A 55,289-nucleotide genomic window follows, 5' to 3' on the forward strand; every position below is an offset into this window, starting at 1 on the left:
CGGGTGATCGCGGAGGTTCTGCCGGACGGCAAGGTCGCGGCGCTTGAAGAGCTGGGCGCCGGGCGCAAGATCGCCTTCGTCGGCGATGGGATCAACGACGCGCCAGCGCTCGCCCATGCGGATGTGAGCATCGCCATAGGCACCGGCACCGATGTCGCCATCGAGAGCGCGGACGTGGTGCTGATGTCCGGCGATCTGTCTGGCGTCGTCAATGCGACGCGCCTGTCGCGGATGACGATGCGGAATATCCGCCAGAATCTAGGCTGGGCCTTCGGCTATAATGCAGCGCTGATCCCGGTAGCGGCGGGCGTGCTTTATCCTGCCTTCGGGGTGCTGCTGTCGCCCATCCTCGCGGCGGGTGCGATGGCGCTCTCCTCGGTCTCGGTGCTGACGAATGCGCTGAGGCTCCGGCGCATCGCTCCGGCGTTTCTTGATCGCGCGGCAGAGACCGGATCGCAGGCAGCCGCCGCGCCTTTGCCGGCGGAGTAGGGAGAGACGCTATGAATATCGGAGATGTCGCCAAACGGTCGGGCGTGCCCGCCAAGACCATCCGCTATTACGAGGAGATCGGCCTCATCCGCCCGAGGCGCAGCGAAAACGGCTATCGCGCCTTCGCTGACAGCGACTTGCACAAGCTGGCCTTCCTGGGCCGGGCGCGAGCGCTTGGCTTTTCGATCGAGGAATGCCGCACGCTTCTCGCGCTCTACGAAGATGACGGGCGCGAAAGCGCGCAGGTCAAGGCGGTCGCGGAGAGTCATCTGGCCGAGATCGACGCCAAGATCGCGCAGTTGCAGGCCATGCGAGAGACGCTGGCGCGGCTCGTGCGCGCCTGCCATGGCGATGATCGTCCCGATTGCCCGATCCTCGCGGATCTTGCGCATTTGGACTAGCGTCGGGCGAGCGCCGGGCTGAGAAGGCTCGTAAGCGCAAAGACGATGGCGGCAACGCAGACGATCGACGGCCCTGCCGGCGTGTCCAGCATGTAGGCGCCCGACAGCCCCGCCACCGCCGAGACCGACCCGATAAGCGCAGCGATCAGGGCCATCGCCTCGGGGGTACGCGACAGGGGACGCGCCGCCGCCGCGGGCACGATCAGCATCGCCGCGATCAGGAGCACGCCGACGACCTTGATGGCGACTGCGACCGTCACCGCAAGCGCGAGCGTGAGCACCATCTGTTCACGCTTCGGATCGATTCCGCTCGCATGGGCCAGATCGTCGTTCAGCGTCGTTGTCAGCAGAGCCGACCAGCGCCACGCGATCAGCCCGGCCACCAGCGCCGCACCGCCCCAGATGACGGCGAGATCGGCCTTGGAGACGGAAAGGATATCACCGAAGAGATAGGCCATGAGGTCGATGCGGATGCCCGACAGGAAGGACACGGCGACGAGCCCGAAGGCCAGCGCGCTATGGGCCAGCACCCCCAGGAGCGTGTCCATCGCGTAACCGCGCCCGGAGAGCCGGGTCACCGTGACCGCCATGAGCAGCGCGACAGCGGTCGCACCGGCGAAGATCGAGATTTGCAGCGACAGCGCCAGCGCAACGCCGAGGATCGCCGCATGCGCGGTCGCATCGCCGAAATAGGCCATGCGCCGCCAAACGACGAAACTGCCAAGCGGGGCGGCCGCCAGCGCGACGCCAATCCCGGCCAGCGTGGCACGAACCATGAAATCGTCCAGCATTACTCCGCCGCCTCCGAGTGATCATGCGCATGGCCGTGGTCATGATCGTGGTCGTGCCGGTGTGTGTGCTCGTGACGGTAAAGCGCCAGCGCGCCGCCTGTGCCCGTGCCGAAGAGCGCGCGGTATTCTGGCGCGGAAGACACAACGTCCGGCGTGCCTTCGCAGCAGACATGGCCGTTGAGGCAGATCACCCGGTCCGAGGCTGCCATGACGACGTGCAGCTCGTGGCTGATCATCAGCACCGCGCAGCCCGTCTCGCGGCGCAGCTCCTCGATCCGGCGGTAGAAGGCTGCGGAGCCCGGCTGATCGAGCCCGCGCGTCGCCTCGTCGAGAAGGAGAACCTGCGGCCGGTTCGCCAGGGCGCGCGCCAGAAGCACGCGCTGGAATTGCCCTCCCGAGAGAGCGGACATCTGCTGGTCCTCGAGACCCTGGACACCGGCCCGCTCGAGCGCGGCACGCGCTTCGGCGCGGCTGATCCCGCCCGGAAGGCGGAGGAATCGTCCGACCGGCATCGGCAATGTGGGGTCGATATGCAGCGATTGCGGAACGTATCCGACGCGCAGCCCAGGCTGGTGACGCACCTGGCCCTTCGAGGGCGCCGTCGCCCCGATCAACGCGCGCAGCAGCGACGTCTTGCCAGACCCGTTCGGCCCAACGATGGTGACGATCTCGCCGGGTGCGATGGCAAGGCTGACATTGCTGAGAACCGTTTTCGCGCCGTAGCGGATGCTGACGCCTTCGGCCGATATGAGGCTCATGCCTTGTCTCCGTCCGCGCAGATCGGGCAAAGCCCTTCGGCTTCGACGACCGTCCGTTCGATGGTGAAGCCGGCGGCCTCCGCAACCGCGTCGAGCGCGCCGCGATCCGGCGTGGCGCGGGCCTCGGCGACGGTGTCGCAAACGCGGCAGATCATGAAGGCGGGGACGTGGCCGTCGTCGGGATGGGCGCAGGCGACAAAGGCGTTGAGCCGCTCGATCCTGTGCGCGAGCCCGTTACTGACGAGAAAGTCGAGAGCGCGATAGGCCACGGGCGGCTGCGAGCCGAAGCCCGCCTCGCGCAAACGATCGAGGATCTCGTAGGCGCCGAGCGCGCGATGCTCCTGCGCGAGGATCTCGAGCACCTTCCGCCGCACCGGTGTGAAGCGCAGCCCTTTTTCGTCCGCGCGCGCCTCTGCCGACGCCATCGCGCTGGCGATGCATTTGCGGTGATCGTGGGATGCGAACCCGATGGGATCGAGATCGCTGGATTTCTCTGAGCTTCTGCTTGGCATGTTATCTTATAACGTATATCGGGGTGTCTGTTACAACATCACAGGAGCTGTCCAATGTCCATGACCCGCGCCGCACTTCTCGCCGCAACCTGCCTGTCCGCCGGTGCCGTCCGGGCCGATGTGCCGAATGTCGCCGTCGATATCGCGCCGGTTCATTCGCTTGTCGCGCAGGTGATGGCGGGTGTGGGCGAGCCGGACCTGATCGTGGCGCCCGGCGCGTCGCCGCACGAGTATAACCTTCGGCCGTCGGAAGCCTCGGCACTGCAGGACGCGGATCTCGTTATCTGGATCGGGACCTCGCTGACGCCTTGGCTTGCGGATTCCATCGACACGCTCAGTCCCGAGGCGCGCAAGCTGGAATTGCTCGACCTTCCGGAGACGGAGACGCTGCCGATTCGCGAAGGCGCGCTCTTCGATGCACATGATCACGGGCATGGGGACGCGGAGGAGCATGAGCACGGCGACGATCATGCCGGGCATGACCACGATGACCATGACCACGAGCACGCCGACGAACACGACCACGATCATGCGGAAGAGCACGAGCATGACGACGAGCATGCCGGGCACGATCATTCCCATGATCACGGTGGCGTCGACCCCCATGCCTGGCTGTCGCCCGAGAATGCGAACGCCTGGCTTACGGTGATCGCGGATACGCTGAGCGAGGCGGACCCGGAGAACGAAAGCACCTACCGGGACAATGCGACGGCCGCGCAGGATCGTCTGGAGACGCTGACCGAGGATGCAGGCTCGGTCCTTGACCCCGTCCGGGATCAGGAATTCATCGCGTTTCACGATGCCTACCAGTATTTCGAAACGGCCTTCGATGTCACGGCGGCCGGCGCGATCTCGGTCAGTGACGCCTCTGATCCGAGCCCGGCCCGCGTCGAGGAGATCCGCTCTCGCGTCGCCGATGCCGGTGTCGCCTGCGTTCTCGCAGAGCCCCAGTTCAACCCCGGTCTCGTCGCTGCCGTCGCGGAAGGAAGCGAGGTGCGGCAAGGCGTTGTCGATCCGATGGGGTCGTCCTTCGAGCCTGGCCCGGATCTCTACGGTCAGATGATGACTGCAATGGTGGACGCATTGGCCGAATGCCTCGGCAACTGATCCGGCTTTCGGGGCCCGGCGAGATTGCCGTTTCGTCGCCGGGCCCCATCCGCTAACCTACTGTGAAAAGGCGAGGATAGGCCGAATGAGCGCCGTCCTGCCTGAAGTTGGCATTCGGCTTTCGCATCTCTTGCCGGGTCGCTTGCCAGAGGGAGGACGAGGATGCCGGACCGCTACCAGACAGGCATGAGAACGCGGCGTGAGGTCTTGGGCGATGCCCATGTCGATCGCGCCGAAGCGGCGAAGACAGAGTTCGACGCCGAGTTTCAGGAGCTCATCACGGAAAGTGCCTGGGGGCGCGTCTGGGCATCGGACGCGATCTCGCGCCGCGAGCGGTCGATGCTGACGCTGGCGCTTTTGGCGGCGACGGGCAATTTCGACGAGATCCCGATGCATATCCGCGCGACCGCGCATACCGGCGCAAGCAAAGAGGACGTGATCGAAGCCTTCCAGCATGTCGCGATCTATGCGGGCGTGCCGCGCGCCAATTATGCGATCAAGCTTGCCAAGGCAACCTATGCGGAAATGGAGGCAGGCGATGAGCGATAACGGCGTGCTGATGCCCCGCCGCCGGGAGGCGCATCCCGACGCCTATTATCCTGACTACAAGACCTCCGTGACGCGCGCGCCGTCACTGCCGCTCTTGTCGATGGAAGCGACCCCGTCCGAAGAGACCGGTCCACGCTTCGGGCACGGCCTCATCGGCGCGCTCGACAACGATCTCATCCGCAACTACGCGACAGGCGAAGGGCTTGCGATTGGCGAGCGCATCCGCGTGCATGGCCGGGTTCTCGACGAGACGGGACGGGCGGTGCCCGAGACGCTTGTCGAGATCTGGCAGGCCAATGCGGGTGGGCGCTATCGTCATGTGAAAGATAGCTATTTCGCGCCGCTCGATCCCAATTTCGGCGGGTGCGGGCGGACGCTCACCGATGCGGAGGGGCGCTTCGAGTTCATGACGATCCGTCCCGGTGCGTATCCCTGGCCGAACCGGGCGAACGATTGGCGGCCCATGCACATTCATTTTTCGATCTTCGGTCATGCGTTCGGGCAGAGGCTGATCTCGCAGATGTATTTCGAGGGCGATCCGCTCATCGAGCGCTGTCCGATCGCGGCGACGATCCGGGATCGCAGCCAGCTCGATCGTCTCGTCGCCCCGCTCGATATGCAGAACTCGCGGGGGATGGACTACCTGGCCTACCGCTTCGACATCGTCCTGCGCGGGCGGCGGCAGACCATGTTCGAAAACAAGCCCGAGGGGATGTAAGCGATGGCGCAGACACTCGACGTTTTGACCGAGACACCGAGCCAGACAGCCGGTCCGTACGTCCATATCGGCTGTATCCCGAGCTTCGCGGGGCTCGAGGGCGTCTATCCCGAGGATCTGGGGACAAGTCCGATCTCGGATGGCGCGAAGGGGGAGATCGTCAGCATCACGGGCTCGGTCTATGACGGCACCGGCTGGGCGCTGCGCGACGCGATGATCGAGAGCTGGCAGGCGGATGCGGCGGGGCGCTTTCCGGGGCAGGAGGGCGCGGATCCGAACGTTTCCGGCTTCTGCCGGTTCGCCGCCGACAAGGAGAGCGGTGAATTCACGCTTCGGACCGTGAAGCCGGGTCCGACGAAAGGTCGAAACGGTTTGGTCTTCGCCCCGCATATCGCGCTCTGGATCGTCGCCCGTGGGATCAACACCGGCCTGCAAACGCGGATCTATTTTGAGGACGAGGACAATTCCGCCGATCCTCTCCTGGCTCGGATCGAGCAGCGTCCGCGGGTCGAGACGTTGATCGCCAAGAAGACGAGCGCGGGAGCCTATCGCTACGATATCCGGCTTCAGGGGGCCGGCGAGACTGTCTTCCTTGATCTGTGAGGCCCGCGGGACAATCGTTGACCGGTTGGTCGGCTTATGCTAATTCATTGACCGATCGGTCGGGGAATGGCGGAGAGCCGCAACCTGACCCGCAAGGCGAGACGGCTTGGCAAAAGGGCGCTGACGCGCCCACAGCCCTTTGATTGGAAGCGGAGCCAATTCATGTACGCGCAGATGGTGAAATCGGACGGCCCTTCGGACGCGGAGCTGAGCCCGGAAGAGCGCGCGTTCCAGGCGCGGATCGACGCGGGGGAGAAGATCGAACCGAAGGAATGGATGCCCGAAGGCTACCGGAAGACGCTGATCCGGCAGATCGGTCAGCACGCCCATTCGGAAATCGTGGGTCAGCTGCCCGAGGGCAACTGGATCACTCGTGCGCCGACGCTGGAGCGCAAGGCGATTCTGCTTGCCAAGGTGCAGGATGAAGCCGGGCACGGGCTCTACCTCTATTCCGCCGCCGAGACGCTTGGCGTGAGCCGGGACGAGCTCTTCGAGAAGCTGCATTCGGGTAAGATGAAATATTCTTCGATCTTCAACTACCCGACACTGAGCTGGGCGGATATGGGCGCGATCGGCTGGCTCGTCGATGGTGCCGCGATCATGAACCAGGTGCCGCTCCAGCGCACGTCCTACGGGCCCTACGCCCGTGCGATGGTGCGGATCTGCAAGGAGGAGAGCTTCCACCAGCGGCAGGGCTATTCGATCATGATGAAGATGGCGCGCGGCACCGAGGCCCAGCGCGAGATGGCGCAGGATGCGCTCAACCGCTTTTGGTATCCCTCGCTGATGATGTTCGGCCCCTCCGACAAGGACAGCGTGCATTCGGCGCAGTCGATGGCCTGGAAGATCAAGATGAACACCAATGACGAGCTGCGTCAGAAGTTCGTCGACGAGACCGTGCCGCAGGCTGAGTATCTCGGGCTCACCGTGCCGGATCCGGATCTGTCCTGGAACGAGGATCGCGGGCATTACGATTTCACGCAGCCTGACTGGGACGAGTTCTTCGAAGTGCTGCGCGGCAACGGGCCATGCAACAAAGAACGCCTCGGTGCGCGCGTGAAGGCCTGGGAGGACGGCGCCTGGTTCCGCGACGGGCTGAACGCCTATGCCGACAAGGCCGCGGCCCGTCGCTTGGCGGCCAAAACCGCGGCGGAATAGGGCTGTGACCCTCGCGCGAGCGGCGCAGTGGCACGTTGCGACTCTGACAGAAAAGGAAGGAGAGGCATGAAGAAGGAATGGCCCCTCTGGGAGGTCTTCATCCGCGGTCAGCACGGGCTGAACCACCGCCATGTCGGCAGCCTGCACGCGCCCGATGCGGAGATGGCGATCAACAATGCCCGCGACGTCTATACCCGCCGCAAGGAAGGCGTTTCGATCTGGGTGGTGCCGTCGTCTGAGATCACCGCGTCGAAACCGTCCGACAAGGGTCCGCTCTTCGATCCGGCGGAGGACAAGGTTTATCGTCATCCGACCTTTTTCGACATCCCCGACGATGTGGGTCACATGTGATGCCGTCCTTGCCCGACATGACGACGCCGAAGGTCGAGACGCTGGGCGGCGGGACGGGAGGCGAGCAGGATCCGCATGTGTCGGACGCTGCGCTGCGCGCGCCATTCTTCGACTGGCTCTGCCGGATGGGGGACAACACACTCATCCTGTCCCATCGCCTTTCGGAATGGTGCGGCCACGGACCCGCGCTGGAAGAGGATATCGCGCTCGCCAATACCGCGCTCGATCTCATCGGGCATACGCAGATGTGGCTGGCGCTGGCCGGTGAGGTCGAAGGGCAGGGCCGCTCGGCCGATGATCTGGCCTATCTGCGCGATGTGATGACGTTCCGAAACGTGCAGCTTCTGGAACTGCCGAACGGCGACATGGCCCGTACCACGATGCGGCAATTCCTGTTCGATGCCTTCCACGCCGCACTCCTGGAAAAGCTTTCGGGATCGACAAGCCTGCGCGTGGCCGAGGTCGCCGCGAAGGCGCTGAAGGAGGTGACCTATCACCTTGAGCGGTCCTCCGATCTCGTGGTCCGTCTGGGCGACGGGACGGAAGACAGCCACGCGCGCATGCAAACAGCGCTGGACGCGTTCTGGCCCTACACGTGCGAGATGTTCCTCGGCGACGACGTAGACGCGGCGATGGCCGAGGCCGGGATCGCGCCCGCACCCCAAGATCTGCGCCCCGAATGGGACCGCGTGATCCGCGAGGTTCTGGACGAGGCGACGCTCGCCATCCCCGAGCGCCGCGCGGACGTGCACAAGGGCGGCAAAATGGGCCGGCATACCGAACATCTGGGCTACATTCTTGCCGAGATGCAGTTCCTGCAGCGCGCCTATCCGGGCGCGAGCTGGTAGGCGCATGATAACGACGTCGCCAACAACCGAGGAAGTCTGGGACTGGTTGTCCGAAGTGCCGGATCCGGAAATTCCCGTCATCTCCGTAACCGAGCTCGGTATCGTGCGCGAGGTGCGCCGCGAGGGCGATACCTTGGTGGTCGCCGTGACGCCGACCTATTCGGGCTGTCCTGCGACAGCGGTGATCGACCTCGAGATCGAGGCGAAGCTGCGCGAGAAAGGGATAAGGGATCTGCGTCTCGAACGGCGGTTGTCGCCGCCCTGGACGACCGACTGGATCGCCTCCGAAGCGCGCGACAAGCTGCGGCGCTACGGCATTGCACCTCCGGTGGAGGGCACGGCCTCTGGCGGTCTGATGGCGGCGCGGGCTGCGCGCCTCGAGGGCAGCTCCAACCTCTCGGTCGCATGCCCGCGATGCGGCTCGGCGCGTACGGAGAAGGTCAGCCAGTATGGCTCCACACCGTGCAAGGCAGCCTATCGCTGCACCGACTGCCTCGAACCCTTCGATTATTTCAAGTGCATCTGAGGAGGGGTGCGTCATGGCCCGGTTCCATCCGCTCGACGTCACCGAGGTCCGCAAGGAGACCCGCGACGCGGTCGTCGTCACCCTGAAACCGCGCGACAGCGATGCCGACGCCTTCGGATTCATCCAGGGCCAGTATCTGACGTTTCGCCGCGAGATCGGCGGCGCCGAGCTGCGCCGATCCTATTCGATCTGCGCGGGCCTCGATGAGGGATGCCTGCGCGTCGGGATCAAGCGCGTCGAGGGCGGTGCGTTCTCGACATGGGCGAACGAGGAGCTGCGGCCAGGCGACACGCTGGAGGCGATGCCGCCGATGGGGCGCTTCCACGCGGCGCTCGATCCAAGCAGGGATCGCAGCTATCTCGGCTTTGCAGGCGGCTCGGGCATTACCCCGCTTCTGTCGATCATCAAGACGACGCTCGCGCGCGAGCCCGGCGCGCGCTTCACGCTTGTCTACGCCAACCGGCAGGTCTCCAGCATCATGTTTCGCGAGGAACTCGAGGATCTGAAAAACACCTATCTCCGGCGATTCTCGGTGATCCACATCCTCGAAACCGACGGGCAGGAGATTGACCTCTTCACCGGCCGGATCGACGCGGAGAAGATGGAGACACTGTTCCGGCTCTGGATCGATGCGGAGAGCGTCGACATGGCGTTCATCTGCGGGCCCGAGCCGATGATGCTGACGATCGCCGACAGCCTGCGCGCCCACGGCCTGAGCGACGAACAGATCAAGTTCGAACTTTTCGCCGCAGCGCAACCCGGCCGCGCCAGGACGCGGGCGGTGTCTCGCGACGCTGCACGCGCGAAGACCGGCTGCGAGGTGAAGGTCACGCTGGACGGCGCGACGCGCAGTTTCGTGATGCCGAAGGACGGCACGCGAATCCTCGATGCGGCAATCGCGGCTGACATGGATGCACCTTTCTCATGCAAGGCCGGCGTCTGTTCGACCTGCCGGGCGCGGGTGCTGGAAGGCGAGGTCGAGATGGCGGTGAACCATGCGCTCGAAGATTACGAAATTCGCGCGGGATACGTGCTGTCGTGCCAATGCGTGCCGCTCTCGGACAAGGTGGTGCTAAGCTATGACGAGTGACGCGCCGCGCCGGCTTGAAAGCTTTCTCGAAGGCGCGTGGCGGAGCGGCGCCGGGGAGGGCAAACCGCTCGCCCATGCTGCAACGGGCGATATTCATGCCCTGATCGGGGCGGAGGGGCTCGACCTTGCCGCGGCGCTCCAATGGGGGCGTGAGGTCGGCGGGGAGCGGCTCCGCGCGCTGACCATCCATGAACGCGCGCTAATGCTGAAGGCCGTGGGCTTTCGGCTGATGGAGATGAAGGAGGAATTCTACGAGGAGAACTTCGCCACGGGCGCCACTCGCAAGGACGGCTGGATCGATATCGATGGCGGCATCGGCACCATGCTCAGCTTCGCGTCGAAAGCGCGCCGCGAATTGCCGAACGCGCGCGTTCTGCCTGAAGGCGATGTCGAGCCACTGTCGCGCGACAGCACCTTTTCCGCGCAGCATATCCTGACCCCACTGACCGGCATCGCGGTCCATATCAACGCGTTCAACTTTCCCGTCTGGGGGATGCTTGAGAAGATCGCGCCGGCCCTCATCGCCGGAATGCCGTGCCTTGTGAAACCGGCCTCGCAGACAGCGTATCTGACCGAACGCGTCACGCGCAGGATCCTCGAGATGGACATTCTGCCCGAAGGCGCTTTGCAACTTCTCTCCGGCTCTGCCGGTGATATGCTGGATCATGTCACGGGGCAGGACGTCGTGACCTTCACGGGCTCCGCCGCCACCGGGCAACGCCTTCGCGCGCATCCTGCGATTATCGCCAATGCGACGCGGTTCACGATGGAAGCGGACAGCTTGAACGCAACGATCCTCGGGGAAGATGCCGTGCCGGGCAGCCCGGAGTTCGAGCTGTTCGTGAAAGAGGTCGTCCGCGAGATGACCGTCAAGGCCGGCCAGAAATGCACCGCGATCCGGCGCATCCTCGTCCCGAAAGCGCATGAGGACGCGGTCGCCGCGGCGATCTCCGACCGGCTGGCGCAGACGCCCATCGGCCTGCCAGATGACGAGCGCGCGCGCATGTCGGCGCTGGTCGCCCTCGATGAGCGGGACGCCGTGCGCGCCAAGGTGGCAGAGATCTGCTCGGAGGCGGAGATCCTCTGGGGCGATCCTGACGAGGTCACGCTTGTCTCGGGCGATGCCGACCGGGGCGCGTTCATCTCGCCGGTGCTGATGCGCGCGGGCGATCCGATGGGCGCGCGTGCCCCGCACGAGGTCGAGGCATTCGGCCCGGTCGCAACGCTGATGGCCTATGAGAGCGCGGAGGACGCGGTGGCGCTGGCGCGGAAAGGCAAGGGCTCGCTTGTCTCCTCGCTTTTCACGAACGACACGCGCCTTGCGGGCGAGATCGTCACGGGCCTCGCGCCGTTTCATGGCCGCGTCCTGATCGGCAATCGGACCTCGGCCAAGACGTCGACGGGCCATGGCTCCCCGCTCGCGCCGCTCGTCCATGGCGGACCGGGCCGCGCAGGCGGCGGCGAGGAGATGGGCGGCATGCGCGGCGTGACCCACTTCATGCAGCGCACGGCGATCCAGGGCGCGCCCGACTTCCTGTCAGCGGTCACAGGGGTGTGGTCAGAGGGCGCAAGCGTACGCGAGGACACGCATCCATTCAGAAAGTCGCTGTCAGAGCTTCGGCTCGGCGACCGGGTCGTGACAGATACGCGAGAGATCACCGAGGCGGATGTCGAGCATTTCGCCACGTTCACCGGCGACACCTTCTACGCGCATATGGACAGCGCGGCGGCGCGTGCGAACCCGTTCTTCGAGGGTCGCGTCGCGCATGGCTACCTGATCGTCTCGTTTGCGGCGGGGCTTTTTGTCTCGCCCGAACCCGGGCCGGTCCTTGCCAATTACGGCATCGATAACCTGAGGTTCCTGACGCCGGTCTATTTCGGTGACAGTCTCGGCGTCGTGCTGACCTGCAAGGCGATCAACCCGCGCGAAGGCTCGGAACATGGCGAGGTGCGCTGGGACTGCGTTGTGCGAAATCAGAAGGGCGATGCCGTGGCGATGTACGACGTGCTGACAATGGTGGCGAAGAGCTGGCCCGAGGCGGCCTCACTCTAACCCGTCGACGCCGCCCAAAATCAGCGAGGTGGCGAGACGTCCGTAGTCCTCGCGGCTGATCGCCCCGTCCTCGCGGAACCACATGTAGACCCAGTTCAGCATCCCGAAGAGCGACAGCGCCACCGGCATGGTGCGCGGCGCGCCCGGGCGGTCGAGATCGGGACGGATCTCGCGGAGCGTTTCCGTGAAATGGCGCACCACACGGCGCTCGACGTCCTTGATGCGGTCCATCTGTTCGTCCGAAAGCGCGGGGCCCGCGTTGAGCTGCACCTTGTGCTGATCGTCCGCGCCCCGATAGGCATCGAGAACCACGAGGATGAGCCGCTCGAGACGGGCGCGCGGCGCGATGCCATCGCGCGGGACTTGCGACAGCCGCAAGTCGATCGCTTCCATATGCGTGTGAATGATCGCGAAGATCAGCGCATCCTTGGATGGATAATAGTGATAGAGCAACGACTTGGAGACCCCCGCCTCGCTCGCGATCTGGGACATGGACGCCTTGTCCATGCCTTGCGTTGCGAAGACATTCGCGGCGACGAGCAGAAGGCCGTGCCGTTTCTCGTCGAAATCCTGTGCGCGGGTGCGGGCCATGGCTTGGTCTCTGTCAGTCGCGGGGGCGCTTGTCGACCACGCGTTTCGCCTTGCCTTCCGAGCGGGGGACCGCACCCGGATCACGGACCTCGATCCGGGCGGTGATGCCGATCACCGACTTGACGTGATGGGCGAGTTCCTCGGCAGAGGCCGCACGGGCCTCGGGCGCGGCGGCGTCGCCGGTGGCCTCCACGTTCACGATCATCTCGTCCATACGGCCGTCGCGGATAAGCTCGATCTGGAAGTGCGGGGCAAGGCCAAGACATTTCATGAGCTGCTCCTCGATCTGCGTGGGGAAGACGTTGACGCCGCGCAGGATGATCATGTCGTCGGAGCGTCCGGTGATCTTCTCGATCCGCCGCATCGAGCGCGCGGTGCCCGGCAGGATGCGCGAGAGATCGCGAGTGCGATACCGGATCATCGGTAGCGCCTCTTTCGTCAGCGTGGTGAAGACAAGCTCGCCGATCTCGCCGTCGGGCAGAACCGCGCCGGTCTCAGGGTCGATGATCTCGGGATAGAAATGATCTTCCCAGACATGCAGGCCGTCTTTCGTCTCAACGCATTCATTGGCAACGCCCGGCCCCATGATTTCGGACAACCCGTAAATGTCGACCGCATGCATGTCGAAGGCGCGCTCGATCTCTTCTCGCATGGAATTGGTCCAGGGCTCCGCGCCGAAGATACCGACCTTGAGCGAGCTGTCGCGAGGATCGAGACCCGTGCGGCGAAACTCGTCGAGGATCGAGAGCATGTAGGACGGCGTGACCATGATGATGTCGGGCGCGAAATCTGAAATCAGGGTGACTTGCCGCTCGGTCATGCCCCCCGAGACCGGCACCACCGTGCAGCCCAGCCGCTCGGCCCCGTAATGCGCGCCGAGGCCGCCGGTGAAAAGGCCGTAGCCATAGGCGACGTGACAGATATCACCGGGCCGCCCGCCGCTCGCGCGGATCGAGCGGGCCATGCAATCGGCCCAGACGTCGACATCCTTCCGTGTGTAGCCGACGACCGTGGGCTTGCCCGTCGTGCCGGAAGATGCGTGGACCCGCGCGAGCCGCTCACGGGGCACGGCGAACATGCCGAATGGATAGGTGGCGCGAAGATCTTCCTTTACCGCGAAGGGAAAGGCCGCAAGATCCGAAATCGTCTTGAAATCATCGGGATGTGCGCCGGCAGCATCGAAACTCTGCTTGAAGAACGGCGAGTTCTCGTAGGCGTGGCGCAACGACCATGCGAGCCGTTCTTCCTGTAGCGCGGTGATCTCGTCCCGGCTCGCGATCTCGATCGGATCGAGACTGTCTTTCGGTGGTGTCAGATCCTTCATGCGCTCCTCCCTTGCCGGGCACGCGGGCCGCGGCACTCCCAAGGAGGACGTTTTCATAAACCGTCCGGTCGGTCAATAAACTGACATCGCCGGGATCTTTGTGATGTTTTGTGGCTTTTGGGGCGGGATGCCGGATACGGGCCTCGCCTCCAGGGATATGTGACGGCTCAAGATCGAAGAGGCCCCGCGAACGGCTTGGATTGCCGAACGCGCCAAGCGACTTGGCATCCCGTGCGACATCGGCTTAGCAAGTTGACACAAACCGCGCGCGCCGACACTATATACTTGTCGCGCGTAAATAAATTGGAGGCGCCTGATGCGGCCAGAAAAGGTGAGAACGATGGAGGAACTGGCGTCCGTCAGCGGCATCTCACGCCCCACGCTCTCCAAGTTCTTCAACGATCCGCAATCGGTCAGGAAAACCACCCGTGCGCGGATCGAGGAGGCCCTTGAGCGCTACGATTACACGCCCAATGTCTACGCCATCAATCAGAACCGCCAACTGACACGCAATATCGGCATCGTCGTGCCGTTTCTCGCCGACCCGTTCTTTGCCGAAGTGGCGCGCAACCTTGAGCTCCTGTCCAGCGATGCAGGGTTCAACCCAATCCTTCTCAGCTCGCATGGCGATCCCGAGCGGGAAGTTGCGAACCTCGAAAGCCTTCGAGGCATCCGGCCGGCCGGTGTGCTCCTCGCGCCGATCGGGCGGCGCTCTCATCGCGACGCGCTGTCGGAGCTGTGCGATGAGCTGGCCACCGTCCTGTTCGACTGCGATGTCGAAGATGTCGGCGATGCGATGTTTGGCTCAAAATACTCGCAAAGCACTGATATAATGGTTGAATATCTGTGTCGAACCGGAGAGCCGCCAGCGCTTTTCGAGATGGCGCGAGCGCCGAACCCCAATGCCAACAAGCGGCGCACGGCATATGAGGGCGCGATGCGCCGATTGGGGCATGAACCGATTGTCCTGAGCGTCGATGGCGACGGTTGGGCCTTCGAGGAGATCGCGCACCGGGAGGCGAGCCAGCTCATCGCGGCGCGCGGCATTCCGACCAACACCGTCTTCTGCAGCAACGACCGTCTGGCGATCGGTTTTCTGGCCGCCGCCTACGAGAACGGCTTGCGCGTCGGGGTCGGGGCAGGGTGCGCGCTCAGGGTCGCGGGGCATGATGACCACCCGTTCTCGCGGTTCACCTGTCCGGCTCTCACCACCGTGTCGCAGGATTACGAGAAGATAACGGGCAGCAGCTTTGAAAAGCTGCTCGAGATCATCAGCAGCGGCGAGCGCCCGAAGAAAAAGATCTCAAGCTTTTTCGACGGCACGCTGGTTCTGAGAAAGTCCGCCTAAAAGTTATCGCGCGTAAAGAAAAGATTGACGCGCGTGAATCTGTTGGCTACCGATGTTCCACTGCATCCAAGATCAGGGAGGATATCGGATGTCACTCAAGCGCGTTCTCGGCGCCTCGACGGCGCTCACGCTGTGCAGCGCCGCTGCTTTTGCCCAAGATACCACGATCACCATCGCAACCGTGAACAACGGCGACATGATCCGGATGCAGGGCTATACGGACCAATTCACCGCCGAGACCGGTATCGGTGTGGAATGGGTGACGCTGGAGGAAAACGTCCTTCGCCAGCGCGTCACGACGGATATCACGACCAATGGCGGTCAGTTCGACATCATGACCATCGGCATGTACGAGACCCCCATCTGGGGCGCCAACGATTGGCTTGTGCCCCTCGACAATCTCTCCGAAGAATACAATGTCGATGACATCCTGCCCGCCATGCGGAACGGTCTCAGCCACGACGGCACGCTCTACGCGGCGCCGTTCTACGGCGAAAGCTCGATGGTCATGTATCGTACCGATCTCATGGAAGAGGCCGGTCTCGAGATGCCCGACGAGCCGACATGGGAATTCATCCGCGAAGCAGCCGCTGCAATGGACGATCCAGAGACCAGCGTGAACGGCATCTGCCTGCGTGGCAAGCCGGGCTGGGGCGAGGGCGGCGCGACCGCGACGGTTCTCGGCAACTCCTTCGGTGCCCGCTGGTTCGACGAGGAATGGAACGCGCAGTTCGATACGGAGGAATGGGCCAACGCCCTGAACTTCTACGTCGAGCTGATGAACGATTACGGTCCCGACGGTTACGAGACCAACGGCTTCAACGAGAACCTCTCGCTCTTCCAGCAGGGTCGTTGCGGCATGTGGATCGACGCGACGGTGGCTGCGTCCTTCGTGACGAACCCGGATGACAGCGAAGTCGCGGACAGCGTGGGCTTCACGCTCGCGCCGAACGCCGAAGGGGTCGAGAAGAAGGCCAACTGGCTCTGGGCCTGGGCGCTCGCCATCCCGGCCGGTACCCAGAAGCAGGATGCGGCGCTGCAGTTCATCGAATGGGCCACCTCGGCCGACTATATCGAGCTTGTTGCCGAGAACGAAGGCTGGGCCAACGTGCCGCCGGGCGCGCGGACATCGCTCTACGAGAATCCAAACTACGCCGATGTGCCGTTCGCGCAAAAAACGCTCGACTCGATCCTGGCGGCCGATCCGAACAACCCGACGGTTGATCCGGTCCCCTATACCGGCGTCCAGTTCGCGGCGATCCCCGAATTCGCCGGCATCGCCACGGAAGTGAGCCAGGAATTTGCCGCTGCCTATGCCGGGCAGCAGAGCGTGGAGCAGGCGCTCGAGAACGCGCAGGCGATCACGAACGAGGCGATGGAGGCAGCGGGCTACCGCTGATCCTCGATCCTGGCCGGAAGGCGGCGGAGGCCGCCTTCCGCGACACAAGCCCCGATGAAAACTAAACTGTTCGTGCCGGGGCACTTCGCCGGCATCAGGGAGGATTTTGCCATGGCGACCCAGCATTCCCGGTCAGCGGCACGGCTTATGATGGCCCCTGCGGTCTTCGTCCTCCTCGTCTGGATGCTCGTGCCGCTCTCGATGACCGTCTGGTTCTCGTTTCGGCAATTCCTGCCCTTGCGGGGCGGCGATCTCGGCTCGGCCGGGTTCGACAACTACGTCCGCTTCGTGACGTCGAGCGCCTTCTGGCCCTCGGTGCAGACCACGCTGGTCATCGTCGGCGGCATTCTCATCATCACCGTTGTCTTCGGAATTCTCCTCGCCCTGCTTCTCGATCAGCCGATGTGGGGGCAGGGGATCGTCCGCATCCTCGTGATCGCGCCGTTCTTCGTCATGCCGACCGTCTCTGCGCTGGTCTGGAAGAATATGTTCATGGATCCGACCAACGGCCTTCTGGCGCATCTCTGGCGCGCCTTCGGGGCCGATCCTGTGGTCTGGCTGAGCGACGCGCCGACCTTCTCGATCATTCTCATCGTGTCGTGGCAGTGGTTGCCCTTCGCGACGCTCATCCTTCTGACGGCGGTGCAATCGCTCGATAGCGAGCAACTCGAAGCGGCCGAGATGGATGGCGCGCCGCCGCTGCGCCGGTTCGCAGAGATCATCCTGCCGCATCTCTCCCGCGCGATCACCATCGTCGTCCTGATCCAGACGATCTTCCTGCTGTCGATCTTCGCGGAGATCTTCGTGACCACCGGCGGCGCCTTCGGCACGCGGACACTGACTTACCTGATCTACCAGCGTGTGCTCGAAAGCCAGAACGTGGGTCTCGGCAGTGCCGGCGGCGTCTACGCCATCATTCTCGCCAACATCGTTGCGCTCTTCCTGATGCGTATCGTCGGCAAGAACCTGGACAAGTGAGGGAACAGACATGGCACGCGCCGTCACGACACAACGCAAAGCCCTCAACACCACGATCGCATGGGTGATCGGCCTCGTGATCTTCTTCCCGATCCTCTGGACGATCCTGACGTCGTTCAAGACCGAGGCTCAGGCGATTGCCAACCCGCCCATCTTCCTCGGCTTCGACTGGACGCTGGAGAATTACGCGGTGGTGCAGGAGCGCTCCGACTACATGCGTTTCTTGTGGAACTCGGTCATCATCGCTGGTGGCTCCACGATCCTCGGCATCCTGATCGCCGTGCCCGCAGCGTGGTCAATGGCCTTCGTGCCGTCGCGGCGGACGAAGGATATCCTTCTGTGGATGCTCTCCACCAAGATGCTGCCGGCGGTGGGCGTGCTTTACCCGATCTACCTGATCTGCATCGAGCTGGGGATTCTCGACAACCGGCTCGCGCTCGTCGTGATCCTGATGCTCATCAACCTGCCGATCATCGTCTGGATGCTCTACACCTATTTTCGCGAAATTCCCGGAGAGATCCTTGAAGCCGCGCGGATGGACGGGGCGACGCTCAAGGAAGAAATCCTTTATATTCTGACGCCGATGGCCGTGCCGGGCATCGCCTCGACGATCCTTCTCAACTTCATCCTCGCCTGGAACGAGGCGTTCTGGACGCTGAACCTGACCGCGGTCAACGCCGCGCCGCTCACCGCCTTCATCGCCAGCTATTCCAGCCCCGAGGGCCTGTTCTTCGCGAAATTGTCGGCGGCCTCGACGATGGCCATCGCCCCGATCCTCATCCTCGGCTGGTTCAGCCAGAAACAACTCGTCCGCGGCCTGACCTTCGGCGCAGTGAAGTAGGGAGACCCCACATGGGACAGATTACGCTTGAACAGGTCACCAAGAGCTTCGGCGACGTGAATGTCATCCCGCCCCTTGACCTGACCATCGAAGACGGCGAGTTCTGCGTGTTCGTCGGGCCCTCGGGCTGCGGGAAGTCCACGCTGCTGCGCTTGATCGCGGGGCTTGAGGACATCACCTCCGGCACGATCCGCATCGACGGGAACGACGCCTCGAACACGCCTCCGGCGAAACGTGGGCTCGCGATGGTGTTCCAGTCCTACGCCCTTTACCCGCACATGAGCGTGCGGAAGAACATCGCCTTTCCGATGCGGATGGCCGGTATCCCGCAGGATGAGCAGAACCGCCGGATCGACTCCGCCGCGAAGGCGCTGAACCTCACCGATTACCTCGATCGCCGCCCCGGACAGCTCTCGGGCGGCCAGCGTCAGCGTGTCGCCATCGGCCGCGCGATCGTTCGCGAACCGGCGGCGTTTCTTTTCGACGAGCCGTTGTCGAACCTCGATGCCGCGCTCCGCGTGGGGATGCGGCTCGAGATCAGCGAGCTTCACGAGAGGCTGCAGACGACGATGATCTACGTGACGCACGACCAGGTCGAGGCCATGACGATGGCCGACAAGATCGTGGTCCTGCGCGCAGGCAATATCGAGCAGGTCGGCTCGCCGCTCGAACTCTATCGCGCGCCGCGCAACCTGTTCGTCGCCGGGTTCATCGGCAGCCCCAGGATGAACCTGATCGAAGGCAACCCTGCCGAGCAGCACGGCGCGCAGACCATCGGGATCCGCCCCGAGCATATCGATGTCGTCGAGAGCGGACCTTGGCAGGGGAAAGTGGGCGTCGCAGAGCACCTGGGGTCGGACACGTTCCTGCATGTCCATGGCACCGGCCTTGCCGAGACGATCACCGTGCGTTCGACCGGCGAGATCGGGCTGCGAAGCGGCGATACGGTATCCCTCGCGCCCCGCGACGATCAGATCCACCGCTTCGACGGCCACGGGCTCCGCCTCAAATGACGCGACTTGCAGGGAAAACGGCGCTGATCACGGGCGCCGCACGCGGCATCGGCCTCGCATTTGCCCGCGCCTACGCCGAAGAGGGCGCGAAGGTTGCGCTTGGCGATATCGATTACGCACGGGCCGAAGAGGCGGCGCGCGAGATCGGAGCAAAGGCCATCGCGCTCGACATGGACGTGACCCGGCAGGACAGCATCGACGCTGCCGTCGCCGAGACCGTGGCGAAGTTCGGACGGATCGACATCCTCATCAACAACGCGGCCGTGTTCACCGCCGCGCCGATCACCGAGATCAGCCGGGAGGAGTATGCCCGCACTTTCGAGATCAACGTCGCAGGCACGCTCTTCACGATGCAGGCCGTCGCACGGCACATGATCGAGGCAGGTGTGAAAGGCCGCATCATCAACATGGCGAGCCAGGCCGGACGCCGCGGAGAGCCATTGGTGGCCGTCTACTGCGCGACCAAGGCAGCGGTGATTTCCCTGACCCAATCAGCCGGACTGAACCTGATCCGGCACGGCATCAATGTGAATGCCATCTCGCCCGGTGTCGTCGATGGCGCGCATTGGGACGGTGTCGATGCCTTCTTTGCAAAATACGAGAACAAGGCTCCGGGCCAGAAGAAGGCGGAAGTCGGTGCTGGCGTGCCGTTTGGGCGCATGGGCATACCGGAGGATCTGACCGGTATGGCCGTCTTTCTCGCCAGCGACGAGGCCCGGTACATCGTGGCCCAGACCTACAACGTGGACGGCGGACAATGGATGAACTGATGACCAAGAATGCCGTCCCGCTGAACCGCGAAAACCTCACCGAACTGTCTCCGGATATCCCGCGCCCGACCTATTCCCGCGAGGATCTGAGCCCCGGTATCGTGCATATCGGCGTCGGCAATTTTCACCGCGCGCACCAGGCCTGGTATCTGCACCGGCTCATGAACGACGGGCGCGCGCGCGACTGGGCCATCATCGGTGCCGGTGTCAGGGGCGGCGATGCCGTGATGCGCGAGAAGCTCGCGGCACAGGATCATCTGACAACCTTGATCGAATTGCGCCCGGACGGAACGAGCGCGGAGATCTGCGGCTCGATGATCGATTTTCTGCCGGTCGAGTCAGGTAACGCGGCCCTGATCGCGCAGATGGCTGATCCAGCGATCCGTATCGTCTCGCTGACCGTAACGGAAGGCGGCTATTTCGTGAACCCGGGCACCGGCGCCTTCGATCCAGCCCATCCCGACATCGTCTTCGACGCCGAGACCCCCGAGGCACCGCGCACCGCCTTCGGCGCGATCATCGCCGCCTTGCGGATCCGCAGAGACGCGGGTCTTGGGCCCTTCGCGGTGCAGAGCTGCGACAATCTTCGCGGGAACGGGGACATCACCCGCGACACGGTCTTGGGTCTCGCGCGGCTCTCCGATCCAGAGCTTGCCGAATGGATCGCGCGCGAGTGCACCTTCCCCAATTCGATGGTTGATTGCATCGTGCCGGCGACCGGCTCCGCCGAGATCGCGGCGGCGGCCGCGTTCGGCATTCGCGATGCGGCTCCAGTGACGCACGAACCCTTCCGGCAATGGGTGATCGAGGACCGGTTCTGCGCCGGACGACCCGAATGGGACACCGTCGGGGCGACGTTTACGGGCGATGTGCACAGCTACGAGACGATGAAGATCCGCATCCTCAACGCGGGGCACCAAGTGCTGGCCAATGCCGGAGAGCTTCTGAGCCTCGCCACCATCGCCGATTGCATGGCCGATGCCGACGTCTCGGCCTTTTGGCGCAAGGTAGAGCTGGAGGAAATTGTGCCGCATGTGGCGGATGTTCCGGGCATGACCGCCCCCGATTATGCCAAGCTCATCGAGGCGCGCTTTGCGAACCCGGCAATCCGCGACACGACGCGCCGCGTGGCCTTCGATGGCTCCTCGCGGCATGCCGGGTTCGTCCTGCCCGTGCTCCGGGACGGCCTTGGCGCCGGAACGTCGATCTCCGGGCTCGCTTTGGTCGAAGCGCTCTGGGCGCGGATGTGTGCGGGCCAGCGCGAGGACGGCTCGCAGATCGAGCCCAACGATCCGTTCTGGGATGCGCTGATCACCCGCGCCGAGGCCGCCCGCCAGCGGCCGGAAGCCTGGCTGGAGCAAGACCAGATCTACGGCGCGCTCGCCCAAGACGCGCGGTTCGTGCAGGCATTCGGCAGGTGGCTGACGCTGATCTGGCAGGAGGGCACGCGCGCCGCCCTCCGCCGCTATGCCGGGTCGGATACGGCTGCATAACGCCGGCGTTCTCAGCTCAGACCATGTGTCTTTGCCGCGCGAGGTGCAGGGGCAGGCTTGGAAAGTATAACTTGGACGGCTTGGAACCGCTTGTTGACCGCCGGTTCGAAGGAGGACGCCGAATGCCCGGGACCATCGCAAAGGACGCGGCCCGCTTTAGCGTGGAATCCGTGATGGATGCCTCTGTTGATCCCTGAGAAGCCCTGATCGCTTGGCCGATATGACCGTGGATGAAGCCTCTTGCATCCATAGGGGAACAGCCGGTTCAAACCTCTCTCACCTGAAACATCTTGGGCAGCTTCATTTTCCGCTCGGTCAGTTTTGCGACCAGGTCTTCGGAAAAGAATATGTCCAGCCCATAGAGCCGGCTTTCACGCCAGAGATGGCGACCGCCGATCTCCGATCTCGACAGGGCGAGGCCAGACACCTTCTTGGGGTTCGAATATTCCGCCAGGGGATAGCCGTCCGTCATCCTGAAGGAGGCCGGGTCGCTGTCCGTCTCGGAAAAGCTGTTCAACCGCGCGCCGATGACCATGCCAAACAGCGTGTCGTCATAAGGTTTGCCCCAGGGCGCGACGAACCGCATCGGCCAGAACTGATGTACGCCCGGTTCCATGGCGTCCACGACGTCCTTGAATGCCTCCGAGACGACCAGCAGCCCATCGACGACCATCATGAGATCGCCCAGATCCTTGTAGGTCCTATCGGTTTTCAGTTCCGCGGGCTTCTCTTCGTCCTCGAGCATGCCGCGACCCGACCGGAATTTCTGGGCAACGTGGTAAAGATAGCCGGGCGCGTCGCCGCCATACTGTGCCTTTTCCGACGGCGACATCTCGTCGAACCGCCGCTTCAGTCGGTCTTCCCATTCTTCGAGGTCACCGTTCGGGAAGAACGCGCCGAACGAGCCCGGTTCTCTCATTGCCCATGCCATTTGGGATCTGCCCCTTTTTGAATGCCGTGTCGGTTCGTGAATCCGAACAATCGTCGCCTGTCGCGCGGAAGGTAACGGCCGTTTCCGGCGAAACGATGACGGACCGACACGCTGTGCTGAGATCTCCATTCCTTGCCTCGAGCGCCGCGCCAGCGGCCGGTCAAGTCTCTGCCCATTCCGACTGGGCCTCGTAGCCACTAACGCCCGCTGCACGCATCGCCTCGTGCAGCGCGTCGGAAATGAAAACTCGGGACTCGCCGAACCGGAAATCAGTCCATGCCGCCATGCCCGCAATCTCCTTGGCCTGCAACGCCAGGTGATCGCGGCTCCGCTTGATTCCGCCACCGGCGTAGGTCCAGAGATGCGTCCCTGTCGGGGCACCCATCACGGTTTTCACGCCGTCTCGGGACCCGTCGATCGCGTCAATCTTGCGATAGACGTTCCAGTGAAAATACGGCGTAGGGAAGGGCGAGCCATCTTTTCCATAGATGGCAACCTCGAAAAACGAGAAGCCATTTCCGGCTGGCTCAACGGTCTCAATGATGTCTTTGAGTTTCTGGCTGACCAGGCGACCGATACAGGTATCATGAATGTAATCCGGAAGCTCGGTCCCTTTTTCCAGAACCAGCGCGTCCGGCACGTGCTCGCGACGCTTGGGAACTTCGAGCGTGTTCTTCCAGAAACTCTTGCGGCCTTCCGCCCTGAGCTGCCCAAGAAGCTTCAATTCCTCTGAATCGTACAGCTCCCTGTACGCCTTCAGCCGGGCTGCCTGCGCAGGATCACGGTACCAAAGCGCATATTTGCCGTAGAATTTTCCACCGTATTCGGTGTCGAGGACGATCGCCATCTGAGCCTCCTGAACGCACCACACATTAACTGGGAACATCTGAACTATCGTCCCGGCGTGAAATTCATCGCATGTCCGGTGCAAGCAGGGGAAGACTTCTTGGCAAGCGGCGAGCATTTTCCGAGAGCTTTTTGACAAGGCCGATTCAGTTGCGTCGAGAGCGCTGCGGGTGAGCGAACTCTCGATCCCTTGCTCGCTGAGACATTGCACCGGCTGGGCCAGTCCAGTTTCCCGCCCGAAGTGATGGTGGAGTTCAGCTTCTCCTTCACCGAAGGCCCTGAACGCCGGACGCTGCGAGCGGCGCGCATCCAGCAAGTCTACGTCTTTTTCTGTATCTGTCCGGCACCGAACGCCAAGCAGCGATCATTCATCGCCTTGTCGGAAGCAGCTCCGAGCTGCGAAAGCCGAGGGCAACCGTCACGCGGGTCAAAAGGGATTTTGCTCCGCAAGAGTCGCAGATCGAAGCTTAAAATGCCGCAGTGAACTCGTGGCGGGGTGGCGCTCCCAAAGCGCGGATTTTTTTAAAAACGCGTTCTGTCTTGCGGATCGCCGCCGTGTAGCGCGTTGCGCCTTCTTTCTTCCGGCGCTGCGTGATGGTATCTACTCTGATCTCTCTTCGGGATTTTGTAGCCGATGTAGGGAGATCGAACCGGTCGGCCCTCTCCGTCGCGGCGCCGAGGCGAGGCTCCAGAGGCGGTGGAGAGCGATGCAACACTTCGGGTCCGCTGCAACATTTTGTTGCACCACCTCGAAAAACGGGGGCGAAAGGCCCATGAATCTAGGAACATCGGTCAGGTGATCATGAGTGCAGAGCCAGAAATACAAGGGGTGTCGGACATCCAAAGGGCTGCGCGGCTAAGCGTGGCGCCCATGATGGACTGGACTGGTTGATGATAAAAATCAGTAGGTTGAGAGCCGTCTTGTGCAATATTTGTGCAACTTAAAATCGGCTTCTGGCGTGCTCTGTCGGGTGTTCTGCGGTTCAAATAATTTGATCCAATTGCGGCTCGTCCGACAGGGCAAAACCCACATTCGCCTGAAGACAATCAAAATGGGCTAACTCCGTACTTGGGAGATGCAGCGCAAAAATTTTAGGTGGGATCAGGGCCGACTTGGGGGTAGTGGTGGTCAGGAAACCGATCCTCCAAGACTCAAAAGCGCGCCGATGCCAATTTTTTTTGCAGCTTCTTCTTTGAGATATTCTGCTTTCCGTTGATCTCATCAATGGTACCCGCGGTCTTTACCCGGCTTCCATAACGCCCGGAAATCAAGCGCAATGTATAGCCCGCTACATGCCAATCTCCGGTGAAATTCTGGAGGCATTAATCGCTGGAGTAAGACTCTAACAGGGTCATGAAAATCAATCGTTCGCATTCAAAAGTGTCATGGATAAAGGACCGTTTACAAACGAATGCAAGCAAGTGTTTTCTCATTGTGCCGATGCACAATCCCCTGGTTTCCTTGCATTGATCGCGATCTGAAAGGTTCCGTCGGCAGTCGCGCGCACGTAATGTGTAAAGAGCATTGTCGACGGTCACAAAACAGCTTGGGTAATGTGCAAATATTCTGTATTTTGCACATATGATGCCACAATCGACTATTATTCCTGAAGATTTCGACGAACCCCTCGACATCGGAGAGGGGGATGAGGATGCTTCGGAAGAAGTTCTCTGGTACCTGCCGGGCCCGATCGAAGAGGAACCGGATTACCGGCCTCCCGGACCTCGGGCGGGACAGCCGGAAAAGGGCCTCATTGATGACTGGGCAAGGGCCGAAGCGGATCAGGCTGCGCTTCTGGCAAGGGTGGCCGGGCGCTTGGGTGCGCTCGATGACCGATTGGCTCGCGCGCCCAAAGGCTGGCTGCATAGGTTGGCACTGATCGAGGCGGCAGACCTGAGCTGGTTTGCAGGAGATCGCGTAGGCCCGGATCGTCTGGCGCTATGGATTTCTATGCGCCTGTCAGGCGCACAAGATGACCCAAATGCCTTGGCGCGAATTGGATGGGCCGTTCGGCGACTGACAGGCGGTCCTGACCCGATAGTCGATATCGCAGCCTTCCTCGACCGCCGCGATCCTGAAAACATCGATGAAAATGCCGAGCGCTTCGACGATCGCGCGAGCGGTTGGCTGGATTTGATGAAACAGGCCGCCGATCTTCATCCGATCACCCGCGCCTGCATGGGGTTTCATCTCTGGAGTCTTGCGGGCCTTGGGCAGCAGGGCGATCGGGTGGAAGCAGCGGTCACGGCCGCGCGCATCGCGGCTAGCGAGGGAAACGGGCCAATTTTCGCACCGTTGGCAATGGGCGGGGCAGGGGGCCTGCGCGCGAGTGGGCCATCGGCAGAGCGCCTTAAACAATGGCTCGAGGGGATGCAGACAGCTATCCTCATGGCGATGCGGCGCCTCGACGATATCCAATCATGGTCAGCGAAGGCCAAAGCAGAGATGTCAACGCTCTCAGGCAAGACACCGCCGGTCCTGAGCGCCCTGCTGACCGAATGGCCCCTCGTTTCCGCCCCGATGGCCGAAATGTGGATCGGTGCTAGCCGCGCCACCGCTCAACGCAATCTCGCCTGGATTGAAGCGAAGGGTCTAATCCGTGAAGTGACGGGGCAGGGACGGTTTCGGATGTGGAGTATTGCGATTTAGGCCGACCAGCGGCCAGTCGAAATCTGTTCCAGTTTCGAGCGCTCTGACTACAGATTATCCTTTATTGCATCACCCCAAAGTCAGCACCATCTCCTCCGAGAGCGACAAGTCCGGAATATGCAGGTTCTCAGGTGCCGGGCCTTTGCGAATGCGCCCAGCCGCGTCATAATGGGAACCGTGACAGGGGCAGAACCAACCCCCGAAATCCCCCGCCCCATCCCCCAGAGGGACACAGCCCAGATGGGTACAGACACCGATCATGACCAGATGTGCCTCGTGACCCGCAATGGCCCGGTTCTCATCGCTTGCCAGCGCATCGTCGGGCAGATTTGGGTTGCGCGCCGAGCTGTCAGGCAGGTCAGAGACCGCCTGTGCCCGAGCCTGAGCCATTTCTGCCTCCGTTCGATGACGGATAAAGACAGGTTTTCCGCGCCAGTTGACGGTCAATTGCGTTCCGGGCGCGAGATCGGAAATATCAACAGTGATCTGTGCCAAGGCGCGGACATCGGCGGAGGGGTTCATCTGGTTCACCAGTGGCCAGAGCGCAGCCCCTGTTGCCACGACCCCTGCCCCGGCTGTTGCGTAATACAGGAAATCCCTGCGGGCGGTATTCTCTGACGCTTCCATCATCGGGCATGTGTCCGTGCCTCCCGCGCTGGAAGGTCAACACGCGAGATGTAACGTTTTGTCAGCGCACCTCTCTACGGATCATCAAACAGGCCTTGTCGGCGCATTAATGGTGCGGGCCCGCGCCTTTTGCCATCATGAGGTGGTGCTCCTGGTGATGCGCCCCGATGGTCATCAGACCAAAGAAACCAAGTCCCTGAATCTGCGCGGCATCGCCATCGACACTGAGCGCCACGCCATCTTCTAAGTCCTCTGTCACAACGTCCCAGCCGGTCTCGGCCGCGAGAAAGGGCGCATGGGCGGGCACCATGGCGCGGATGGCCTCGAGAACACGGGGGGTGCCCCGAATCTCGAACCGGGCCCCTTCCGGCCGCAGGGTGCGGGCGACCACGGCCTCTTGGGTCAGAAGGTCCATATCGACCAGATGGCGGCGCAATCCGTCAATATCGACCCGCTCCCAATCCGTCTCGGGATCGGCCTGCAGGATCGTTACGATTTCCGCCAAGGCGGCAAAGGCCGATTGCCCGGTTTCCTGCGGTCCGCCCATGTCGTGACCAGCCGCGGAATTGGCGTGCTGCGCGGCCACGGGTGCGGCCATCACTATGGCAAGGACGAAGGGAATGAGACGCATGGACAGGTCCTTCAATGGGGTGGTGTCATGTTTACGCTAGCAGGGGCGGATGCATCGTAATATGATTTCAATCATATGTTGCCAAACCCCTATGATCATATCCCGAGCTCAGCCCTGCGCCCAATCTCCGGCGCGGTTGGAGATACCGTATTTCACCAAGGCGACCCCACCCACGGTCTCTATGTCGTGCAAACCGGGCGCGTGCATCTCGAGCGGGTCGGTCCAGATGGCGAGCGGTTCATCATCCACCGTGCCCAAGCCGGAACAAGCTTTGCCGAAGCTTCGGTGTTTTCGGAGGTCTATCATTGCGACGCAGTCATTGTTGAGGCCGGGGCGCTGATCCGGATCGACAAGGCTTCCGTATTGGCCGCTTTTGCCGACCCGGCATTTGCCCGCGCCTATGGCCGTCAGGCGGCTCAACAGATACAGGCGCAGCGACAGATGCTGGAGATCGTCGGCATTCGGCGCGCAGAGGACCGGGTGATGGCAGGGTTGATCGCAGGCTTGCTCGAAGGCTCCATCGTCGAGTTTGCCGCTCGGTTACAATTGAGCCATGAGGCGACCTACAGGGCGCTGCGAAAGCTTGTGCAAGACGGACGGGTCATGAACCCGTCCCGCGGGATCTATCACCTGCACCCATGACCTGATCAGCTGTGGCTCGCGAAGACCGAGGTCGCGCCGTCGGAGCCAACAAGCAAGGTGTCAAAAGCGTCACCGGCCCCGGGACCGCCCATGCCGGGCGAACTCATCGGCATGCGGGGGACAGTCAAACCGCGCGCCATCGGTTGCTCTGCTAGCAGCCGCGTGATGTCCGCGGCAGGCACGTGGCCCTCGATAAAATAGTCGCCCACGACCGCCGTGTGACATCCAGCAAGTTCCGGTGCAATTTGCAGCCGATCTTTGAACGCATAAAGCGCATCCTGATCGACGTCCTGCGCCTCGACCGCGAAGCCCGCTTGCCGGACATGATCGACCCAAGCGGTGCAGCATCCGCAGGTGGGGCTTTTCAGGACTTTAATGACCGGTTCCGTGTTGGCCAGTGCTCGCAGGGGGAGTGTGGCAGCCGCTCCGGCCAGCAAGAACGTACGTCGTTTCATCATGTGTTCCTTTTTGAGTTACCCGAGACCCTAGAACTGTGTTTTCGAGAGTCCGTAGGCTGTTCCTGCTTGTCGGCGTGAGGGCGGATGTATCCAGGGCGTGTCCGCTTGCTGGCCCGCGAAGGGGCTGGATCAACATCCTGTCGACCCAGAGGTCGCGCGTCGTGCGAAACTGCTCGATACCGATCGTCATTCCCTCGTGGCCCTTCGCGGGCTGGGCTACGTAAGTACCCATGAGGCGGTCCCATCACGGCAGGTTGAAGCCGTAGTTTGAGTTGGTTTCGCGCGGATCGACAGAATAATGCACGCGGTGCATGTCGGGTGTGACGACGATCCATCTGAGCCACCGGTCGACCGGTCTCGGCAGGTTGATGTTGGCATGGTTGAAGAGGGCAGTGGCGTTGAGGATGATCTCGAACAACAAAACCGCGACGGCGGGCGGACCAAGCGCTGCCACCAGGGCGAGCTTGATCGCCATCGAGATGAGGATCTCAATCGGATGGAAGCGTAATCCAGTGGTTGCGTCGAAGTCGAGATCCGCATGGTGCATCCGGTGCAGGCGCCACAGGGCCGGGACGGCGTGGAACATGACATGTTGCAGATAGATCGCCAGATCGAGCAGCAGCATGGACAGGATCACAGCCAACCCGAAAGGAGCCTCGATAATGTTGAACAGGCCCCAGCCCCGCTCCTCGGCCAGGACCGCCAGACCGACGGCCAGGATTGGGAAAGACAACCGGAGGATCGCGGTATCGATCACGACAAGTGCCAGGTTGTTCGACCAACGGATGACACGCGGAATGTCACGCCGCCGACGCGGGGCGGCGAGTTCCCAAAGCGCCATGGCGGCCAGCACACTCAAAAACGCCGTCAGACGAATCTCCGGCTCTGCGGCTAGTATTATGTCCATCACAGTCTACGGCCCTTCTGTGTTAGGGCTTGGGTGCGGATGCGCATCTCGCACATCAGTCTTTTCTTGCGCAGCCTTTGCAGCCGCTATCTGGACTATATCAAGATCCCGCGCGTGGCGCTCGTCGAGACACTCTGTTTCGAGCTGCAGCGTGACCATGTGAAACCCATGCTGTTCCGTCAGCCGCCGATAGGCCCTGTTCAGCAAATCCGCGGCCTCGGCGGGTGACTGATGGCGGATATGGGCGGAAAACGCGTGTTTGCCGCTGGTCAGCGTCCAGGCATGCACATGGTGAACATCCAGAACCCCGTCCTGCCCGTTCAGGTCCGCTGTTACAGCGTCGAGATCCGTTCCCTCGGGCGTGCCTTCCATGAGAATGTGGACCGCTTCCTTGATTACGCCCACAGAGGCCCAGAGGAGAACCACCCCGAACGCCATGCCGAGAATCGGGTCAATCGCCAGAAAGCCGGTGAACTCGATCACAAGGGCGGTGACGATGATCAGGAGGCTGCCGACAAAGGTCTGGATGATGTGCCAGAGCGCGCCACGGGCATTCAGATCGTCCTTGCTCGATTGCCACATCAGCGCCAGAGAGACCACTTCCGTGACCAGGCCCCCGAAGGCGACCCAAAGCATGGGGCCTGTGGCCAGGTGGATCGGGTCTCCGAGCCGCATCGCGCCCATCCAGATCACCAGAAGCGCCATGCCGAGAAGAAAGCCGCCATTCACCAGCGCCCCGATGATTTCGGCGCGGTACCATCCGAAACTGCGCGTCGAATCCGCTGGACGGCGCGCAATCCGCTGCGCGGTGATGGCCACGAGAACGCCGCCAACCGCCGACAGGGTGTGAAACGCATCCGACAGGACGGCAATCGAGCCAGTCCAGAGCCCGACGGCCAGTTCAATCACGAAGTAGACGCCGGTGAGCCAGGCCGAAATCACAAGGGCCTTGCCGGAACTCGGCATGTGCCCGGCGTGAGAATGACTGGCCATATCAGCTCTCCTCCCCTTGTGTACCGGTCTTTCGCGTCGCGGCGAAGAGAACCGACAGGCCGGTAAAGCCACCGAGCGCAAGCGCGGTCCATGTGGCAGTGCGGGCATCTCCGTTCATCGCCTGGTTGCCCATGTGAGCGAGCAAAAAACTCGCTGGAATAATCCCGGCCATCGTGGCCAGCGCGAACCTCCAAAGATGCAGCTTGCTCAGACCTGCGGCGTAACTGATCATATCGAAGGACAGAAACGGCAGCAGGCGACTGCCGAAGACCAAGAAGGTCAGAGTGTTCTGCGATCCGAACAGGCCTGTGTTAATCTTCTGACCGAGATGACGCTCAACGAAGGGACGACCGAGACCGCGGGCCAGACCAAAAGCGGCAAGCGCACCGAGTTCCGCGCCAAGAACGACAAAGAGTGTCCCGAACGTGTGCCCATAAGCCGCTCCGGCGGCGAGTGCGATCGGCGCCGAGGGCAGGGGGCTTGCGACGATAGCGATTGTCATAAGCGCCACGATAACAATTGGTCCGGCAAGACCTGCCGCCTCGATCCAGCGGTCAATTTCCGCGCGATCAGGCAGGCGAATGTCAACGCCAAGGACGTCCGGGAAGGCCAATGCGACGACTCCCATCAGGAACACCGCAATAAGAAGGATGCGCATCATCATGGATCAAAACACGGCATAGAGCAGAACGAAAAACGTCGCTGCCAAAAGGTCAAAGGCCACGCAGAATGGAATATACCAGTTCGGAATCCGGGCGAGACGATAAGAATTGTGGTGTGACATGTCCCAAAGGGCGTGCAGGGCCAAGCCCAAGGGAAGGAAAGCCCAATGCCATATCAGCCCCAAAAAGGCTGCCGAGCCGAACAAAAGGGCGACGGCGAGCTCTGCCCAGAACACGCGCGCTCTGCCGTCCGCGGCGCCAAAGCCGATATAGGCACCGCCAATCAAAGCAAGCGTGATCGAAGCAAGAGCTATCGAGCTCTTTTCATCCAAAAACAGGTGAGCCGGCATTGTGAGCAAGACAAACAACACACCAACCCATACGGGAGATTTCAAGATATCCCCGTGTCGATGGTGCGATACGTGATCGCCTGTCTTTTCGAAAATCTGTGCCATGGCTTTGTACCTAGGGATTCCAGCAACTGGAAGGTCAAGGGCTATTCATCCACGCGCGCAACGCAGCGCTCACTCAACCGTTCCACGGTGAGGTCAAAGGACCGATATCAGGACGTATTTGACGCTGACGCCAAGCTCATGTCCGACGCGCGTGGCGATTTTCAGTCATCTTTCGCCTTCTGCCAGACTTGCTGGCAGGCTGAGTAAAGAAACGTCGCTGACCAGGTCAGCAACATGAAGCCCAAAAGCGATTGCAGCATCAGCAACAGTCGAAAGGGCCCGACCACCTCTATGGACGAATAGCCAAGGGTCGAGAACGAGATGCCCGTAACATAGAGAACATCCTGAAACATCGGCGGGCTGTTGCTGAACGATTGCGGCAGAACGCTTGCCACCACCATCGTGTTGAACACGGCGAGCGTCACAAGTTCCAATACGTGCAGCAACAGCAACGCGGAAAACGTCAGGATGATCCGAAAGCCGGAGCCATCCGACCGCTGCGGGGAAAACTTCAGAATGCCCGACAACGCATAATGATGGACAATTCCCATCACGATCGCCGCGCATATTCCGACAAACATAGCCATCAACTCGGTCATACACCCAAACCCGTCTTCCTGTTCAAACAGGTCAATTTGACCATACATCAGGCTTTTAGCACAACGGGACCAATTGATTCTTCACTGGTCAGGCCAACGCGGGGGGCAACCCGTTCAGGGCGACATCCACCGGAACGGTCGGCAAGTTCGATGCGATCCAGCCAGGCCCTTCGCCTGATCCCAACATCCCTTCCGAGATATCGGCGTAGCCCGAATAACCAGCTTGTCTCAACGCTCGAAGCAGCGATGCGGAGCGTCCGCCAGTGGCGCAGATCAGTCCAACAGTGCGATCACCGCTCAGTTCCTTGGCCCTGAACAATCGGTCCGGAAAACCGGACGCGTGCATGCCTATCGGCCATACACCAGCACCTACGCCGGTTTCTTGCCACTCTTTGTGCGTTCTGACATCGATGATCCGCGCCGTATCCGATAGAAGCGCGTCAAAGGCATTCTCTGCCGACCAGACAGATCGGCTCTGCGCCAACAGCGGTAACGCCGCGACGGTCAGCACCGTCATATGAGCACCCAGAACGAAACGGCGCCGGTTCAAATCAAGAGCCATATTCGAAAACCTCATCCTTTGATCGGTTGCGATCCCAAAGGTCACATAACACACGCGCGACGCTACCCGGGAGCACGACACGGTGCAGGCACAGATTTGTATCCATCTGTAGCAAGGGACTGACCTGATACAAACGGCTACAATTCTGCCCATGAAACAGAATGCAACGATGATCTAGGAAGGACGCCATGGGACCGCCACCTCATATCCTTATCGTGGACGACCACGCTCAGATACGCGAAAGCGTCGCGCGCTTCCTGGAGAAGAACGGAATGCGCACGACCGTCGCCAGGGATGCCGTGGAGATGGATGCCAAGCTGGCCACCGGTCACTTCGACCTCCTCGTGCTCGATGTCATGATGCCGGGCGAGGACGGTTTGTCGGTTTGCCGCAGACTTGCGCCAGAGGGTGATCTTCCGATCATCATGCTGACGGCGCTTGGTGAGGAAACGGATCGGATCGTGGGTCTGGAAATCGGTGCGGACGATTATCTCGCCAAGCCGTTCAATCCACGAGAACTGCTCGCCCGCATCAAGTCGGTTCTTCGGAGAAGCAACCGCGACGAACCTGTGGCCGGAAGCCTCGCTGGGAGGAAAGTCTCTTTTGCGCACTGGATACTGGATACCGACCGGCAGGTGCTGATTGACGAGTCCACCACCGAGACCCCATTGACGACCTCCGAGTTCAAATTGCTGGCGGTCCTGCTGGAACGCGCTAGGATGGTGCTCAGCCGTGACCAGTTGCTTGACCTGACCGCTGGGCGGACGGCAGCCCCGATGGATCGAACCATCGACAATCAGATCAGCCGTCTCCGCCGCAAAATCGAGCCGGATGTACTTAGGCCCAGTGTCATCAAAACGGTGCGGAACGGCGGATACTGTCTGGCTGCCGATGTCGAGGATGCGCCGTGATGCGCCGTGCGATGAGGTCTCTGAGCGGCCAGTTGATCCTGCTTGTGGTCGCGGCACTTGTCGTGGCCCAGGCGATCAGCCTGTTCCTGTTCGCTGACGAGCGCACCCTTGCGATTCGTGCCGCATTGGGGTTCGAGGCCGCCGGTCGCGCAGCAAATGTCGCGCGGTTGATCGAGGAGGCCCCGCCGGAGTTGCAGGACTCGATCCTCCGCGCGGCGAATTCGCCATTGATCCGGTTTGATCTGTCGGACGTTCCGAGCGTGGAACACACCGGTCATTCGGATGGCGGCATCGTGGAAGGACGCATACGCGCGCTTCTGGGCGATAGCTACAGCCGGGATATTCGCGTTGAACTGCACGAGGTCGAGGGCGCGTTGCGGCCCCTTCCCAATCTCTCGGACGAGATGACGGAAATGCATCTCGCGATGATGCGCGGAGAGTTGACGGCGGTTGAGATGAACCTGTCGATCGCCATCAAGGGAGCGCGTTGGCTGAATGTCGGAACGCGGTTCGAGCGTCCGCCAATCCAATGGCCTTTCTATTCGATGCTGACCTTTGGAATTTCCGCCGGACTGCTCCTGGTGGCGATCTTCTGGTTTGTCATGACGCGCCTGACGCGTCCTTTGCGGCACCTCTCCAAGGCCGCGGACCATCTTGGCCGGGGCGAGGATGTGGGTGAATTGACCGTCGCGGGGCCGACCGAGGTCAAGGATCTGACCGTCGCCTTCAACCGCATGCAACGACGGCTGACCCGGTTTGTCAGCGATCGGACACGGATGCTCGCAGCGCTTGGTCACGATTTGCGCTCGCCGTTGACTGCTATGCGTGTCCGCGCGGAGCTGGTTGACGAAGAAGAGACGCGGGACAGCCTCATCGCATCGGTCGAAGAGATGCAGAGCATGGTCGAAGCGACGCTCACCTTTGCACGGGGCCTTACCGGATCCGAAGGTGCCGAAGTGGTCGATCTGCGCAATTTTCTGGACAGCTTGTGCAGCGATATGGCGGCACACTGCACCTTTGCCCCGAGTGATGATGTTGCCGTGCGGCTTCGACCCAACGCGTTCCGAAGGGCGCTGAGGAACCTGCTTGAGAACGCCGTTCGCTACGGTGGTGCCGCAAATGTCAGCTGGGCGACCCACGGTTCGAACCTCGTACTCAACATCGATGACAATGGGCCCGGCATTCCCGTCGACCAGTTGGAAAAGGTCTTCGATCCCTTCTATCGCCTCGAGCAATCGAGGTCTCTGGAAACGGGCGGTTATGGGCTTGGGCTCTCGATCGCGAGGACAATCGTCCAATCCCATGGCGGCGATATCCAGCTGGTCAACCATAACAGCGCGGGTTTGCGCGCTGTTGTCACCATCCCACTGGATGAAAGCGAACTAATCGAAGGAGAAACAGATGAAACTGAAAACGCTCATTCCAACGTTGCTGGCCAGCTTGCCCGCCAGCATGGCGCGAGCTGATGGTCCAGGCTCCTGGACAGGTCACATGTGGGGCGGAGGCTATGGCTTTATGGGCGGCTTCATGATGCTCGCCTTCTGGGGCGCCGTGATCGCATTGATCGTGTTTCTGGTGCTCAGGCTGCGGGACAATGGCACCCGTCCCCCGGACTCGGACGCGCAGGAAGCGCTCCGGCGCCGCTTTGCGAATGGGGAAATCGACGAAGAAGAGTTCCGTCGCCGCAAAGCAAGGCTCGACGAATAGACCCCGCCGCGGACGCCAAAGCCGTCCGACGCGACGCCCACCGACACTGGATAGGAAAGAACGCCATGGTCCCGGAAATTGGTCACTTCGCACTGGCCCTCGCGCTTGCGCTTGCGCTTGTTCAAAGCGTTCTGCCGATTGCAGGTGCGTCGCGTGGAAACGCCGTCTGGATGAAATCCGCCCAGGCGACGGCAATAGGACAAGTGCTGTTTGTGGCCATAGCCTTCGCAGCGCTGATGCAGGCCTTCATCGTCAGCGACTTCACCGTCAGGAACGTCGTCGAGAATTCCCATTCGCTCAAGCCGATGCTCTACAAGGTGGCCGGGACCTGGGGCAGCCATGAGGGTTCGCTGCTGCTCTGGATTCTGATCCTCGCGGTGTTCGGCGCGGGCGTCGCCTGGTTCGGATCGAACATCCCCGCCGAGACCAAGGCGCGCACCTTGTCGGTGCAGGCGTGGATCAGTGTCGGCTTCCTGTCCTTCCTGCTGCTGACGTCGAACCCCTTCGAGCGGGTGTTTCCGCCGCCGCTCGACGGCAATGACCTGAACCCGTTGCTTCAGGACATGGGTCTCGCCATGCACCCGCCGCTCTTGTATTTCGGGTATGTCGGCTTCTCCATCGTGTTTTCCTTCGCCGTTGCGGCTCTTATAGAGGGTCGCGTCGATCCGGCCTGGGCCAGATGGGTCCGGCCATGGACATTGGCCGCCTGGATCAGCCTGACGGCGGGTATCGCCCTCGGGTCTTGGTGGGCCTATTATGAACTGGGCTGGGGCGGCTGGTGGTTCTGGGATCCGGTCGAGAATGTAAGCTTCATGCCTTGGCTTCTGGGCACAGCGCTGTTGCATTCGGCCATCGTCACGGAAAAGCGCGATGCGTTCAAAAGCTGGACCATCCTGCTTGCCATCCTGACTTTCTCGCTTTCACTTCTCGGGACGTTCATCGTCCGGTCAGGCCTGCTTACATCCGTACACGCGTTCGCCGTCGATCCAGAGCGCGGAGTTTACATTCTGGGTTTACTCGCGGTGTCCATCGGTGGGTCGCTGGCGCTCTACGCCTGGCGGGCGCCCGAAATGGAGCCGGGTGGTTTGTTTCGCCCGATCAGCCGCGAAGCCGGGCTGCTCGTGAACAACCTCATTCTGGCCGCCGCTACGGGAACCGTTCTGTTCGGGACGCTTTATCCACTGATCCTGGAGGCTGTCACCGGGGACAAGATCTCGGTCGGTCCACCTTTCTTCAACGCGGCCTTCATTCCGATGATGCTGGCACTGGTCGTGTTCATGGGTCTTGGTCCATTCCTGTCGTGGAAGCGGGCTGATATCGCCGGTTTGCTCGATCGCATCCAATTCGTGGCCGTGCTGGCGGTCATTGCAGCCTTGGCCGCATGGTATCTTCTGAACGGTGGGCCGATCATGGCCTATCTTGCCATCCTCGGCGCAGCGTGGCTGCTTTTTGCGACCCTGCGGGAATGGGCGCTACGCATCCGTCTGTTCGAGGTTTCCCTTGCAGAGAGCGCGAGACGCGTGCGCAACCTGCCACGCGCCTCTCACGGTATGACGCTTGCCCATGCCGGCGTCGCTGTGTTGATGATGGGGATGATCGGCTCGACCGGATGGAAGAGTGAGGAGATCGTCTTTGCCGCCCCCGGGACCGAAGTCACGATCGCCGGGTTCGACATCACCTTCGAAGGGGCCGCAAAGGTTCAAGGGCCGAACTACATCGCGGATCGCGGCACCCTTGTGGTGCGTCGGGATGGCGAATTGGTCACGACACTTTTCCCGGAACGGCGGTATTACCCGGTCGCGGAAAGCCAGACGACGGAGTCGGCCATCCGCTCCACATTGGCGGGTGATCTCTATACGTCGATTGCAACGCCAGCCTCCGATCAAGTGAACAACGCCGGAGCATGGACCCTTCGGATCCTCTATGAACCGCTCGTCAACCTGATCTGGATCGGCTCGATCCTGCTGGTGATCGGTGGCTGTTTGTCCTTGTCGGATCGCCGTTTGAGGGTCGGGGCGCCGCGCCGTGCCAAACAGCCAGCCACCGATGCCGTTCCTGCCGAGTAGGAGAGAAGATGAAACGTCTCATTGCCGGGCTGCCGTTTATTGCGGCGGTCATATTCGGTGGGTTTTTTCTCTGGGGGCTCAATCCCGACCGGGATCCCAACGAGATCCCTTCCGTCCTGATCTCGCAACCGGCCCCGGCGTTCGACCTCGATCCCGTGCCGGGGTTGGAGACACCCGGCCTGGCCCGAAGCGATCTTGTCGGCAACGAACGACCGGTCGTGGTCAATGTCTTTGCGTCCTGGTGCGTGCCCTGCCGCGCGGAACATGCCGTGTTGACAAGATTTGTCGAACGAGACGGCATGCGGTTGTTCGGAATAAACTACAAAGACAAACCTGAGGATGCCGTGAAGTGGCTCAATGACCTCGGCAATCCCTACGAGCGGATCGGGTCCGACCTGTCGGGCCGGACCGGGATCGAATGGGGCCTGTCGGGCGTGCCGGAAACCTTCATCGTCGATAGCGATGGCACCGTTTTGTTTCGCTATGTCGGGCCGGTCGTGGGTCCGGACGCCGTCGAACGGTTCACGCAAGCCCTGAAGCAGGCAGGCGCACTGCCAAATGGAGCAGGTTCATGAGACAGTTGATTTTCGCATTTTGCATCGGGCTCCTTCCCTTTGCCGCCAATGCGGTGGAACCGGACGAAATGCTGACCGACCCGGTATTGGAACAGCGTGCGCGGGAGATTTCCAAGGATCTACGATGCGTCGTCTGTCAGAACCAGGACATCGACAGTTCGAACGCGGGTGTGGCGCGGGACTTGCGTCTGCTCGTACGCGAGCGCCTGGTCGTTGGAGACAGCGACGCGGAGGTGATCGAATACATACGGGCGCGGTACGGGGATTACGTGCTGCTGAAACCGCCTCTGGAGCCTGCGACCTACGCGCTTTGGTTCGCTCCGATCGCTTTCGTTCTGATCGGGGTTTTCGTTGGTGGCGGGCTACTGATGAGTCGGCGAAAGCAAGAGGCATTTGAAGACTTGGGCTCGGAGGATGAGAACACCGTGTCCGAAATTCTCAGGCAAAACGAAGCGGGGGATGCGTCATGATCTGGGGTATTTTCGTTCTTTTGACGCTGGTCGCAATCGGAATTGTCCTCTACCCGCTGCTGCTGTCCAAATCGAACACTCTCACCAGAGGGGATGCGGTACCGGCGATCCTCGCCGATCAGATGCGGGAAATCCAACGAGACATGGACCGCGGTTTGATTTCTGAACAGGAAGCTCAAGCAGCCAGACTCGAGATCAAGAAACGGATCCTCGCGACGACCCGCAATTCGGAAGAAAAAGCCGGATCATCCCGTAATGGTGGCAGAGTCACTCTCGTTGTCGCGGCGGTCCTCGCGCCGGTTATTGCCGCGGGCTACTATCTGACGATGGGATCGCCGGAGGTTCCTTCAATGGCCTTCGCTGCCCGTGCAGAGGAGCGGGCACAGACTGATGAAGTGACGGCGCTGGCAATACAACTTCGCGAAAGGCTTGTATTCGATCCGACCGGCGGCCCTAGCGAAGGGTGGATGCTGTTGGGCCAGACCTATCAGCGCACGGGCAGAGCAGCCGATGCCGTCGAAGCCTTCGAAGTCGTTGCCGAACGGGAGGATGCCACCTCCGCGACATTCTCCATGCTGGCAGAGGCTGTCGCGGTTGCCAATGACGGCGTTGTTATTCCACGGGCGAAATTGGCCATTGATCGCGCTTTGGACCTTGACCCATCCAATCCTGCGGCAACCTACTTCGAGTCTCTGTATTACCTTCAGCAAGAAGAGACGCGTAAGGCCTACGATCTGCTTGTTTCACGACTGAATCAGGAAGAGGCTTACGTTCCCTGGATGGAGACCTATGCAGCGCAGATCAACCGGATTGCAGCGGCAGCTGACCTTCCGGTCGTCAATCTACCCAGCGGGCCGACGTCGCAACCAGGCCCGAGTGCCGCAGATGTCGCGGCGGCGTCGGAGATGAATGACGCGGATCGCGCGGAGTTCATCCGATCGATGGTCTCGCGGCTGGCCGAGCGTCTTGAGGATGAACCGGACGATCTGGATGGTTGGATGCGGCTGGCAAATGCCTATACCGTCCTTCAGGAGCCCGATCGCGCCGTTGAGGCCTACCGCAAGGCTGAAGCGCTGTTGGAGCAGCAGCCCGCCAGTGATCCTCGGCGTGCGGCGGTCCGTGCCGCGCTTGAGCGGCTCGGCGGCTGACTACTGCTCAGTGTCCCGGTCGAGCAGGTCACTCCTGTCCGGCAACCTTTGCGGAAACATCCCGACCACTGGCTTGCGCCAAGGCGTTCATCACGTCCTCGGTTTTTAGCAATTCGGACAGCACAATGCCGTTCGGTGCCGATGGTCCGTAGACGGCATTGAAGGGGATGCCGTATCTGCCGAAACTCTCAAGGTAGCGGGAAATGCGCGTGTCCGGGCGTGTCCAATCTGCCTGCATCGCCGTGACTCCAGGCGCTTCAAGCGCGCTCCGGACTGGCTCCCGATCGATGATAAGTGTCTTGTTCGCTTTGCAAGTCAGACACCAGTCAGCGGTCACATCGACAAAAACGACCTCTCCTGCGGACACGCGTTTCGCTATTTCCGAACGATCAAATGCGATCCAAGCCATTGCCAACTGCGGCGTCGAACGCGCAGGTGCTGATTGCTGCAAGAGAGGACCTGCGGCAATGGCCAGGACAAGGCTGGCTATGGCAATAGACCACCTGAATTGGGACTGCACATTCGGGAGAGATAGTATCAGAACGGCGAGACCGGACAACGCCGCGACCGCGATGACAGACGCAAGCCCGGCGACACCGTCGAGCACCCAGAACAGCCACACGGCGGTTGCAAGCAACAAAACCCCCATGACGCTTTTGATGATCAGCATCCATCGACCAGGCTTGGGCATGAATGCGACCAGACGCGGGAACGCGGCGATGACGAGATAGGGCAGGGCGAGGCCGAGCCCGAGGCTCGTAAAGACGATGAGGATGTCCACGCCACGCCCGGCCAAAGCAAAGGCCACCGCGGTGCCGAGGAACGGTGCCGAACAAGGCGTCGCCATGACGGCACCGAACATGCCAGTGAAAAAGTCGGCGGAATACCCGTTGCGTCCTCCGGCCCCTGCAAGCCGCGTCTGCATGCCGTGTGGAAGGGCGAACTCGAACGCTCCGAACAGATTTGCCGAAAAGACGAGCAGGACAGCGATCATCGCCGCAAGAAACAGCGGGCTTTGAAACTGCAAACCCCACCCGACGCTGAGGCCTGCCGTCTGGAGCGCCCAGAGGACGAGCGCCAGACCCCACATGAACGTCATGATGCCGGCGCTGGCAGCGACGAAACCGAACCGGACACGGGTTGTGTCGTGATCGGTGTGTTTGAGCACAGACGACACCTTGATGGACAGCACCGGCAGCACGCAGGGCATCACATTCAGGATCAATCCGCCCAGCAGCGCGATCGCGGCAATCCAGATCAGTTCCATCATGTCCGGTGTCGTGGCGGCCAGTTCAAAGGGTGGTGCTATTCGTTGCGCCACGCGATCCGCGATGATCGTGAAGGCCCGGTTCTCGCCGTCGGTGACGGTAATCGACGGAGCCACTGTCACATCCGTATTCGACGAGAGGATCGGCAAGCGCGCCCAAAGCAAACGATCCTCTTCTCCCAAACGGATATCGGGTTTGCCAAGCGCAACACCCATACCCAGTTCGGGAAACACATCCGGCGACTGGAGTGGTTCATCGACGCGAAGGCTGACGATCAACTCCGTGAGGTCTTCGTCGATGAAGGCATTTGCCTCGCTGACGCCGCTCGTCTTGGCCCCTTCGGGGACGCGCTCGGAAAACGTACCGATCAGCCCAGCCGAAGTGCTGTCGATGACGTTGCCCCGTCCGAGGCGAAGTGACAGGTCAAACTCTTCCGGGACACAGACATTGGAGCACACCAGCAGTTTGACCTGCGCGGAAAGAGTCACAGGTGCGCCGGGATCTTTGAGCGTTATGCGCAGCGGAAAGACGACTTCACCCGCATAACCAAAATTTTCGATGCCGAAGGCTGTGAAGCGCGTCGGGGCGGGCCACATGAATTCGACATCTGCGACGTTTTCGGAACCGCTCCATTCGACCGAAGGCGGTATTCCCACCTCGCCCGCCGACCGCCAATAGGTCTTCCAGTTTTCGTTCAGTTGAAGGTGAAGCCCGGCTGACAGAGTCTGTGTGTTCTCGGGAACGCCGTCCTGTACACTAATGAGATGCGCGGTGAGTGGCGCGCTCTGGTATTCAGCAGAGGTTGCTGCCGCGACACTTCCAGAGACAACGGCCAGGAGCACGAAGGGAATAAGCAAAACCCGTCGCAGGATCAAAAGGCAATCGATCAAGATACCTGCTTCCTTCCCATATTTTCCGCAGATTTCGCCAGGACGGCGGAAATTGCGTCAAAGTCCACCTGTGGCAAAACCCTGACGACCGTCCGCACAGACAATTCGCGCAACGCCAGTCGCAGAAGATGAAAGGGTTCGACACCCATCCGGCAGAAGGTCTGACGCTTGCTTCGTGGACACGATAGCGCCGCGATCCGAGCAGTATTCAAGACTTCCTGCACATCCCCCAAGCATGAAACCCGACAACAGCAACGCGCCTACGCGTACCTTCCCGCGCACATCACGGCCTGTCGCGGACCACGACTGGAATCGCGGAGGTTATGGGCTCGGTCGTTTCCTCGATAGTATCCTTTGCCTTGTCGGAATGGCACGATTTTCCCATGAACTTGTGCATCACGAGATGCGCCCCAACGCACAGCAGGAGCGGGGCGAAAGCCGCTGCATTGCCCCACATGCCCGCCAATGTGCCGCCGGCAAGAAAAAACCCCGCAACGGGCAGCAGCATGACGACGCAACACGCCATCATACCATAATGCATGAGCCTGTCCGTGATCGGCTTTTTTCTGTGGCTGTGGTGGTCCATGACACCCTCTTTGTCTCGTTCCCGGCGTCATTTGCGACCCTCCAGCAGGGTAAGGTCAAGGATACAAATGGATACACTTCTCGCGGCCTTGTCAGGTTGCCTGATGCCGGGTCTCCCGTAAAAGACATGTACAAACCGTAGGCTAGGAGTGTGTCATGACGACATCGCGAAACAACAAGATCAATCGACGAAGCCTGTTGGAGTATGCGGCTGTCGCTTTGGTTGCACCAAGCGTGGTTCGAGCCGAAACCATTCGCCGCAACATTTCTTCTTTCCGAGTTCATGACTGGCAAGACCATTTCGACACGCTCGGCAAAGGGATCATCATCTCAGACACCGTGACGATGGCGCTACAGCACTGGACAGCGGACGGCGAGATGCGGATTTACCCGACATCCGTTCCGCTGACCGACGAACTCACCAAACGCGGTTACACCGAAGTGGTGGAAAAACGCAAAAACCCCAGTTGGGCGCCGACGCCCTCCATGCGGGAACGCAATCCGGAATGGCCGGCACGTATCGAGGGGGGTGATCCGGACAACCCCTTGGGTACTCGCGCACTGTACCTGTCGTGGCAGTACTACCGTATTCACGGGACACAGGACACGCGCAAGATCGGCCGCCGGTCGTCAAACGGCTGCATCGGTTTGTTCAACGAACAGATCGAGGAAGTCTACGAGCGGGCACCTGTCGGCACTCAAGTCAAACTCATCTGACCCAACGGGCAAGGCGGAAGATACAGGCATGGACAAATTGACTGCGCTGATTGGTGCCGTTTTTGTTATCGGCGGGGGTTTTGCCGTTTGGCAGTTCGTTGGAGCGGAAGATACAGCGGTTGGCCACTCCATGACGCCACCCGACACAAGTGAGATCGCTGAAGGCGGCCCGATCGTTCAGGTCCAGCTGCCTTCCCAACTCTCGCAACAGGCGGCGCTTGGAAAGAGCATATTCGAGGCAAAGTGTTCTGAGTGTCACGGTGAAAATGCTGCCGGTCAAAACGGTGTAGCGCCGCCTCTTGTGCACAAGATCTACGAACCAAGCCACCATTCGGACATGGCCTTTGTTTTGGCCGCTCAAAATGGCGTGCGTGCGCATCACTGGAATTTCGGTAACATGCCACGGATCGAGGGATTGACCCAGGGAGACGTCAAGATGGTTGCCGCCTATGTCCGCGAAATACAGCGGGCCAACGGGATTGACTGATGCGTTGGTCGAAGACAAACCGATGGATTCTGTCGATCGTTTCCGGCCTTTTCCTAGTGGTTCTCGGAGTGCCTGAGGCGCCAGCGTTTCATGGTGAAGCGTCCTTGGCGCAAGAATTTCACGCTCACGAAGATGTAGGGTCATCAACGAACGAGGCCTCTGGCCACTGTCATCCGGGACTCGATTGTTCTGTCACGGCAATGGTGTTGCTCCAGCCAAACGTGGTTTACGAGCCTCAGTTTCTGAAGGCCGTCATGCAAGACGGCGCGACCCAACGAACCGAGTTGCGCCCCACCAGCGATCCTCCACCGCCGCGACGGTGGGTCTGATTTCACATCGCTCGAAAAGCAGACCCAAAGAAGGATCGAAGACATGAAAAAGACGACTATCGTAGCGGCAGTGTTGATTGCAGGTACTGCGGTCACGGCATTCGCGCATAGCGGTGCCACCGGCATCGTGAAAGAGCGCATGGACGCCATGCTTGCAATGGGGAAGGCGGTCAAGACCGTGGCCCCGATGATGAGGGGCGAAACGGCCTATGACGCAGAAACAGTGCGCGATGCCGCGCGCCTGTTCCAGCAGCACGCCGGTGAGAGCATGACGAACCTGTTCCCTGAGGGCACAGGGGGCATGCCCTCGGAAGCCAAAGACGAGGTGTGGACCGACTGGGACCGCTTCGCAGCATTGGCGAGTCAGCTGGAAGAATATTCCGAAGGCCTGGAACGCGCAGCCGACAATGGATTGGGCGGCATGGGCGGCAATACCTCCATGGGTGGCACCTCGATGATGGGCGGTGGGTCCATGATGGGCGGGAGCACGATGATGGGCGGAGGCGACATGATGGATGCGGCCGCCATTGCCGAAATGCCCGCCGACGCAGCATTCGCGATGACGACCCAGGTCTGTTCCGCATGCCATGAACGCTTCCGGGCGGAAGAAGACTGACCATGCGCCGGTTCTTGACACTCGTCAGCGGGGCCGCCGTGCTGGGCGCGGCCAGCCTCGGCGTCGTGATTGCATGGCCTGTCGGCAGTGCAGTGACTCCGATTGCAATAGAGGGCAATGTCGACCGGGGCGCATATCTGGCGCGCGCCAGTGGGTGCATTGCCTGTCATACCAATTTTGAAGCGGGCGGCGCACCACTTGCCGGAGGGGCGCCGCTCGAAACCCCGTTCGGAACGTTCTACCCGCCCAACCTGACGACAGACCCGGAACATGGCATGGGCGAATGGACGGCAGAACAGTTCGCAAAAGCCATGCGGCAAGGCATCGGCCCCGATGGAACGCCGTACTATCCGTCTTTCCCGTACACCTTCTATGCGGATTTTTCTGATCAGGATATCGCTGACCTCTGGGCGGCGTTTCAAACCGTGCCGCCCGTGGACGAGCCTGCACCAGAAAATGATGTCAGCTTCCCATTCGACCAACGATGGGGGCTGAAGCTCTGGCGAGCGGCGTTCTTCTACGATCCGGATACCGAACCGATTGAAGGGCGAAGCGACGCATGGAATCGAGGACGGGAATTGGTGCGCGGTGCGGCACATTGCGGAGCCTGCCATACGCCGCGCAATCTTGCGGGAGGCCGCGATATCGGTGCTTCCTTTGCAGGCAACGCCCAGCTTCCCGGTGGCAGCAAGGCCCCCGCGATACGGCCAAAAGACCTGGTCAAAAATGACTGGACGGTTTCAAACCTCGCTTATGCGCTCCAGACCGGCATCACCCCTTCGGGCGATGCTTTCGGCGGCAGCATGGCGGAAGTGGTTCGCGAGGGAACTCGGTTTCTGACACCTGCCGATCGCGAAGCGATGGCGCTTTTCCTGCTGAACAAGGACACGGTCGAGGCGGAGAACCCCGCGTCGAACTAACACCACGCGGGGGCAACACGCCCCCGCTTTCTCGAGGATCGAAATGAGACAAACACGTCGGGATTTCTTGCGCCATGCAACACTGGCGGCCTGCGCGGCGGCCATCCCGCAGTCGGCTTTTGCCGCGACCCCGTTCGAGGACCTGATTGCCAAGGTTGCACGTCGACAGCTTCTTCCGGACACCTACCCGGAAACAGAGATCTGGGGCTATGACGGCCTCGTTCCGGCCCCGGAAATCAGGGTCACACAAGGCGATCGGGTGCGTCGCAGGTTTCGCAACGAGGTACCCGATCCCAGTTCGGTTCACTGGCACGGAATCCGGATCGATAACGCGATGGATGGCGTTTCAGGACTGACCCAGAAAGCCGTGGCACCAGGTGAAACCTTTGACTACGACTTCGTCGTACCGGACGCGGGCACCTATTGGTATCACGCGCATAATCGCTCATACGAGCAAGTCGCGCGTGGTTTGCGCGGTGCCTTGATCGTCGAAGAGGTCGATGGACCGGACATAGACCGCGAGGAAGTCATCGTTCTGGAGGACTGGTTGCTCGACCCTGAGAGCGGGCAGCTGTTCGACAATTTCGAACAGCCTATGATGATGAGCCACGGTGGACGCATCGGCAACTTTATCACGACCAATGGGCGCTATGACCTGACCTTGCCCGCGAAGCGCAACGAACGCATTCGCTTGCGGATCATCAACGCAGCAAGCGCTCGAATTTTCCCGCTGAGGCTCTCTGGATTCAGTGGCTGGACGGTGGCCGTGGATGGAATGCCAACCGGCCAACCCCAGTCGGTTGACGGCGAGTTGATCCTCGGCCCGGCACAGCGCGTCGACTTAATTGTGGATGTGACCGAAGGCGAAGGCGGCACCGCCCAATTGCTTCGCATCGGCGATGATGATCAACTGACCCCGTTGGTGAGTTTTCTGGTCAACGGCACAGCCAGTTCAGTACCAAGAGGCAAGCCACTGCCGTTGCCGCCGAACCCCGCGGCACACGCCCCGGACCTTGCCGATGCGCGTGATTTGCGACTGGTCATGTCCGGCGGGGCAATGGGGCGAATGCAGTCCGCATTGCTTGGCGGGGAACGTCTTGGATTCCGTCAGCTTGCCCAAGCGGGCAAATTCTGGGCCCTGAATGATGTCGCCGAAATGACCTACACGCCACTGGCCGATCTATCCCTGAACGAGCCGGTGCGCCTGAAGATCGAGAACCAGACCGTTTTCCCACATGCGATGCACCTGCACGGGATGCATTTCCGCGAGCTGCGCCCCGACGGCGCGTTCGGGCCGATGCGGGACACGATCCTGTTGGCCGGCAACGAGTCCCGGGAGATCGCCTTTACGGCAGACAATCCCGGCAAGTGGCTGTTCCATTGCCACATGCTCAGCCACGCCGCATCTGGCATGACAACCTGGATACGGGTCACATGAGATATCTCGTTTGGTCCCTTCCGATCACTGTCGCAGCAGCCGCCTTCACGTATTGGCTCTCGACCAGTGCATCCTCGGATGTCGGCAGCGCGTCCAGGGCGGAGAGCTACGACATCGAAGAAGGCGCGTTGCTTTACGCAGAAAACTGTGCGTCTTGTCATGGCGCGGGTCTGGAAGGCCAGCCGGAATGGCGAACGCCCGGCGCGGATGGGCGCCTGCCAGCACCACCACATGATGAGACGGGTCACACCTGGCATCATCCTGACAGCCTGCTCTTCGATTACACAAAACTGGGGGGTGCGGCGCTTCTGGCGCGTCAGGGCGTCGAATTCGACAGTGGCATGCCCGGTTTCGCAGACGTGCTGACCGACCAGCAAATTCACAACATCCTGGCCTTCATCCGGTCCACCTGGCCAGACCGCATCCGCGAAGTCCAAGCCGCGCGGACAGAAGCCGACGAACAACGGGGAGAGAACTAAAATGCGTTTCAGACAAGCCTTCACGACGGTCGCGATAGCTGCCTTGCTTCCGATACCGGCACTCGCGGACGAACTGTCAGAGTCGCGGGTCAAGGAACTTGTGCTCGAGGCAATCCGCGAGAACCCGGAGATTGTCATGGAGGCCGTCGCCATCCTTGAACAAAGGCAGGCGCAAGCGCAGGAGCTCAGTCAGGCCCAAGTTCTGAATGACCAGCGCGATCTGATCGAGAATGATCCGAATGCGCCGGTTCTCGGCAACCTGGAAGGGGACGTCACTGTTGTGGAATTTTTCGACTACAACTGTCCCTATTGTCGGCGGGTCAAACCCGAGGTGCGGGCTTTGATCGAAGACGATCCCAACATTCGCCTCGTCTATCGTGAATGGCCCATTCTCGGAGACGGATCGGTGTTTGCCGCGAAAGCGGCTTTGGCAGCGCGCAAGCAGGACAAATACGAAGAGTTTCACTGGGCAATGATGGGGCTGGAAGGCCGCGCGGAAGAGGCCTCCGTGCTGCGCGTGGCCGAGGAGATCGGCCTGGATATCGCGCAGTTGCGCAAGGACATGGAGGCCCCCGAGGTCGAAGAGCACATTGCGACCTCCATGCAACTGACCCAAGCTCTGGGCTTTAACGGCACGCCGTCTTTCGTGATCGGGGATGCGCTGGTCCCGGGCTTCGTCGAAAAGGCGCAGCTTGCCGACTTGGTCGAGGAAGCCCGCAAAGTCGAAGACTGAAATTCTGTGCCCGGACCACCCTTGGGTGGTCCAGGCACTGCATCAAGCGGCCGCAGGTTCCACGTTGTAGCCCGCATCCCGAATGATCGCTTGGACCTGATCGGCTGGTAACACGCTGTCGACATGCACCTGTCGGGCAGAAAGGTCACATTCTACGCCTGCATTCGGATCTGCGCTCTTCACCGCGCTTTCGATTGCTGCGGTGCAATGCCCACAGCTCATGTCCGGAACGCTGAACTTCATCGGAACCACTCCTTGATCTGATTTCTATCGGTGACATGGGGCTTCCCCCCGCTGGAAGGTCAAGTGAAGAAATTTATTTGGCGCCCTCCCATTGACCCTCCAGTAACTGGAAGCCTCACATTCCACTTCGAATGGAAAAACAGGTGACACATATGCCCGAACCCAAACAGATCAGCCTGCCGATCGAAGGCATGTCATGCGCGTCCTGCGTTGGCAGGGTCGATCGCGCATTGAATGCAATCGACGGCGTAGAGGATGTGTCGGTGAACCTTGCCTCGGAAACTGCTCGCATGAGCGTGGACGCGCTCAAGCGCATTCCCGACATCATCGAATCCCTTCGCGAGCTGGGCTACCCCGCGCGGAAGGCCAGGGCTGAACTCACGATTGCAGCGATGTCCTGTGCCTCTTGCGTCGGGCGGGTCGATAAGGCGCTTGCCGCGGTGCCCGGGGTGGTCGAGGTGAACGTCAACCTCGCCTCAGAGACGGCGACGGTCGTTTACGTCGAAGGTCTTGTCACGACATCCGATCTGATCGAATCAAGCGGCGCGGCAGGGTATCCAGCAACCGTGGCAACGGCCCAGGCCGGTGACGACAGAGTTGCGCGCAAGGAGGAAGAGGCTCAGGCGCTTGCCAAACGGGTCACCTTTGCGGCCATCCTCGCCTTGCCGGTCTTCCTGATCGAAATGGGTGGCCACGTCATTCCGGCCGTTCATATGCTGATCGAGACCACGATTGGCCAGCAGACGAGTTGGCTTCTTCAGTTCGTGCTGACGACAATCGTTCTCTTCGGCCCGGGCCGGACGTTTTACACCAAGGGTTTCCCGGCCTTGTTCCGGGGTGCCCCCGATATGAACAGCCTCGTCGCGGTCGGCACCGGGGCGGCTTACCTTTATTCCGTGGTTGCGACATTCGTACCGTCGGTCCTGCCTGACACGCTGCGCACCGTCTATTTCGAGGCGGCAGCGGTCATCGTCGTTCTGATCCTTCTGGGGCGGTTTCTTGAAGCGCGCGCCAAGGGGAGAACGGGCGCGGCCATCCAGAAGCTATTAGGGCTTCAGGCGCGGACTGCACGCGTGATGCGGGACGGAGAAAGCGTCGAGATCGAGATCGATGCGCTGGTTCAGGGTGACATCGTCATCGTGCGCCCTGGTGAACGCATCGCGGTCGATGGCGAGGTCATCGAGGGGACCAGCCGCGTCGACGAAAGCATGCTGACAGGCGAGCCGATCCCCGCTGAAAAAGGTGCCGGAGATACGGTGACCGGCGGGACGGTCAACGGCGCCGGAAGCCTGCAGTTCCTCGCCACGCGGGTCGGCGCCGACACGACCCTGGCGCAGATTATTCGCATGGTCGAAGAGGCCCAGGGCGCCAAACTGCCGATCCAGGGATTGGTCGACCGGATCACCTTGTGGTTCGTGCCTGCCGTGATGGCGATCGCGGCGGCGACCGTGCTGGTCTGGCTGTTTTTCGGGCCTGATCCGGCCCTGACGATGGCGCTGGTCGCCGGTGTGTCGGTGCTCATCATCGCGTGCCCCTGCGCGATGGGGCTTGCGACGCCGACCTCGATCATGGTCGGGACGGGACGTGCTGCGGAAATGGGTGTCCTGTTCCGTAAAGGTGACGCCTTGCAGCAACTTGATTCCGTTGATGTGGTCGCCCTCGACAAAACAGGCACGGTGACCGAGGGGCGACCCGCACTGACTGACCTTGTGCTGGCGGAAGGGTTCGATCGCCCAACAACGCTCTCGAAGATCGCTGCCGTGGAGTCGCTCTCCGAGCATCCTGTCGCGGACGCCATCGTGCGGGCCGCGCGGGCCGAGGGCGCACCTCTTGTGGCGGCCGAAGGCTTTCAATCGGTCACAGGTTACGGCGTGCGCGCCGTGGTCGAAGACGTGGAGGTGTTGGTTGGGGCCGACCGCTACATGGCGCGCGAAGGCATTGACGTCTCGGCATTGGCTCCAGAGGAAACGAAGATCGCAAGCAAGGGTCGCACGGCGCTTTACGCTGCCATAGATGGGCGTGTCGCCGCCGTGATCGGCGTGGCCGATCCGGTCAAACCGGCAAGCCGCGCAGCCATCGCAGCGCTGCACGAAAAGGGTCTTGCGGTTGCGATGATCACCGGCGACAAACGCGAAACCGCCGAAGCCATCGCCCGCGAAACCGGTATCGACCACGTCATCGCCGGCGTCCTGCCGGACGGCAAGGTTGCGGCGCTCGACAGTTTGCGCCAAGGGAACAAGCGCATCGCCTTTGTCGGCGACGGGATCAACGACGCCCCGGCGCTGGCGCATGCCGATGTGGGCATCGCCATCGGAACCGGCACCGATGTGGCCATCGAATCTGCGGATGTCGTCCTGATGTCGGGCGATTTGCGCGGCGTGGTGAACGCCTTCGAAGTATCGCGGCGGACCATGCGCAACATCCGGCAGAACCTGTTCTGGGCCTTTGCCTACAACGTGGCACTTATTCCGGTCGCTGCCGGGGTGCTCTATCCGGCCTTTGGGTTGCTCCTGTCACCAATCCTTGCGGCGGGTGCGATGGCGTTGTCCTCGGTGTTTGTCCTGACCAATGCCCTGCGGCTGCGGCGCATCGCGCCTGCGATGGACGAGCAGCGCGCAATCCCGGCAGAGATGGCAGCCGCCACTCCTGCTCCAGCAGAATAACGGAGGTCCGACATGAACATCGGAGACGTTGCCCGACAATCGGGTGTGCCCGCCAAGACGATCCGCTACTACGAGGACATCGGTCTGATCCGCCCGAACCGTAGCGAGAACGGCTATCGCGCGTTCACCGAGAACCACGTTCACAAGCTGGCGTTTCTGGGTCGCGCACGGGCCTTGGGGTTCACCATCGAAGATTGCAGGACGCTCCTGTCGCTCTACGAGGATGAAAACCGCGAAAGCATGCAAGTGAAGGCGGTTGCGGAAGACCATCTGCGCCAGATCGAGGAAAAGATCGCGAAACTGCAATCCATGCGCGCGACGCTCGCCGAACTGGTGGAAAAATGTGCCGGGGATCACCGGCCCGACTGCCCCATCATCGAGGATCTGTCGCCGGAGCGGTTGGCCAAGTGACAGGCAAGAAGGGGCTGTACCTCAGAACCAGATCGCGCGGACCGGCATCCAGATACCCATGAAGATCATCATCAGGTTTTCCGTCAGCGAAATGAACCCCAGCGGGACGGAACTGTCACCGCCGACGCAGGCGCATTTCAGCTCTCTCTTGTCGACATAAACAGCCTTGAACACGCTGACAGCGCCTACCGTGCCGATAAACAGGGCGACAGGCGCCGAGAGCCACAGCAGCGCGCCGGCAGTCATCAGGACACCTGCCAACGCTTCGCCGAACGGGTAGACCTTGCCGTATCGCACCCATTTGCGCGCCAGCAGATCGTAGTTGAGGAACATCGTCGAAAACCCTTCGACATCCTGCAATTTCTGGATCGCGAGAATGGTCATGGACAGCGAAATGAACCATTCGAACCCCCGCAAGGTAAGGACCGACCCGTACTGGTGCCAAGACAGGCCCAATGCCAACAGCGCGGCAACGGAAAAGATCGCGATGACCGGCTGGTAGGTCGTGTCGCTTTGCTCTTCCTCGGGTGGGTCAATGTCGAAAAACACCCTGAGATCATCGTAACCGCCGATCCGTTCGTCCCCGATGAAAGTCTGCGGCGTCGTCTCGACCCCGTGCTTCTCCATGAAAGCATCGGTGTCTTCACGGGTGTCAAGCGGATGGTCTTCCACCTCGAAGCCTTGCCGCTCCAGCAGGTCTTTCGATTTCAGACCGTAGGGGCAGACATGGCCCGGCATGACCATGCGATAAAGCTGCGCGGATTTACTGTCTGTGTCGCGGGGCATGTCCTTTCCTCCTTATCCGCTGCACGTAAGTTGACCACGGAACCCGGCTTCGTAGTCGGTTCCCGCGCTGACGATCAGATCGGTCAGGTCACCGTTCGTCTCTGCGATCTCGGCCGACAGCGGGCCTTCAGAAAATGCATTTTCGCCCTGCGCATTCAGGCGCACCAGATCACCGCTGATCTTCATTGCGGCTGCAGACCCTTCGCCGGTTTCACCAGTCACCAGTACAGCCGGACTGTCCGAGGTGTAAGCAAAGCGGCAATTTCCGCCATTCGGGAACACCGCAGCGATTTCGTCTTCCGTCAGAAACTCAGGATCGACCTTCGACACGACCTCCGTTTGAAGCGCCTGTTGCGCATCCACAACCTGCGCCGGCGTTTCGCTTCGCGTGGCCGATGCTTCGCCGTTTGCTCCAATGTCAGCAATAAGGTAGCGCATTTCGGCGATTTCCTTGTCCTGCGCATAGATAATGTCGTCTGCGAGCCCCCGGACGCGCGGGTCGGTGATCTCGGCACGAGTCGACGTCATGATGGCGATCGAGTGGTGCGGGATCATGGCGCGCATGTAGGACCTGTCCTGCACCGTGAATTGCCCGCGAACCAGCCAGAGGCTCGCCGCGAAAAGGACTATTGCGCCAACGAAAATCGCGATGTTGGCTTTGGTGTTCTGATACATGGACAACATGTACGCCAACATGATCACGGCCATGGTCGCCCCCATCAGGATGGCCATGTAAAGGCGTGTCTCCGAAAAGAAGATATGGCCCCAAAGATAGGTGTTCAGGTACATCAGAACGAACATGACCACGGTCGATGTTCCGATCATCATAAAGAATCGTGAGTAGTGCATTTCCAGTCACCTCCTTGCAGTTCTCTGTAAAATAACAACATTCCAGCGCTGGAGAGTTCCAAAAGCACGAATTTTCGTAGTTTCAAGGCAACAAAGGCGCGTCGTTTGCCCCGGTTCACGGCTTCTTTTCTTTGCCCCTGACGCGCACTGAATTTTCATGGGTCCGAGGAGATCGCGCCATGCAGAATTTCACGAGACGAGAATTGATTTGTGCCGGAGCGATGGGTTGCTTTCTGCCCACAACTGCCTGGGCCCACAAAGTCAAATTGCCCGAACGGTTCGAACCACAATTGGTAAACACCCGTCGTGGTGACTGGGTTAAAGGCGATGTCCACGTCGTTCCCGACGATTTTTTCCTTTATTTCATGCTCGAGGACGGGATGGCGATCCGCTACGGGGTCGGGGTAGGGCGCAAAGGTTTGTACGAACCCGGAGAGTTCACGGTAGCGCGCAAGGCCAAATGGCCATGGTGGCGGCCAACGAACGCCATGATCCGGCGCGAGCCACGCAAATACGCAAAGTACAAGGATGGACTGAAAGGCGGGCCAAACAACCCGCTCGGGGCCCGCGCGCTCTATCTCTACGATGCCGAGGGACGCGATACCTATCTTCGCATTCATGGAACGAACGCCCCGGAGACAATTGGGTCTGCCGTGTCGAATGGATGCGCGCGGTTGACGAATGAACATGTGAAGGATCTGTACGAACGCGTTGAAATCGGCGCCCGCGTCTTCCTGTATCCCAAAGTGACAACGGCGTGAGGAGTGTTCTGTCGCCTTGAAGTTCCTCTTCCGGAAATGGCACAAGTGCGGCAGCTGGCGAAAGCCAGTCTATCATTCATGAGGTGACGGAATTGTCTTTGAGCCGGAGGTCTTTCCTTGGCGGGATGACCGTTGCGCTGGCTGGTACCCGCTTGCCAGCAGCGACACACGAGTTGATCCTCGCGCCCCAATCGATCAAGGCGCACCTTGCTGGGTACGACGTGTCGATGTTGGGCTTCAACGGTGGTCTGCCGGGCCCAGAAGTCAGAATGCGACAAGGACAAACCGCCCGCATTACCCTCGATAACCGATTGGAGGAGGGCGCTCTCGTTCACTGGCATGGGTTGCGGGTTCCAAATCGGATGGATGGTGTCAACGTCCTCACTCAGGATGTGGTCATTCCGGGCGACTCGTATCGTTATCAATTCGGCGTCCCGGATGCCGGCACGTATTGGTATCACTCGCATTACCTGTCTTACGATCAGGTCAGCCGCGGTCTTTTCGGCGCCTTCATCGTCGAGGAGCAAAATGCGCCGGCTGTCGACCATGACATCGTTGTTCAGTTCTTCGATGTCTTGTTGGATCAGTCCGGACAGTACGACGAAGGGTTCAACCCGGCTCATTTCGCGACCGAGGGCCGTATCGGCAATACGGTCACGGCGCTTGTTTCCAATGGAACCAGCAAGAATGTGAGACAAGGCGACCGTCTGCGACTGCGTCTCATAAATCCCTCTATCGACAGGGTGTACCGTGTCGGCCTGGATGGTTTGATAGGCAAGATCGTTGCACTGGATGGCATGCCTCTGGCGCATCCTCGGACGCTCGAACCGATCCTTCTCGCTCCGGGGCAAAGATGCGATGTGATTGGTGATGCGACCGGGCCTATTAGATTCGACGACAGCTTTGGAGAGCAGACGTTGAGCCTTGGCGAAATCGCTGTTTCCGGTTCCCGTGAGCCCGCGAAAGCGCCCATCACCGCATTGCCCGCCAACCGAATGCCCGCCCCGAAAGACCCCGGCCAAACCGCGGAGCTGGTGCTCCAGGGAGGTGCGGGAAGCGCGTCCCACAACGGCACAGGGACATGGGCGCTCAATGACGTATCCGGCCTGCCTCGAAGGCCTTTCCTATCCGCCGCGCAGGGGACGACCGCGCGCATTTCGATCCGCAACGAAACCGGGTTCCCACACGTCATGCATCTGCATGGCCACCATTTCTGGGAACTCGATGCGGCGGGTGAAGCCGGTCCATACCGGGACTCGACCTATTTGGAGATCGGCGGGACGCGGGAAATTCTCGTCGTCCTGGACAATCCGGGATCGTGGATGCTGCATTGCCACATGTTGAGCCACCAAGCCGACGGTATGGCAACGTGGATCAGAGTCGGCTGAGGGTCGAGCCGGATACATACTGTTACAAATCTCTGAATGATAACAGGCCTTCTGCCGTTTACGTAGCCAGAGAAGCGAGAAACAGGTCCATCGATTGCCAATGGGAGCGTTCATTGACCCTGACACCAAAATCTCTGGGTATGCTTGCGGCGGCAGGATCAGCTGCCTTGCTGCT

Annotated in this window: 61 protein-coding genes (2 of these 61 running past the window's edge); 40 read left to right on the forward strand and 21 right to left on the reverse strand. The window is 61.3% G+C overall.

Annotated elements, in window-relative coordinates; translation table 11 throughout:
• Together FIU91_RS08460 and cueR (FIU91_RS08465) are read left to right on the forward strand one after the other, a co-directional pair.
• Positions 1-489 carry the 3' portion of a heavy metal translocating P-type ATPase gene (locus tag FIU91_RS08460; protein ID WP_152462165.1) on the forward strand. It extends 2,022 nt beyond the left edge of the window, so only the last 489 of its 2,511 coding nucleotides appear in the window; the start codon falls outside the window, past its left edge; the stop codon is at positions 487-489.
• Between the two features lie 11 nt (positions 490-500).
• Positions 501-890, forward strand: a complete 390-nt coding sequence (gene cueR, locus FIU91_RS08465; RefSeq protein ID WP_093012857.1) for a Cu(I)-responsive transcriptional regulator — start codon at positions 501-503, stop codon at positions 888-890.
• Here cueR (FIU91_RS08465) and FIU91_RS08470 read toward each other — a convergent pair.
• From FIU91_RS08470 to FIU91_RS08480, 3 genes are read right to left on the reverse strand one after another with little or no spacing between them, the layout of a single operon-like run.
• Positions 887-1,681, reverse strand: a complete 795-nt coding sequence (locus FIU91_RS08470) for an iron chelate uptake ABC transporter family permease subunit (protein WP_152462166.1) — start codon at positions 1,679-1,681, stop codon at positions 887-889. The two genes, cueR (FIU91_RS08465) and FIU91_RS08470, sit on opposite strands and share 4 nt — an antisense overlap.
• Entirely contained in the window at positions 1,681-2,439 is a 759-nt protein-coding gene (locus FIU91_RS08475; protein ID WP_152462167.1) for an ATP-binding cassette domain-containing protein, read from the reverse strand. The genes FIU91_RS08470 and FIU91_RS08475 overlap by 1 nt, the downstream gene beginning before the upstream one ends.
• The gene (locus tag FIU91_RS08480; RefSeq protein ID WP_152462168.1) at positions 2,436-2,951 is read right to left on the reverse strand and encodes a Fur family transcriptional regulator; all 516 of its coding nucleotides are present in this window, start codon (positions 2,949-2,951) and stop codon (positions 2,436-2,438) included. The genes FIU91_RS08475 and FIU91_RS08480 overlap by 4 nt, the downstream gene beginning before the upstream one ends.
• A 54-nt stretch (positions 2,952-3,005) precedes the next feature.
• Between FIU91_RS08480 and FIU91_RS08485 the strand changes: the two genes are divergently transcribed.
• From FIU91_RS08485 to paaZ, 10 genes are all read left to right on the forward strand, one after another.
• On the forward strand, positions 3,006-4,058 hold the full coding sequence (locus FIU91_RS08485; protein WP_152462169.1) for a zinc ABC transporter substrate-binding protein: 1,053 nt from the start codon (positions 3,006-3,008) through the stop codon (positions 4,056-4,058).
• Positions 4,059-4,220: 162 nt separating this feature from the next.
• Positions 4,221-4,607, forward strand: coding sequence for a 4-carboxymuconolactone decarboxylase (pcaC, locus tag FIU91_RS08490; protein WP_152462170.1), 387 nt, complete (start codon positions 4,221-4,223; stop codon positions 4,605-4,607).
• Complete coding sequence (gene pcaH, locus FIU91_RS08495) at positions 4,597-5,325, forward strand: protocatechuate 3,4-dioxygenase subunit beta (protein ID WP_152462171.1); 729 nt, start codon at positions 4,597-4,599, stop codon at positions 5,323-5,325. The genes pcaC and pcaH overlap by 11 nt, the downstream gene beginning before the upstream one ends.
• 3 nt (positions 5,326-5,328) lie before the next feature.
• On the forward strand, positions 5,329-5,928 hold the full coding sequence (gene pcaG / locus FIU91_RS08500; RefSeq protein WP_152462172.1) for a protocatechuate 3,4-dioxygenase subunit alpha: 600 nt from the start codon (positions 5,329-5,331) through the stop codon (positions 5,926-5,928).
• A gap of 162 nt (positions 5,929-6,090) precedes the next feature.
• On the forward strand, positions 6,091-7,086 hold the full coding sequence (gene paaA, locus FIU91_RS08505; RefSeq protein ID WP_152462173.1) for a 1,2-phenylacetyl-CoA epoxidase subunit PaaA: 996 nt from the start codon (positions 6,091-6,093) through the stop codon (positions 7,084-7,086).
• Positions 7,087-7,152: 66 nt separating this feature from the next.
• The gene (gene paaB, locus FIU91_RS08510; RefSeq protein ID WP_093012881.1) at positions 7,153-7,437 is read left to right on the forward strand and encodes a 1,2-phenylacetyl-CoA epoxidase subunit PaaB; all 285 of its coding nucleotides are present in this window, start codon (positions 7,153-7,155) and stop codon (positions 7,435-7,437) included.
• The gene (paaC, locus tag FIU91_RS08515; RefSeq protein WP_152462174.1) at positions 7,437-8,285 is read left to right on the forward strand and encodes a 1,2-phenylacetyl-CoA epoxidase subunit PaaC; all 849 of its coding nucleotides are present in this window, start codon (positions 7,437-7,439) and stop codon (positions 8,283-8,285) included. Before paaB ends, paaC begins: the two co-directional genes overlap by 1 nt.
• Before the next feature lie 4 nt (positions 8,286-8,289).
• Positions 8,290-8,811 (forward strand): 1,2-phenylacetyl-CoA epoxidase subunit PaaD, encoded by a 522-nt coding sequence (paaD, locus tag FIU91_RS08520; protein ID WP_152462175.1) that lies wholly within the window; start codon positions 8,290-8,292, stop codon positions 8,809-8,811.
• A 13-nt stretch (positions 8,812-8,824) separates the two neighbouring features.
• Positions 8,825-9,901, forward strand: coding sequence for a 1,2-phenylacetyl-CoA epoxidase subunit PaaE (gene paaE / locus FIU91_RS08525; protein ID WP_152462176.1), 1,077 nt, complete (start codon positions 8,825-8,827; stop codon positions 9,899-9,901).
• On the forward strand, positions 9,891-11,954 hold the full coding sequence (gene paaZ / locus FIU91_RS08530) for a phenylacetic acid degradation bifunctional protein PaaZ (RefSeq protein ID WP_152462177.1): 2,064 nt from the start codon (positions 9,891-9,893) through the stop codon (positions 11,952-11,954). Before paaE ends, paaZ begins: the two co-directional genes overlap by 11 nt.
• On the opposite strand, the gene FIU91_RS08535 is transcribed toward paaZ, so the two are convergent.
• Positions 11,946-12,545, reverse strand: a complete 600-nt coding sequence (locus FIU91_RS08535) for a TetR/AcrR family transcriptional regulator (protein WP_152462178.1) — start codon at positions 12,543-12,545, stop codon at positions 11,946-11,948. The two genes, paaZ and FIU91_RS08535, sit on opposite strands and share 9 nt — an antisense overlap.
• Positions 12,546-12,558: 13 nt before the next feature.
• Positions 12,559-13,869: a phenylacetate--CoA ligase PaaK gene (gene paaK, locus FIU91_RS08540; RefSeq protein ID WP_152462179.1), complete on the reverse strand. Its 1,311-nt coding sequence runs from the start codon at positions 13,867-13,869 to the stop codon at positions 12,559-12,561.
• Positions 13,870-14,185: 316 nt separating this feature from the next.
• Between paaK and FIU91_RS08545 the strand changes: the two genes are divergently transcribed.
• From FIU91_RS08545 to FIU91_RS08575, 7 genes are all read left to right on the forward strand, one after another.
• The gene (locus tag FIU91_RS08545) at positions 14,186-15,217 is read left to right on the forward strand and encodes a LacI family DNA-binding transcriptional regulator (RefSeq protein ID WP_152462180.1); all 1,032 of its coding nucleotides are present in this window, start codon (positions 14,186-14,188) and stop codon (positions 15,215-15,217) included.
• A gap of 88 nt (positions 15,218-15,305) precedes the next feature.
• Positions 15,306-16,616: a sugar ABC transporter substrate-binding protein gene (locus FIU91_RS08550; RefSeq protein WP_152462181.1), complete on the forward strand. Its 1,311-nt coding sequence runs from the start codon at positions 15,306-15,308 to the stop codon at positions 16,614-16,616.
• Positions 16,617-16,727: 111 nt separating this feature from the next.
• Positions 16,728-17,594, forward strand: coding sequence for a carbohydrate ABC transporter permease (locus tag FIU91_RS08555; RefSeq protein WP_152462182.1), 867 nt, complete (start codon positions 16,728-16,730; stop codon positions 17,592-17,594).
• A gap of 10 nt (positions 17,595-17,604) precedes the next feature.
• A complete protein-coding gene (locus FIU91_RS08560; protein WP_152462183.1) occupies positions 17,605-18,435 on the forward strand; it encodes a carbohydrate ABC transporter permease in 831 nt (276 codons plus the stop codon).
• Positions 18,436-18,446: 11 nt separating this feature from the next.
• Complete coding sequence (locus FIU91_RS08565; RefSeq protein ID WP_152462184.1) at positions 18,447-19,448, forward strand: ABC transporter ATP-binding protein; 1,002 nt, start codon at positions 18,447-18,449, stop codon at positions 19,446-19,448.
• Positions 19,445-20,218, forward strand: a complete 774-nt coding sequence (locus tag FIU91_RS08570; RefSeq protein WP_152462185.1) for an L-iditol 2-dehydrogenase — start codon at positions 19,445-19,447, stop codon at positions 20,216-20,218. Before FIU91_RS08565 ends, FIU91_RS08570 begins: the two co-directional genes overlap by 4 nt.
• Positions 20,218-21,711, forward strand: a complete 1,494-nt coding sequence (locus FIU91_RS08575) for a mannitol dehydrogenase family protein (RefSeq protein WP_254702074.1) — start codon at positions 20,218-20,220, stop codon at positions 21,709-21,711. The genes FIU91_RS08570 and FIU91_RS08575 overlap by 1 nt, the downstream gene beginning before the upstream one ends.
• 265 nt (positions 21,712-21,976) lie before the next feature.
• Here FIU91_RS08575 and FIU91_RS08580 read toward each other — a convergent pair whose 3' ends face one another.
• Together FIU91_RS08580 and FIU91_RS08585 are read right to left on the reverse strand one after the other, a co-directional pair.
• The gene (locus FIU91_RS08580) at positions 21,977-22,642 is read right to left on the reverse strand and encodes an imm11 family protein (protein ID WP_152462187.1); all 666 of its coding nucleotides are present in this window, start codon (positions 22,640-22,642) and stop codon (positions 21,977-21,979) included.
• 160 nt (positions 22,643-22,802) lie between these two features.
• Positions 22,803-23,804, reverse strand: a complete 1,002-nt coding sequence (locus tag FIU91_RS08585; protein WP_152462188.1) for an imm11 family protein — start codon at positions 23,802-23,804, stop codon at positions 22,803-22,805.
• Positions 23,805-25,070: 1,266 nt separating this feature from the next.
• On the opposite strand from FIU91_RS08585, the gene FIU91_RS08590 reads away from it, so the two are divergent.
• Complete coding sequence (locus FIU91_RS08590; protein ID WP_152462189.1) at positions 25,071-26,138, forward strand: helix-turn-helix domain-containing protein; 1,068 nt, start codon at positions 25,071-25,073, stop codon at positions 26,136-26,138.
• Between the two features lie 69 nt (positions 26,139-26,207).
• Here the strand turns inward: FIU91_RS08590 and petA are convergent, their stop codons facing one another.
• Both petA and FIU91_RS08600 read right to left on the reverse strand, forming a co-directional pair.
• Positions 26,208-26,768 carry a ubiquinol-cytochrome c reductase iron-sulfur subunit gene (gene petA, locus FIU91_RS08595; protein WP_152462190.1) on the reverse strand — a complete coding sequence of 187 codons (561 nt, stop codon included), beginning with the start codon at positions 26,766-26,768 and terminating at the stop codon, positions 26,208-26,210.
• A 103-nt stretch (positions 26,769-26,871) separates the two neighbouring features.
• Complete coding sequence (locus tag FIU91_RS08600) at positions 26,872-27,396, reverse strand: hypothetical protein (RefSeq protein WP_017468346.1); 525 nt, start codon at positions 27,394-27,396, stop codon at positions 26,872-26,874.
• A gap of 186 nt (positions 27,397-27,582) precedes the next feature.
• On the opposite strand from FIU91_RS08600, the gene FIU91_RS08605 reads away from it, so the two are divergent.
• Entirely contained in the window at positions 27,583-28,038 is a 456-nt protein-coding gene (locus tag FIU91_RS08605) for a Crp/Fnr family transcriptional regulator (protein WP_254702075.1), read from the forward strand.
• Positions 28,039-28,043: 5 nt separating this feature from the next.
• Here the strand turns inward: FIU91_RS08605 and FIU91_RS08610 are convergent, their stop codons facing one another.
• The 7 genes from FIU91_RS08610 to FIU91_RS08640 all read right to left on the reverse strand — a co-directional run bounded on the left by FIU91_RS08610 (position 28,044) and on the right by FIU91_RS08640 (position 32,674).
• The gene (locus FIU91_RS08610; protein ID WP_152462191.1) at positions 28,044-28,496 is read right to left on the reverse strand and encodes a DUF411 domain-containing protein; all 453 of its coding nucleotides are present in this window, start codon (positions 28,494-28,496) and stop codon (positions 28,044-28,046) included.
• Between the two features lie 244 nt (positions 28,497-28,740).
• Positions 28,741-29,349 carry a sterol desaturase family protein gene (locus FIU91_RS19655; protein ID WP_254702076.1) on the reverse strand — a complete coding sequence of 203 codons (609 nt, stop codon included), beginning with the start codon at positions 29,347-29,349 and terminating at the stop codon, positions 28,741-28,743.
• A 60-nt stretch (positions 29,350-29,409) separates the two neighbouring features.
• The gene (locus FIU91_RS08620) at positions 29,410-30,396 is read right to left on the reverse strand and encodes a cation diffusion facilitator family transporter (protein WP_012187043.1); all 987 of its coding nucleotides are present in this window, start codon (positions 30,394-30,396) and stop codon (positions 29,410-29,412) included.
• Between the two features lies 1 nt (position 30,397).
• Positions 30,398-31,060, reverse strand: coding sequence for a TVP38/TMEM64 family protein (locus tag FIU91_RS08625; RefSeq protein WP_092813037.1), 663 nt, complete (start codon positions 31,058-31,060; stop codon positions 30,398-30,400).
• Positions 31,061-31,063: 3 nt separating this feature from the next.
• Positions 31,064-31,513: a DUF6010 family protein gene (locus FIU91_RS08630; protein WP_012187041.1), complete on the reverse strand. Its 450-nt coding sequence runs from the start codon at positions 31,511-31,513 to the stop codon at positions 31,064-31,066.
• A 161-nt stretch (positions 31,514-31,674) separates the two neighbouring features.
• Entirely contained in the window at positions 31,675-32,112 is a 438-nt protein-coding gene (locus FIU91_RS08635) for an ion channel (RefSeq protein WP_012187040.1), read from the reverse strand.
• An 88-nt stretch (positions 32,113-32,200) separates the two neighbouring features.
• Positions 32,201-32,674: a rhodanese-like domain-containing protein gene (locus FIU91_RS08640; protein ID WP_152462192.1), complete on the reverse strand. Its 474-nt coding sequence runs from the start codon at positions 32,672-32,674 to the stop codon at positions 32,201-32,203.
• Positions 32,675-32,862: 188 nt separating this feature from the next.
• Here FIU91_RS08640 and FIU91_RS08645 point away from each other — a divergent pair, with 188 nt between their 5' ends.
• The 7 genes from FIU91_RS08645 (at position 32,863) to ccmI (ending at position 39,551) form a co-directional block, all read left to right on the forward strand.
• Entirely contained in the window at positions 32,863-33,585 is a 723-nt protein-coding gene (locus FIU91_RS08645; RefSeq protein ID WP_152455322.1) for a response regulator, read from the forward strand.
• The gene (locus FIU91_RS08650; RefSeq protein WP_152463694.1) at positions 33,585-35,051 is read left to right on the forward strand and encodes an ATP-binding protein; all 1,467 of its coding nucleotides are present in this window, start codon (positions 33,585-33,587) and stop codon (positions 35,049-35,051) included. The genes FIU91_RS08645 and FIU91_RS08650 overlap by 1 nt, the downstream gene beginning before the upstream one ends.
• Positions 34,987-35,292: an SHOCT domain-containing protein gene (locus FIU91_RS19660; protein WP_254702077.1), complete on the forward strand. Its 306-nt coding sequence runs from the start codon at positions 34,987-34,989 to the stop codon at positions 35,290-35,292. Before FIU91_RS08650 ends, FIU91_RS19660 begins: the two co-directional genes overlap by 65 nt.
• 65 nt (positions 35,293-35,357) lie before the next feature.
• Positions 35,358-37,358, forward strand: coding sequence for a heme lyase CcmF/NrfE family subunit (locus tag FIU91_RS08660; RefSeq protein WP_092813053.1), 2,001 nt, complete (start codon positions 35,358-35,360; stop codon positions 37,356-37,358).
• A gap of 8 nt (positions 37,359-37,366) precedes the next feature.
• Positions 37,367-37,933 carry a DsbE family thiol:disulfide interchange protein gene (locus tag FIU91_RS08665; RefSeq protein WP_009807483.1) on the forward strand — a complete coding sequence of 189 codons (567 nt, stop codon included), beginning with the start codon at positions 37,367-37,369 and terminating at the stop codon, positions 37,931-37,933.
• Positions 37,930-38,403, forward strand: a complete 474-nt coding sequence (locus FIU91_RS08670) for a cytochrome c-type biogenesis protein (protein ID WP_009807484.1) — start codon at positions 37,930-37,932, stop codon at positions 38,401-38,403. Before FIU91_RS08665 ends, FIU91_RS08670 begins: the two co-directional genes overlap by 4 nt.
• Positions 38,400-39,551 carry a c-type cytochrome biogenesis protein CcmI gene (gene ccmI / locus FIU91_RS08675; RefSeq protein WP_152462193.1) on the forward strand — a complete coding sequence of 384 codons (1,152 nt, stop codon included), beginning with the start codon at positions 38,400-38,402 and terminating at the stop codon, positions 39,549-39,551. Before FIU91_RS08670 ends, ccmI begins: the two co-directional genes overlap by 4 nt.
• Before the next feature lie 28 nt (positions 39,552-39,579).
• Here the strand turns inward: ccmI and FIU91_RS08680 are convergent, their stop codons facing one another.
• Positions 39,580-41,709, reverse strand: coding sequence for a protein-disulfide reductase DsbD (locus FIU91_RS08680; protein WP_152462194.1), 2,130 nt, complete (start codon positions 41,707-41,709; stop codon positions 39,580-39,582).
• Between the two features lie 283 nt (positions 41,710-41,992).
• Positions 41,993-42,250: a DUF2933 domain-containing protein gene (locus FIU91_RS08685; protein WP_254702078.1), complete on the reverse strand. Its 258-nt coding sequence runs from the start codon at positions 42,248-42,250 to the stop codon at positions 41,993-41,995.
• A gap of 200 nt (positions 42,251-42,450) precedes the next feature.
• Between FIU91_RS08685 and FIU91_RS08690 the strand changes: the two genes are divergently transcribed.
• From FIU91_RS08690 to FIU91_RS08720, 7 genes are all read left to right on the forward strand, one after another.
• On the forward strand, positions 42,451-43,011 hold the full coding sequence (locus tag FIU91_RS08690) for a L,D-transpeptidase (protein ID WP_152462195.1): 561 nt from the start codon (positions 42,451-42,453) through the stop codon (positions 43,009-43,011).
• A 28-nt stretch (positions 43,012-43,039) separates the two neighbouring features.
• Positions 43,040-43,498 (forward strand): cytochrome c, encoded by a 459-nt coding sequence (locus tag FIU91_RS08695; protein WP_121068480.1) that lies wholly within the window; start codon positions 43,040-43,042, stop codon positions 43,496-43,498.
• A gap of 372 nt (positions 43,499-43,870) precedes the next feature.
• Positions 43,871-44,443: a cytochrome c gene (locus tag FIU91_RS08700; protein ID WP_092813068.1), complete on the forward strand. Its 573-nt coding sequence runs from the start codon at positions 43,871-43,873 to the stop codon at positions 44,441-44,443.
• Positions 44,444-44,445: 2 nt separating this feature from the next.
• Positions 44,446-45,363 carry a cytochrome c gene (locus FIU91_RS08705; RefSeq protein ID WP_092813071.1) on the forward strand — a complete coding sequence of 306 codons (918 nt, stop codon included), beginning with the start codon at positions 44,446-44,448 and terminating at the stop codon, positions 45,361-45,363.
• Between the two features lie 43 nt (positions 45,364-45,406).
• Positions 45,407-46,801: a multicopper oxidase family protein gene (locus FIU91_RS08710; protein ID WP_152449572.1), complete on the forward strand. Its 1,395-nt coding sequence runs from the start codon at positions 45,407-45,409 to the stop codon at positions 46,799-46,801.
• A complete protein-coding gene (locus FIU91_RS08715; RefSeq protein WP_007803408.1) occupies positions 46,798-47,280 on the forward strand; it encodes a cytochrome c in 483 nt (160 codons plus the stop codon). Before FIU91_RS08710 ends, FIU91_RS08715 begins: the two co-directional genes overlap by 4 nt.
• Before the next feature lies 1 nt (position 47,281).
• Positions 47,282-48,013 (forward strand): DsbA family protein, encoded by a 732-nt coding sequence (locus FIU91_RS08720; protein WP_009807488.1) that lies wholly within the window; start codon positions 47,282-47,284, stop codon positions 48,011-48,013.
• A gap of 42 nt (positions 48,014-48,055) precedes the next feature.
• Here the strand turns inward: FIU91_RS08720 and FIU91_RS08725 are convergent, their stop codons facing one another.
• The gene (locus tag FIU91_RS08725; RefSeq protein ID WP_007803412.1) at positions 48,056-48,256 is read right to left on the reverse strand and encodes a heavy-metal-associated domain-containing protein; all 201 of its coding nucleotides are present in this window, start codon (positions 48,254-48,256) and stop codon (positions 48,056-48,058) included.
• Positions 48,257-48,408: 152 nt separating this feature from the next.
• Here FIU91_RS08725 and FIU91_RS08730 point away from each other — a divergent pair, with 152 nt between their 5' ends.
• Positions 48,409-50,919, forward strand: a complete 2,511-nt coding sequence (locus tag FIU91_RS08730; RefSeq protein ID WP_152449575.1) for a heavy metal translocating P-type ATPase — start codon at positions 48,409-48,411, stop codon at positions 50,917-50,919.
• Between the two features lie 12 nt (positions 50,920-50,931).
• Positions 50,932-51,330 carry a Cu(I)-responsive transcriptional regulator gene (gene cueR, locus FIU91_RS08735; protein ID WP_038008399.1) on the forward strand — a complete coding sequence of 133 codons (399 nt, stop codon included), beginning with the start codon at positions 50,932-50,934 and terminating at the stop codon, positions 51,328-51,330.
• Positions 51,331-51,351: 21 nt separating this feature from the next.
• Here cueR (FIU91_RS08735) and FIU91_RS08740 read toward each other — a convergent pair whose 3' ends face one another.
• Both FIU91_RS08740 and FIU91_RS08745 read right to left on the reverse strand, forming a co-directional pair.
• Entirely contained in the window at positions 51,352-52,116 is a 765-nt protein-coding gene (locus tag FIU91_RS08740; protein ID WP_172974972.1) for a MauE/DoxX family redox-associated membrane protein, read from the reverse strand.
• A 12-nt stretch (positions 52,117-52,128) separates the two neighbouring features.
• Complete coding sequence (locus FIU91_RS08745) at positions 52,129-52,965, reverse strand: DUF305 domain-containing protein (protein WP_012187184.1); 837 nt, start codon at positions 52,963-52,965, stop codon at positions 52,129-52,131.
• Between the two features lie 179 nt (positions 52,966-53,144).
• Between FIU91_RS08745 and FIU91_RS19755 the strand changes: the two genes are divergently transcribed.
• From FIU91_RS19755 to FIU91_RS08760, 3 genes are all read left to right on the forward strand, one after another.
• Positions 53,145-53,726 (forward strand): L,D-transpeptidase, encoded by a 582-nt coding sequence (locus tag FIU91_RS19755; protein ID WP_012187183.1) that lies wholly within the window; start codon positions 53,145-53,147, stop codon positions 53,724-53,726.
• A gap of 125 nt (positions 53,727-53,851) precedes the next feature.
• Positions 53,852-55,114, forward strand: a complete 1,263-nt coding sequence (locus FIU91_RS08755) for a multicopper oxidase family protein (protein ID WP_152449577.1) — start codon at positions 53,852-53,854, stop codon at positions 55,112-55,114.
• A 140-nt stretch (positions 55,115-55,254) separates the two neighbouring features.
• Positions 55,255-55,289 carry the 5' end (the start) of a disulfide bond formation protein B gene (locus FIU91_RS08760; protein ID WP_092813080.1) on the forward strand. Its footprint extends 451 nt past the window's final position, so 35 of the gene's 486 nt are visible here — the first part of the coding sequence; its start codon is at positions 55,255-55,257; its stop codon lies beyond the right edge, outside the window.

The organism is Roseivivax sp. THAF30, assembly GCF_009363575.1.
Taxonomy (GTDB): Bacteria; Pseudomonadota; Alphaproteobacteria; order Rhodobacterales; family Rhodobacteraceae; genus Roseivivax; species Roseivivax halotolerans.

Coding starts and splice junctions, on each gene's coding strand:
- pcaC (WP_152462170.1), top strand. CDS start 4,221: ATGCCGGACCGCTACCAGACAGGCATGAGAACGCGGCGTGAGGTCTTG.
- FIU91_RS08560 (WP_152462183.1), top strand. CDS start 17,605: ATGGCACGCGCCGTCACGACACAACGCAAAGCCCTCAACACCACGATC.
- FIU91_RS08565 (WP_152462184.1), top strand. CDS start 18,447: ATGGGACAGATTACGCTTGAACAGGTCACCAAGAGCTTCGGCGACGTG.
- paaA (WP_152462173.1), top strand. CDS start 6,091: ATGTACGCGCAGATGGTGAAATCGGACGGCCCTTCGGACGCGGAGCTG.
- FIU91_RS19755 (WP_012187183.1), top strand. CDS start 53,145: ATGCAGAATTTCACGAGACGAGAATTGATTTGTGCCGGAGCGATGGGT.
- FIU91_RS08590 (WP_152462189.1), top strand. CDS start 25,071: ATGATGCCACAATCGACTATTATTCCTGAAGATTTCGACGAACCCCTC.
- paaD (WP_152462175.1), top strand. CDS start 8,290: ATGATAACGACGTCGCCAACAACCGAGGAAGTCTGGGACTGGTTGTCC.
- FIU91_RS08685 (WP_254702078.1), bottom strand. CDS start 42,250: ATGCATTATGGTATGATGGCGTGTTGCGTCGTCATGCTGCTGCCCGTT.
- FIU91_RS08745 (WP_012187184.1), bottom strand. CDS start 52,965: ATGCACTACTCACGATTCTTTATGATGATCGGAACATCGACCGTGGTC.
- FIU91_RS08755 (WP_152449577.1), top strand. CDS start 53,852: ATGACCGTTGCGCTGGCTGGTACCCGCTTGCCAGCAGCGACACACGAG.
- FIU91_RS08705 (WP_092813071.1), top strand. CDS start 44,446: ATGCGCCGGTTCTTGACACTCGTCAGCGGGGCCGCCGTGCTGGGCGCG.
- FIU91_RS08740 (WP_172974972.1), bottom strand. CDS start 52,116: ATGCCCCGCGACACAGACAGTAAATCCGCGCAGCTTTATCGCATGGTC.
- FIU91_RS08625 (WP_092813037.1), bottom strand. CDS start 31,060: ATGATGATGCGCATCCTTCTTATTGCGGTGTTCCTGATGGGAGTCGTC.
- FIU91_RS08725 (WP_007803412.1), bottom strand. CDS start 48,256: ATGAAGTTCAGCGTTCCGGACATGAGCTGTGGGCATTGCACCGCAGCA.
- FIU91_RS08730 (WP_152449575.1), top strand. CDS start 48,409: ATGCCCGAACCCAAACAGATCAGCCTGCCGATCGAAGGCATGTCATGC.
- cueR (WP_093012857.1), top strand. CDS start 501: ATGAATATCGGAGATGTCGCCAAACGGTCGGGCGTGCCCGCCAAGACC.
- pcaG (WP_152462172.1), top strand. CDS start 5,329: ATGGCGCAGACACTCGACGTTTTGACCGAGACACCGAGCCAGACAGCC.
- FIU91_RS08485 (WP_152462169.1), top strand. CDS start 3,006: ATGTCCATGACCCGCGCCGCACTTCTCGCCGCAACCTGCCTGTCCGCC.
- FIU91_RS08635 (WP_012187040.1), bottom strand. CDS start 32,112: ATGACCGAGTTGATGGCTATGTTTGTCGGAATATGCGCGGCGATCGTG.
- FIU91_RS08555 (WP_152462182.1), top strand. CDS start 16,728: ATGGCGACCCAGCATTCCCGGTCAGCGGCACGGCTTATGATGGCCCCT.
- cueR (WP_038008399.1), top strand. CDS start 50,932: ATGAACATCGGAGACGTTGCCCGACAATCGGGTGTGCCCGCCAAGACG.
- FIU91_RS08630 (WP_012187041.1), bottom strand. CDS start 31,513: ATGGCACAGATTTTCGAAAAGACAGGCGATCACGTATCGCACCATCGA.
- FIU91_RS08650 (WP_152463694.1), top strand. CDS start 33,585: ATGCGCCGTGCGATGAGGTCTCTGAGCGGCCAGTTGATCCTGCTTGTG.
- FIU91_RS08720 (WP_009807488.1), top strand. CDS start 47,282: ATGCGTTTCAGACAAGCCTTCACGACGGTCGCGATAGCTGCCTTGCTT.
- FIU91_RS08700 (WP_092813068.1), top strand. CDS start 43,871: ATGAAAAAGACGACTATCGTAGCGGCAGTGTTGATTGCAGGTACTGCG.
- FIU91_RS08645 (WP_152455322.1), top strand. CDS start 32,863: ATGGGACCGCCACCTCATATCCTTATCGTGGACGACCACGCTCAGATA.
- FIU91_RS08610 (WP_152462191.1), bottom strand. CDS start 28,496: ATGATGAAACGACGTACGTTCTTGCTGGCCGGAGCGGCTGCCACACTC.
- FIU91_RS08640 (WP_152462192.1), bottom strand. CDS start 32,674: ATGGCTCTTGATTTGAACCGGCGCCGTTTCGTTCTGGGTGCTCATATG.
- FIU91_RS08710 (WP_152449572.1), top strand. CDS start 45,407: ATGAGACAAACACGTCGGGATTTCTTGCGCCATGCAACACTGGCGGCC.
- paaK (WP_152462179.1), bottom strand. CDS start 13,869: ATGAAGGATCTGACACCACCGAAAGACAGTCTCGATCCGATCGAGATC.
- FIU91_RS08570 (WP_152462185.1), top strand. CDS start 19,445: ATGACGCGACTTGCAGGGAAAACGGCGCTGATCACGGGCGCCGCACGC.
- pcaH (WP_152462171.1), top strand. CDS start 4,597: ATGAGCGATAACGGCGTGCTGATGCCCCGCCGCCGGGAGGCGCATCCC.
- FIU91_RS19660 (WP_254702077.1), top strand. CDS start 34,987: ATGAAACTGAAAACGCTCATTCCAACGTTGCTGGCCAGCTTGCCCGCC.
- FIU91_RS08715 (WP_007803408.1), top strand. CDS start 46,798: ATGAGATATCTCGTTTGGTCCCTTCCGATCACTGTCGCAGCAGCCGCC.
- FIU91_RS08580 (WP_152462187.1), bottom strand. CDS start 22,642: ATGGCATGGGCAATGAGAGAACCGGGCTCGTTCGGCGCGTTCTTCCCG.
- FIU91_RS08660 (WP_092813053.1), top strand. CDS start 35,358: ATGGTCCCGGAAATTGGTCACTTCGCACTGGCCCTCGCGCTTGCGCTT.
- FIU91_RS08470 (WP_152462166.1), bottom strand. CDS start 1,681: ATGCTGGACGATTTCATGGTTCGTGCCACGCTGGCCGGGATTGGCGTC.
- FIU91_RS08695 (WP_121068480.1), top strand. CDS start 43,040: ATGGACAAATTGACTGCGCTGATTGGTGCCGTTTTTGTTATCGGCGGG.
- FIU91_RS08690 (WP_152462195.1), top strand. CDS start 42,451: ATGACGACATCGCGAAACAACAAGATCAATCGACGAAGCCTGTTGGAG.
- FIU91_RS08670 (WP_009807484.1), top strand. CDS start 37,930: ATGAGACAGTTGATTTTCGCATTTTGCATCGGGCTCCTTCCCTTTGCC.
- FIU91_RS08545 (WP_152462180.1), top strand. CDS start 14,186: ATGCGGCCAGAAAAGGTGAGAACGATGGAGGAACTGGCGTCCGTCAGC.
- FIU91_RS08665 (WP_009807483.1), top strand. CDS start 37,367: ATGAAACGTCTCATTGCCGGGCTGCCGTTTATTGCGGCGGTCATATTC.
- paaC (WP_152462174.1), top strand. CDS start 7,437: ATGCCGTCCTTGCCCGACATGACGACGCCGAAGGTCGAGACGCTGGGC.
- FIU91_RS08480 (WP_152462168.1), bottom strand. CDS start 2,951: ATGCCAAGCAGAAGCTCAGAGAAATCCAGCGATCTCGATCCCATCGGG.
- paaZ (WP_152462177.1), top strand. CDS start 9,891: ATGACGAGTGACGCGCCGCGCCGGCTTGAAAGCTTTCTCGAAGGCGCG.
- FIU91_RS08535 (WP_152462178.1), bottom strand. CDS start 12,545: ATGGCCCGCACCCGCGCACAGGATTTCGACGAGAAACGGCACGGCCTT.
- petA (WP_152462190.1), bottom strand. CDS start 26,768: ATGATGGAAGCGTCAGAGAATACCGCCCGCAGGGATTTCCTGTATTAC.
- FIU91_RS08620 (WP_012187043.1), bottom strand. CDS start 30,396: ATGGCCAGTCATTCTCACGCCGGGCACATGCCGAGTTCCGGCAAGGCC.
- paaB (WP_093012881.1), top strand. CDS start 7,153: ATGAAGAAGGAATGGCCCCTCTGGGAGGTCTTCATCCGCGGTCAGCAC.
- FIU91_RS08575 (WP_254702074.1), top strand. CDS start 20,218: ATGACCAAGAATGCCGTCCCGCTGAACCGCGAAAACCTCACCGAACTG.
- FIU91_RS08475 (WP_152462167.1), bottom strand. CDS start 2,439: ATGAGCCTCATATCGGCCGAAGGCGTCAGCATCCGCTACGGCGCGAAA.
- ccmI (WP_152462193.1), top strand. CDS start 38,400: ATGATCTGGGGTATTTTCGTTCTTTTGACGCTGGTCGCAATCGGAATT.
- paaE (WP_152462176.1), top strand. CDS start 8,825: ATGGCCCGGTTCCATCCGCTCGACGTCACCGAGGTCCGCAAGGAGACC.
- FIU91_RS08600 (WP_017468346.1), bottom strand. CDS start 27,396: ATGCGTCTCATTCCCTTCGTCCTTGCCATAGTGATGGCCGCACCCGTG.
- FIU91_RS08550 (WP_152462181.1), top strand. CDS start 15,306: ATGTCACTCAAGCGCGTTCTCGGCGCCTCGACGGCGCTCACGCTGTGC.